Raw genomic sequence first — 42600 nt, forward strand, 5'->3', positions numbered from 1 at the left:
CTTTAAATGTTGAAGGTAAGAAGGAACTACTCGGCTTGCATTTGTCGGAAAGCGAAGGGGCGAACCATTGGCTTAGTGTACTGACAGACCTACAAAATCGTGGTGTTCAGGATATTCTGATTGCCTGCCTTGCGAAGCAGCGCTTCTCAGGACTAAAAGGTTTCCCCGAAGCCATAGCAGCGATTTACCCTCAAACAGAAATACAACTGTGTATCGTTCATCAAATCCGTAATTCTTTACGCTATGTTGCCAGTAAAGATCAGAAGGCATTTATGGCTGATTTAAAGCCAATTTACCGTGCTGATACCAAAGGGGCGGCAGAAGTAGCACTGGATGAGCTAGAAGAAAAATGGGGCGAAAAATATGGTGTGGTCATTCAGTCATGGCGTACCAAATGGCATCTACTATCCGCCTATTTCAAATACCCTAAAGCGATTAGGAAGCCGATTTACACCACCAATGCCGTTGAAGCCGTACATCGTCAATTCCGCAAACTAACCAAAACCAAAGGAGCTTTCCCCAATGAGGATAGTCTGATGAAATTACTGTATATTGGTATTCAACAGGCATCAGAAAAATGGACAATGCCTATTCAGGAATGGGGACAAACGATTACTCAATTATCCATTTACTTTGAAGGTCGATTAGATGATATAATTAAAATCTAGTCAAATTTACTGACACAGAATTTTGAACGCCCTCTATCTCCGTAATAAAAGCACTGGTTTAGCTGAATAATCAGCTCCCTATTACCATACTTTTTTAAACAAAAAAATATTATAAGTTTCAAAGTTTAATTTGCTTCATTCATCCGCCGACATCTTGATTCAAAATGTATTGTTTTGACCAAATTTCATGGCAATGAAAATTAATCTACTGGCACGCTTGAATTTTGCCTGCCCTGCCCCGATTTCTTAGCTAATTACGAACTTCTCTAACCATGGCAGTTCAGCAATAACGCAGTTAGCACTGACGCCAAAGGACTGTACATGTTTAAAAACCCATTTAAACGGAGTAAATCAATGGCAACTGAGCAGAACGAACAAACTCAAGACCTTGAGCAAGAGCAGACGGAACAACAAACAGCGCAAGATACTGAGCAAGCAGAAGTTTCCGTTGAGTCTTTACAAGAACAACTGAGCAAACTTGAAGAAAACCTAAAATTGGAAAAAGCACGTACTGCCAATGCAGTTTACGAAGCGGAAAAAACCAAAGAGCGTTTAGAACGTGAAGCAGATACAGCTAAAAAGTTTGCTTTAGAAAAGTTTGCTAAAGAATTATTGGATTCTGTAGACAACCTTGAGCGTGCTATTGCCGCCAATGGTGATGAAAAAACTGCCTTGTCTGAAGGTGTGGAACTGACCTTGAAATCATTACTGACCACTTTAGAAAAGTTTGGTGTGGTGGTGATTGATACAGCCAATGGTTTCAATGCAGACCTGCATCAAGCCGTAGGGATTGATCCAAATGCAAAAGCCAATGAAATTGGCAACGTATTACAAAAAGGCTACACCTTACATGGTCGCTTACTCCGCCCTGCAATGGTGATGGTTGGCGCTTAAGCCTTATAAAATCGAGAGTTGATAAAAAATTTTCATCTAAACAACTTGAAAAATTTTGATTGGCTCTCATATCGAATAACAAGTGAAAACATTGCAAAAGAATTTTTGAGGAAACATCCAAATGGCTAAAATCATTGGTATTGACTTAGGTACAACTAACTCATGTGTAGCGGTACTTGAAGGCGACAAAGTTAAAGTAATTGAAAACGCAGAAGGCGCACGTACAACTCCATCTATTATTGCTTATAAAGATGGCGAAATTCTTGTAGGTCAATCTGCAAAGCGTCAGGCTGTAACTAACCCGAAAAACACATTATTCGCAATTAAGCGTTTGATTGGTCGTCGTTATGAAGACCAAGCGGTACAAAAAGACATTGGTCTTGTACCTTACAAAATCATCAAAGCAGACAATGGCGATGCTTGGGTTGAAGTGAATGACAAGAAACTTGCGCCACAGCAAATTTCTGCTGAAACTTTGAAAAAGATGAAAAAGACTGCCGAAGATTACTTAGGTGAAACCGTGACTGAAGCAGTAATTACTGTACCTGCGTACTTTAACGATGCACAGCGTCAAGCAACGAAAGATGCGGGTAAAATTGCTGGTTTAGAAGTTAAACGTATCATTAACGAACCAACTGCTGCTGCGCTTGCATTTGGTATGGACAAGAAAGAAGGCGACCGTAAAGTTGCTGTATATGACTTGGGTGGTGGTACTTTTGACGTATCGATCATTGAAATTGCAGACCTTGATGGCGACCAACAAATTGAAGTGTTATCAACCAACGGTGATACCTTCCTTGGTGGTGAAGACTTTGACAATGCCTTGATCGAATACTTGGTTGAAGAGTTCAAAAAAGAGCAAAACTTCAACTTGAAACAAGATCCATTGGCATTACAACGTCTGAAAGAAGCGGCTGAGAAAGCAAAAATCGAGCTTTCATCTTCAAATGCGACTGAAATCAACTTGCCATATATCACTGCAGACGCAACAGGTCCGAAGCACTTGGTGATGAACGTGACTCGCGCCAAACTTGAAGGTTTGGTTGCTGATTTAGTCGCTCGTACCATTGAGCCATGTAAAGTTGCGCTACAAGATGCAGGACTTTCAACTTCTGACATCTCTGACGTGATTTTGGTGGGTGGTCAATCACGTATGCCACTTGTACAACAAAAAGTACAAGAATTCTTTGGCAAAGAGCCACGTAAAGACGTAAACCCAGACGAAGCTGTTGCAATTGGTGCAGCAATTCAGGGTGCCGTATTGTCTGGTGACAAAACTGACGTATTGCTTCTAGACGTAACTCCGTTAACGCTTGGTATTGAAACTATGGGTGGCGTGTTGACGCCAATCATTGAGAAAAACACCACGATTCCTGCGAAGAAATCTCAAGTGTTCTCAACAGCGGCAGACAACCAGCCTGCAGTAGACATTTCAGTTTACCAAGGTGAGCGTAAAATGGCTCAACAAAACAAATTGTTGGGTAACTTCCAATTAGGTGACATTCCACCAGCGCCACGCGGTGTGCCACAAATTGAAGTTTCGTTCGACATTAACGCTGACGGTATCTTGAAAGTGTCTGCAAAAGACAAGAGCACAGGCAAAGAACAATCGATTCAAATTAAAGCAAACTCTGGTTTGAGCGATGCTGAAATTGAAGCGATGATTAAAGATGCTGAAGCAAATGCTGAAGAAGACCGTAAGTTTGAAGAACTTGCAAAAGCACGTAACGAAGCGGATGCTTTAGTTTCTTCTGCTCAAAAAGCAGTAAAAGACCTTGGTGAACAAGTGACTGCCGATGAAAAAACTGCGATTGAAACTGCAGTCACTGAGCTTGAAGCGACAACCAAAGAAAATGATGTAGATGCAATCAAAGCAAAAACTGAAGCATTGCAAAACATCATCATGCCAATTACGCAACGTGCGTATGAAGCTGCACAAGGTCAAGGCGGTGCACAAGGTTTCGACCCAAATGCATTTGGCGGTGACGCAGGTCAACAAAAAGCCGATGATGGCGTTGTGGATGCTGAATTCACCGAAGTGAAAGATGACAAAAAATAATTTGTCGCTTTAACACAAACCAAAAACCGCGCTGCAAACCATTGCAGTGCGGTTTTTTTATGCCCAATGAATATGCATCTTTTTTTAAAACTTAGATTCTCAAATCAATACGCTAAAGCCTGAGTAAACCTCTAAATAGATTGAGTTACTGCCCTGCTTTCGGCTACAGTAAGTCAAAAAAGGAAGTTGCTTGGCGATGCGTTTGTTTCTTTTGGGTGCAATCATAGTATTTGCTATTTTGCTGATTTATCAAAATATTCAACACCCACACACACGGCACAATACCGCACTTGATCGATTGCAACATCCTTTAGACACACGCTTACGCTACCGTATTGCAGAGCTAGACCCTCGTTTTGGGTTGGGTCAAGCCGATCTGCTTCGCATCAGTCAGGAAGCTACCGATATTTGGAAACACGGCACGGGACAAGATTATTTTGTCTATGACCCAAAGGCCAAACTCGCAATTCATTTAATTTATGACCAACGACAAGATGAGTCCAATCAACGTCGTCAGCAGCTTAGTGAAATTGAACAGCGTCAACAGCATTGGAATGAACAAAGCCAGCAAGTTCAGATGCTTAAACAGCAAATTGATGACAAAAACTCGCAACTTGCTGCTAAAAAAATGCAGTTTGAGCAGCAACTCGCACAATACAATCAACAAGTTCAACAGATTAATCAAAGTGGTGGATTACATCCGTCACAACATGAGGTTTTTGCAGCTAAGAAGCAAGACATCCAGCAACATATGTGGAATTTAGAGCATGAAATTGCGCAATTTAATCAGCAAATTGATCAGCTCAATCAACAAGTAGATGCACTCAATCAACTGAATCAGGACATTGATGTATCTATACAACAATATAACATCCGCTTTCAGCCTCGTTTATTTGACAAAGGCAGTTTCGATGGACGTGCCATCCGAATTTATGAGTTTCAATCTGAAGATGATTTACGCTTAACCTTGGCACATGAGTTTGGACATGCACTTGGCTTGCAACATCACAATGACCCACATGCCCTAATGTACCCCATGTTAAAAGATCAACAGTTGAAAAATTTCCAACTCCGCCCGGCTGATATTGATTTGCTACATGCACGGCATTAAATAATCAAGCCGAATTAAAACAACCACACAGCCTGCCCCGCAGCATCGTTACATAGGCATTACACGCGAAGAGGCAGCAAATTTACTCATTTCATGTTATTGTGGACGCTCTGTATAACCCTGAACGATCTGTGGAGATTCATGTGAGTTACTACCATATCCTGATTGAAGTAAATGACCACATCAGCACGATTGAACAAAGCCGTGATATCGAAATTTTTGATATTGTTGAGCTTCAACCTTGTCTCCACTCGATTTTATTGCCGTATTTTAATGAGCAAGTGATTGAACTTGAAGATGAAAATATTGAATACAAAGATATTTTGCATCTTGAGGTTAGACAGACCTTATTACCAATTGAACACCTGATTGAAGAAGAACAGCGTTTGCTGCCAAGTGATACCGACATCACCATTTCAGCTTATGAAATTTTTAATAACAAAGAATTAAGCCAAGATGTCACGACTGTGATTTTTGATTTGCTTGAAGCAGTGAAAATTGAACCTTAATCCCCTGTTTTAAGACAAAAATTAAAAAGGTCTGCACATTTGCAGACCTTTTTTATGCAATCGCAACAACTTATTGCATCATTTGTTTGGCCGCTTCATTACGAAACGCTCTTAAAATTTGCTGCCCTGCCCGACCTGTTGCAGCCAAGCCGAGTCGAGTCTGTTCCTGACGAATCGCTTGACGGGTTTTGTCGCCAATTAAACCATCCACTTCACCAATGTCATAACCACGACTTAACAAAAAGCGTTGAATTTCACGGCGTTCTGCGCGGGATGTACCTGCATCATCGGTTGGCCAAGCGGTGCGGAATGCAGACTGCCCCATTAAACGATCTGATAAATGCGCAATCGCTAAGGCATAACTTTCTGCTGCGTTATAGCTATAAATGGCATCGAAGTTTCTAAACACTAAGAATACAGGGCCATTCGCACCTGCAGGTGCCATCAAGCCTGCCTGACTACTGCCCGATAAATTGCCCTGAATTAATGCCGAACCATCTGCACGAGTCAACCCACGATTAACCCAACTGCTGAGGGATTTTTTATTGCGTCGCCCTTCACCACTCAAAGACATGCCTGCAGGCACTTTGACTTCAAAGCCCCACGGCTGCCCTGTTTGCCAGCCGCGACGTTTTAAAAAGTTAGCGGTGGAAGCCAAAGCATCTGGAATACTAGATACTAAGTCACGGCGACCATCACCATCAAAATCGACCGCCAACTCATCATAGGTCGATGGCATAAACTGAGTATGCCCAAACGCCCCTGCCCATGAGCCTTTTAATTGTGATTCAGTGACATCACCACGTTGCAATAAACGCATGGTGGTAAAAAACTCACCTCGGAAATAGCTTTGACGGCGTCCTTCACAGCTCAAGGTACCTAGCGCTTGCAATAATGGATAGGATCCTGAAATCGCACCAAAGTTACTTTCTACACCCCAAACCGCCACTACGGTTTCTGCAGGTACGCCATAGGCTGCTGCAACACGATTGAGCACATCACGGTGCTGTGCCAATTTCTGCTGTCCTGCCTGCACGCGCTCATCATCCACCAAGCCTGAAAGGTAGTCCCAAATTGGCGTGGAAAATTCAGGTTGGTAATTTAAACGCTCGATGACTGAATAATCTGGGCTGAGATTTTGAGTATAGCGATCATAACTGCTGCCACTCACCCCTTTGGCAATGGCTTGGCTGCGTAAATTGGCCAAACAACTTTGAAAATGGTTTTGTGGTTGAAAATTTGCAGATGTACTGACTGTTGGCGTTACGGTGACAGATTTTCCATTGATAATCAGTTCTGCCTGAACCTGAGTAGCTGCCATTGCAGCTGTCGCAAAAATCACAGCGAAACGATGCATAATACCCTTTGATGTGTCTTGAATTTAAATCTTGGCTTTACCATAACACCTTCAGCCATATAGATCAGATGAAAATCTGTAACTTTAAATTCATTTTTTAGTTTTAAATTCATTTCTGATTTTTAAACTTAAAATACTTATCCACAAGCACAACATTTCTCGATTTTAAATTCAAAAGCACAGCCAATGATAAGACTTTTAAATTTAAAAGTTTAAATTCAAACTAAACCAATCCAAGTTACCCACAAAACACGGTATTGATTGCATATTTTCGGCGCATAGCTTTAAATTTAAAAAGTAAGTTTTAAATTTAAAGCCCGCTGGTTTTTAAATTCAAAAACCACATAGCCATCTTTAAATTCATATCTGATATTTAAATTCAAAGTTGAAAGATAGTGATAAATTTAAAACACGGTATTTGAATTTAAAGTTTTGAATTCATAATTATTGTCTGTTTCCCATCAGACTTATGCGAATTTTTATTTTGAGTATTGCTTTGTTATGGGGATGATTGCTGATTCAACCTGATCTATCTTAATCAACCTAAAATTGCAGCGTCAATCCAAGACAGATCAATGGTACAGTATCCTAAAAATAGACAGAATAAAAAACGTGAGCGCATAAAAAAGCGCTCATCACGATGAGCGCTTTGGCATCATTTTTATATTTACAAGCTCATATCAGCACTGAGCGCCAATGGATTTGGCAAAATTTTTGCCAATTGGCGGCATAAATCTGTCAATTCAGCAGCATCATTCGGCATTAAAGTAATATGCCCAATTTTACGGCCTTCACGCTCAGTTTTATTGTACAAGTGCAAATGTGCGCCATTCAATGCCAACACATCTTCAGTTTTGGGATGCTGACCAATAATATTGACCATCACCGTTGGACGTACCACTTCAGTTGAGCCTAACGGTAAACCTGCTACAGCACGAATATGGTTCTCAAACTGCGAACACACCGCGCCTTCAATTGACCAGTGACCTGAGTTATGCACACGAGGTGCCATCTCGTTGGCATACAAGCCCTTGTCAGTGACAAATAGCTCTAACGTCAACACACCTACATAATTCAAGTGATTGAGCAGGCGAGTGATATAGTCTTGTGCCTCAGGCTGCAAGTCAGCGCTGTTTGGTGCAGGGACAATCGAATGCGACAAAATACCGTTGTGATGATGGTTTTCTGCCAATGGCCAAGTTTTTACTTCACCATTTTGACCACGCACCGCAATAATAGATACTTCACGTGAAAAAGTAACAAAACTTTCTGCAATCAAGCTGCCTGCAGGGCCAAGTTTCGCCCATGCTTGTTCAATCTGATCGGCACTGCGCAGTACAAACTGACCTTTGCCATCATAGCCACCTGTTGCGGTTTTGAGCACAATTGGCAGACCGAGTTCAGCTACAGCAGCCTGTAAACTTTCTAGCGAGTTGACCGCTTTATACGGCGCAACAGGAATCGCCAATTCATCAAATAAGCCTTTTTCTAGCAAGCGGTTTTGAGCAATTGCCAAAGCCTGACGTGGTGGATGCAAGTCTTTGTGCTTAATCAATACATCAACATCTGCCAACGGAGTATTTTCAAACTCAAGGCTGAATACATCAGCACTCTGTATAAAATCTTGTAGGCTATTTTCGCTTTTGCTGGCAAAAACCTGACCCAAGGTTGCCGCTGGGCAATCTGGACTGGCTTCAAAAAAGGTACATTGAATATTTAAGGGTAAAGCCGCTTGTGCCATCATGCGACCCAATTGACCGCCACCAAAAATACCGATGGTCTTATCCATAGTAATTGTCCCGCTTAAGCCTGACCTGGAATATTGTTGCTTGAAACTTTCTCAGTTTGCGCGGCACGGAAATTGACAACATTTTGTGCAATCTCTGGACGGGTTAAACCTAAAATTTGGGCTGCCATAATTGCCGCATTGGTTGCTCCCGCAGGACCAATCGCCAATGTACCTACGGCAATACCCGCAGGCATTTGCACAATTGAAAGTAATGAATCGACACCATTTAAAATTGAAGATTTCACTGGCACACCTAAAACAGGTAAATCAGTTTTAGCTGCACACATACCTGGTAAGTGTGCGGCACCACCAGCGCCTGCAATAATCACCTGAATGCCACGATCACGCGCTTGTTCAGCATATTCAAATAAGCGATCTGGGGTACGGTGTGCAGAAACGACTTCCGCTTCAAATGGGACACCAAGCTGCTTCAGCATATTGGCAGTGTGTTCGAGAGTTGCCCAATCCGATTGAGAACCCATGATAATTCCAACGAGAGGAGCGTCTTGTGCAGCGGCCGCGTTCATTACAAATATTCCAGAAACGAAACTAAGGAAAGAGAAATTCAGGCGAGAAAGCCAAGCTTGAATAAGAACTCCACATTATAGACTGATTTTTCGACTTGTTAAAATTGAACACGGCGACTCAACCGACTTTTTTGATTATTTTTATCGGGTTATTTTAAAGAATTGAAAACAGTTAAACAAAATAGGTGAACCTAAAGCTATTCAAGCGAGCTAAAACTCGTCTTTAAGGCGCACGAAATACAAAATACACGCAACCACATAAACATAAGGCTGCCCATAAATAATCTAGTTTAAAAGGTTGCTTAAACAGAAAAATCATAAACGGTACAAACACCAATAAAGTCACAACTTCTTGGGTAATTTTCATTTGACCTACCGCCCAGCCATGCTGCGCCAGCAAACGGGTAGCAGGAATCATCAAACTGTATTCAAATAGGGCGATCACCCAACTGAATAAAATTGCCTGCCACAGCGGCGCATCATGCGGTAAAAACTTGAGATGACCATACCACGCCAAGGTCATAAAACAGTTTGCAATCACCAAAAGTAAAAGTGCTGAAGACATTGTGTCGTACTATCTTAAAAATTCAGCTTTATTTTACGAGCTATTTGCCATGAAAAATGCAAAAGCAGAAATTTTTTACATCCTTTGGCGCAAATTCAGCACTGAAAAATCTCTGAAATGAGATACAAGAATCACTATCTTTTCGCCAAAACCCTTGCTATCGTTGCTTCAAATCAAATTAATCACGACAACAGCACAAAAATACGTGATGTGTCTATAAAAGCAGTGGAGTAAGGCGGAATGCATCTGCATATTTTGGGTATTTGTGGCACATTTATGGGCTCTTTGGCACTTTTGGCCCGCGATTTAGGACATACCGTCACAGGTTCAGACCAAAACGTCTATCCACCAATGTCGACTCAACTGGAAAATGCAGGCATTACTTTAATGCAAGGTTATGACCGCAGTCATTTACAGCCGCATCCAGATTTGGTGATTGTGGGCAATGCCATGAAACGTGGAATAGACGCGGTTGAATATATGCTGAATGCAGGTTTGCCGTATATTTCTGGTCCACAATTTTTAGCCGATCATGTCTTGCAAGGCAAGCACGTACTTGGCGTTGCAGGTACGCATGGCAAAACCACCACCACCACCATGTTGGCGTGGGTCTTGGATCAGGCAGGCTTGGAACCAGGCTTTTTAATTGGTGGCGTTCCTTTAGGCTTTAGTGAAAGTGCACGTTTGGGTGCAGGTAAATATTTCTGTGTCGAAGCCGATGAATACGACTCTGCATTTTTTGATAAACGCTCTAAGTTCGTACATTACCACCCTAAAACTGCCATTTTAAATAACCTTGAATTTGACCATGCCGATATTTTTGATGATTTGGCCGCAATTCAAAAACAATTCCATCATTTGGTGCGTACCATCCCAAGTGAAGGGCGCATCATTGCCCCAATTACAGAAACCCATATTGATGAAGTGTTAGAAATGGGTTGCTGGACACCTGTGCTACGTACTTCTCTGAATGCAGATTCACAAGCGGAACTGTATGCAGAACAACTTGCAGCAGATGGTTCGCACTTTAAAGTCCTGAAAAATGGTGTGCTACAAGGTGAAGTGCGCTGGAATATGACAGGGCAGCATAGTGTCGCCAATGCCTTAGCAACCATTGCTGCCGCAGAACATGTTGGAGTTGCAATCGAAACTGCATGTACTGCACTGTCCAATTTTGGTGGGGTGAAACGCCGTATGGAGTTATTAGGCACCATACGTGGCATTGAAATCTATGATGACTTTGCCCACCATCCAACCGCAATTGAAACTACACTGGACGGTGCACGCAAGCGTTTGGGTGAACGTAAGCTTTGGGCGATTATTGAACCACGTTCCAACACCATGCGCATGGGCAGTCATAAAGAGGCCTTGGCAGATTCAGCACGTTTGGCCGATGCTGTAATTTGGTATCAACCCGAAGGTTTAGATTGGGATTTACAGCCTGTGGTTGCGGCTGCTCGCAATCATGCAGTGGTGGCCAATACATTGGATGAAATCATTCAAAACATCGTGAGCCAAGCAGGTGAGGGTGATGCTGTGGTCATTATGTCAAATGGTGGTTTTGGTGGTTTACATCAAAAACTCATTCAGGCTTTGCAACACACGGCTTAAAGTCGCTTCAACCACGTAAAATTTCTTTCAAAATCCCCTGTTTTTAGCAAAAATTAGGGGATTTCCAAATTATAAATTTATATATTATTATTTTTAAAAAAATATACTGCTCAGGAACTTATCATCTTGATCTGTTACTTTAGAAAGATAACTTCCTGCGAGCATCGCAATTGCAACAGCTTGCCTGCTGGATGTCTTTCATCACCATTACTAACAAATATGGTCACCATCTCAAAAACAATGAATGCCACGGTCTACCACGGCGCCCATGATATTGATTTTGAAGAACACCTATGTCCAGAAATTTTACAATCAATAGATGTCTTGATTGCTAACCAAAACTACAATTTGCAGTACTGACTGAGGCATTTGGCAAGGTAAAACCCAGAATTTCAAGACACTGCAATTGCCAAGTGAGGTAATTTGATGGCTATATTTTAGGTCCCGAAGGCATCGGGATGGTTAAAGAAGTTGGTTCGGCAATCAAAAATTTCAAAAAAAGGTGACATAGGGCATCATTTCTTGTGTCAGCCGTTGTAGTACATGTGAAAACTGTCAAAAACACCTTATGCACACTCCAAAATGAAGGCGGATAGATCATGGGATATAAGATTGATGATACCCAGGCAGAAGAAGATGCGGTTTAACGTATTTTAGAAATTACAGGTGGTCGTGGAGTAGACTGCGCCATGGAACTATCAGTGCCGAAGCAACTTGGAATATTTGACAAAATGTCGTCAAAGCAGACGGACATATTGCCAATGTGGCGCACAAAGGGCAGGTCGTAAATTTTGAGTTAAACAAACTCTGGATTAAAATCCTGACCATCAACCACGGGTTAAGTGAATGCCAATATACGACAGTCATGCTGCTAAAAAATTGCTGTTCAGCTAAATTGCCTTGAGAAAATTAAGCAACACACCATTTTAATTTTCAGAATTTGAAAAAGCCTATGATATATTTAAACATACTTCAGATGTAAAAGCCCTGAAAGTGATAATTAATGACAAATAATCTTGACTTTATTGCATGATAAAAAAGCCAATCTGCATGCTGTAGATTGGCTTTTTAATATTTAAACCGTTTTCAATAGATAGAGGCAAATGACCCTAATGCCCTACAAACTAAATTCAGAAAAAGTTTGAATAACCTCTATTTTTATAACCCCGTTGAGATTTTTCAGGCAAGATGGTTTGTTCTAAATCCAAAAGTAAAGCTAAAAATTGCTGTACCGTCTTTTCATCCAAACGATGTGGTAGAAAAACATCAAAGCCGAGCTTTTTAAATAAACTCGAAATTTGACTATGTCTATGAACATATTTCATAGACCATTCTGAAAAATGGACATGCTCAAGTATTTGGTCAGGGAAACGAAAGACATCACGGTGGCGCGGGTCCTGTTGAATACGCTCAAATAATTGCTCGAGCTGCTGTTGTTCACCTTCTAAACACTGAAAAAAATGACCTTCAGCATAATAAAGTACCCCATTAATATGTTGTGCAGCATTAAATTGACGAGCTGTTGCCAAAATATCACTGATTTCTTGGAGTAAATCATTTTGATGCTCTGCTCGGGTACTGGCATAACACAACCTGATTAACATATCACACTCTTGTTAATGTAAAAGTAGTCATGAAATTAAGATAATAGACTCAAATAATCACTCATTATTTTATAGTTTTGATTATTTTTTAATCAATTGTAATTTATGACTGACAATTCAACCGTACGTTTACCACTATGGTGTATGTGTAGCATCTTTTAACATACATTGCATTGAAAGTACGGTTTTGGTTTAGATTTGGAGAAAGTCATGCTTAAAGACGTGCTTACCACATCATTTTTATTAATTGTTTATTTTTGCATGCTGATTGGCTTTCACCGTTTAGGTCTGAATGAAGAAACAAATATACTCATTTCATCTTTTGTATTAGGGCTAAGTTTAAAGCAGTGGGTGAGCTCATTTTTTTTCCACTGGTTTTGTATTGCGCTTATCAGTGGTTTATGTATTGCACTGAATGATTCGGTGATGCTCAAATTCTTCTTATTCAGCATGCTGATTGGAATGCATGCAATACCTTACCTGTTGATCTACTTTAAAAAAGTGTTTGTAGAAAAACAGGTAAGCTCAACTATAGCGATTAAAAAATAATATTTTTTAAGCCACAACATCGGCATATTGTGTATCCGTTTCAAATGCCGTCTCAATATAAGAGCACACGGGTACAATTTTTAGCTGCTTTTCACGTGCAAAGGCGACCAAAATATCTAATAGTTGACGGGCAACCCCTTGACCACGTAATGTCAAATCAACCCAAGTGTGATCTGCTAAAATAGTGTGATCATCTTGATATTGATAAGTAATTTCAGCGATATGCCGACCATCTCGCTCAATAAAAAACTCGCCACCACGTGGGCTTTCTTGATGTTGAATTTGCATAAGTCCACCTATCAAACTAAATCTATTTTTTCAATTTGCCACAATCTTGACGAAGTATTGTGCTGAATTTGTACAATACAAATTAAAGTGATTTACCGTGCAAAATAAATTGCACAACATTTAAAATTATGTAATTCTTTACGCAGATTTAGGCAACGTCCTGATCCCAAATTATGTTGAACAAGGGGAGTAGCCTCCTCCAAGCGTTAAAATATAATTTTAACGTGTCAGCGTTTCGTCATTACACTTTGAAAAAAGTCGGACGCTGAGCATAGTGACCTACTTGTTGATACAAGTCCGCTCTATGTAGGCAAGACCTTGATCATGTTGTTACAGATGTTTGAAATCATCTGACAACAGGTCAAGGTTTTTTTGTGGCCAGTTGTTGGATGTGGAGATTGTATGGAATCCATCGGCAATTTATGGCTATATCTGGTCTTTTTTGCAATTGTTGCAGTCATGCTCGCCATTGACTTCTTAGGCTTTAAACAAAAAGCAGGCGAATCGGTCAAAGTCAAAACCGCTGCGTATTGGAGTATCGCCTGGGTCAGTGTGGCAGCTTTATTTGGTGGCGGTTTATGGCTGTATCTTAAACACAGCGTTGGGCTAGAAGTCGCCAACACCAAAGTCATGGAATACTTTGCGGGTTATTTGCTGGAAAAATCACTGGCGATTGATAATGTATTCGTTTGGTTGATGATCTTCGCCGCATTCGCCATCCCACCGGGCTTACAGCGTAAAATTTTACTCTACGGCGTACTGGGCGCAATTATTCTCAGAACCATTTTTATTTTTATTGGAGCTTGGTTTGTACAAGAATTCTCCTGGATTTTGTATATTTTTGGCGCATTTTTGGTCTACACAGGCTTTAAATTCTTAAAAGGTCCAGAGCAAGAAGCCAGCAATATTGAAGATATGGCGTTGTTGAAATGGCTACGCAAACACATGCGTATTACCCCAACACTGGAAAAAGATCAGTTTTTTGTGCGCCAAAATGGTGTACTTTGGGCAACGCCATTATTTTTAGTTTTAATTTTGGTCGAAGCATCTGACGTTATTTTTGCCGTGGATTCTATCCCTGCAATTTTTGCCGTGACTACCGATCCGTTTATTGTACTCACTGCAAATCTTATGGCTATTTTGGGCTTACGTGCCATGTTTTTCTTGCTCTCAGGCGCAGCCACTAAAATGCATTATTTACCGTATGGACTGGGTTTAATTTTACTATTTATTGGCTTTAAAATGCTGATGTTAGATGTATTCCACATGCCTATCTGGATTTCACTCGGCTTTATTGTACTTGTGCTGACAATCACTGCGTGGTTATCAATTCGACATAGTCGAAAACACCATGAAACCACATTATAAAATTTAATAATCCCCACCATCGTTGCAAGCCTTCTTTCGAGAAGGCTTTTTGTATTCATTTCACCAAGTTTTAATTTACCGTACGATAAATTTTATCGTACTGCTGCAAGCTACATTTAAGGTACAATCTCTTGAAAAATGAAAAATGTAGGTTGTTTTATGCCATCTCCTGTACAACGCACCGCAATTCGTGGTCGCTTTCTTGATTTCAAAAACTGTACCAGCCAAGCCGATCAAATTTCAGAACAAGTCCGTTATGTAGACGATGGCTTGTTAATTTGCGAACAAGGCAAAATTCAGTGGTTTGGTTCATGGCAAGAAGGGCAGGCAAAGCTAAACGCCAACACAGAGTTCCATCATTATCCTGACCATCTCATTGTGCCTGGCTTCATCGACACCCATATTCATTTTCCACAGACTGAAATGATTGGCGCGTATGGTGAACAATTACTGGAATGGCTGAATACTTATACTTTTCCGACTGAACTGCAATTTGCAGATAAAGCCTATGCAGATCAGATTGCACAATTTTTTGTGCAGGAATTACTGAAAAATGGCACCACCACAGCTTTGGTGTTTTGTACGGTACATCCTGAATCGGTAGATGCGTTGTTTGAAGCGGCAGCACAACATCAAATGCGTTTAATTGCAGGTAAAGTGCTGATGGATCGGCATGCACCTGAAGCATTGTGTGACAGTGCAGACTCAGGCTATACAGACTCTAAAGCGTTGATTGAAAAATGGCATGGAAAAGGACGTAATCTCTACGCGATTACGCCACGTTTTGCACCGACTTCTAGCCCTGAGCAACTGGCGCGGGCAGGGCAACTCAAAGCCGAATATCCCGATGTTTATGTACATACCCATTTAAGTGAAAATCACAATGAAATTGCGTGGGTGAAACAATTATTTCCAGAGCAAAATGGATATTTAGATGTTTATCATCACTATGGTTTAACAGGTTCACGTTCGGTTTTTGCGCATTGTGTGCATTTAGAAGAACATGAATGGCAATGTCTGCATCATACCGATTCTGCAATTGCCTTTTGTCCAAGCTCCAATTTATTTTTGGGCAGCGGTTTATTTCCGCTGCATAAAACTTGGGAGCGACAGGTGAAGGTCGGTTTAGGTACAGATATTGGCGCAGGCACCACGTTTAATGTACTGCATATCCTCAATGAAGCCTATAAAGTACAACAACTGCAAGGGGCAAAACTCTCTGCTTTTGAAGCGTTGTATCACGCCACATTAGGTGCTGCCAAAGCTTTGGACTTAGACGATAAGCTGGGGAATTTTAAGGTAGGCAAAGAAGCCGATTTTGTGGTGCTGGATTTAAATGCCACCGCTTTACAACGCTTACGACAACAACGTTCCAAACATCTTGAAGATGCATTATTTGCCCTCATTACTTTAGCAGATGACCGTAATATTCATGCGACCTATATTTATGGACAACGTGCCTACTACCAACCCAATCAAAACTCAGCAGCAGGTGGCTAAACCTGCGCAATCCTCGTATATAAAACCCATCGGATGGGCAATGCTGATACTCGGTTGTGCTTTGTTGTTACGCTCAGATTCTCACTCAGCACAAAAATGATGCTATTTTAACCATGCAAGCACGTGCAACATCGCGCAAGATATATTAAAATTAGCGCATATTTTGGGGTGTTGCAGGTCAACACCTTTTTTATTTTTGCTTTTTAGGTATCTACCCATGACAGTTGAAATGCAGGTTTTGATTTCTGCAGAAGAAATCCAAACAAAAGTTCAGGAACTTGGTCAAAAAATTAATGCTCACTATGCCAATAGCGACAAAGAGTTGGTTTTAATTGGCTTATTACGTGGTTCTGTATTGTTCATGGCAGATTTATGCCGCACCATTCAAAAGCCGCATGAACTGGATTTTATGACTGTATCCAGCTACGGCGGAGGTACTGTGTCATCGCGTGATGTGAAAATTTTAAAAGATTTGGATGGTGAAATTCGCGGTAAAGATGTCTTGGTGGTTGAAGATATTATCGACTCGGGCAACACCCTAAATAAAGTGATGGAAATTTTGCAAACCCGTGAGCCAAATTCAATTGAGCTATGTACCTTAATTAGCAAGCCATCACGCCGTGAAATTGAACTTGAAGTTAAATTCATGGGCTTTGAAATTGAAGATAAGTTTATTGTCGGTTATGGCTTAGATTACGACCAGAAATATCGTCATATTCCGTTTATTGGCGAAATTGGCTTATAAAACAAACACGCCTCGCTTAAAAAAAGTGATCGTTTCAGATCACTTTTTTTATGGCTAAAATTTGCATTTCATCTATCTAACAGGACAAAAACACAACATGCTGTAGCATTATTCGACTATTTTCCTTGGGATTTTTCAGCAAAAATAAGTCTGAAACATGATGTAAAACATAAACAAAGATAACAAGGAGCTGCTCATGTGGTCATTAATTGTCGCAATTGTGGTGGGTTTTATTGCAGGTTTAATCGCCCGTGCGATTCATCCTGGAGATGACAAAGCAGGGTTTATTGTCACCACCTTACTTGGGATTGCAGGGTCTTTATTGGCAACCTATGCAGGGCGTATGATGGGATTGTACGGTGATGGTTCTGCCGCAGGCTTTATTGCCTCCATCATTGGTGCGCTGATTATTCTATTTATTTATAATACGTTCATGAAAAAATCGCGTGCTTAAATCCTGTATTAACGACTGTAATTTTTCAGTCAAACATCTTCTCTCTCAATAAAAAAACCGCCTAAAAATTGAGGCGGTTTTTTTATATCTATTTCGCAATCACAAATTTCAGGTTTGCTCCGATACACACTACACAATTTTAGTTGCCAATATCAGATAAAAAATTAGCCGTTCTTAAAGACCAAATTCTTTAAAAATCTGTTCAATTTGTGCCGCAGGATATGCTCCCATAACTTTAAAGCCATTCGAGAAAATAATCGCAGGCGTACCGTTTACACCTAAACGATGCGCTAAAACAATGTTGCGCTCCACAGGGTTGGCACAACTGCTTTGACTTGTAGGCAATTGTGCTTTTGTGATCAGGTTTTCCCAAGCAAGAGCAGGGTTTTTCTCACAATACACCTGTTTAGATGGCGCAACAGATTGCGCTTTTAACGGCAAAATAAAGGTATAGATTGTAATGTTGTCCAGCTTTTTAAGTTCAGCCTCAAGCTGTTTACAATATGGGCAATTTGGGTCAGAAAAGATCGCAATCTGACGTTTTCCCGTACCTCGCACACTTTTGATTGCATCTTGTAATGGTAACTTTTTCCAATCGACACTGTTTTGTTGGATCAATAAATCTTTGGTTAAGTTATGCTGATCCTTTAAACGAATCATTGAACCTGCCAAAATATGTTGTGCATCTTCATTCAAATACACCACTTGACCATCCATAGAGGCACTGTAAATACCTTTCATTTCTGTGGCTTGAATATTGTCTAATTTCAGTTGCGGATGCTGTTGTTTGACATTTTTACTAACCGTTGCAACATCGGCCATGCTCACGGCGCTGCATAATCCCATTAAGGCAGCTAAACTCAATTGTTTAATCATGTGTTTCATCTAAATAAAGTAAATTTAGCCTGATTCTAAGCTGAAAGCTGCACAGAATTCAGTATTTTTAAGCCAGAATTACGCAATTGCTACAACTCGTTTTTGCTATGCAACGCTTTAGGTTTCACGTGGAACATTCAAGCCTGATGGCGGATTAATTTCTACTGAAATATGCACAATTTCTTCATGAATGGCGAGGGCGGTGCGGACTTGATCTGCGTCTAAATCGTGTGCGGTTTCCAATGCCAAAATACAGGAAAATTTACCCTGTCCGACTTTCCAAACATGCAAGTCTGTAATCATCACACTGACTGGTAACTCTGCAATCACTTCACGAATTTCATCCACCACAGGATGATCCATTTCTGCATCCAGCAATGTTTTCCCTGTTTCCTGCATCAAACCTATCGCCCAACGCGCCACTAAAATTGAACCAACAATAGCTAACAGTGCATCTAGAAAATCCCAGCCCCAATATTTACCCGCAATTAAAGCAATAATCGCAAAAATTGAAGTCACCGCATCTGCCACCACATGCATAAAGGCGGCTTTTTGATTCAGGTCATGGCTGTCATGCGTATGCTCATGATGGTGATGGTGATGGTGATGGTGATGGTGATCATCTTCATGTAATAACCATGCACAAATCAAATTGACCAATAACCCTAAAATTGCAATTGGGATGGCTTGGTTATACTGAATATCGACAGGAAAAAATAAACGCTCGATAGAGTGAATTGCCATAAATGCAGCCACCACCAACAATAAAATGGCGCTGCTATAGCCAGCTAAAATTTCAATTTTCCATGTACCAAAACTAAACCGTGTATCTGCTGCATAATGACGTGCTGCCCGATAGGCAAAATAAGCCAAGCCTAGCGCCAGCATGTGTGAGCTCATGTGCCAGCCATCCGCTAGCAAAGCCATGGAATGAAAAATCCAACCACCCAAGATTTCCAAGAACATCATGACAGCCGTCAGCAAAGCCGCATATAATATTTTTTTCTGCGCCAGCGGATTGCCTTGATCGAATTGATGTGGATGGATACGATGAGAGTGTTGCTGACGCATAATGGGAAATCATTGTTAAATATACTCCCATAGAGTATATAAAAATTGAGGTGATGTGTTGGGTCATTTACATACAGATAAGAAAATTTTAAATCGCGTCAAACGCCTACAAGGACAAATTGGGGCAGTAGAACAAGCACTTCACAATCCTGATCATGGCTGTATTGAAGTTTTACAACAAGTCGCAGCCATTAAAGGTGCGGTCAATGGTTTGATGAATGAGTTAATCGAATCGCATTTACGCCATCATGTGATTGGTGATCAATGCGCGATTGATGAACATGAACTGGAAGAGTTTATGAAATTGCTGAAACGCTATGCTTAAACACAAATAGGCTTGACCAGATTCAAGGCTTGTCTTTACACTGAGTGATATTTCTCACTATATGAGACTAAACTCAACAGTTTAGCCATCAATCGAGTTTTTTATGACTCAATCTCAATCTTGGCATCCTTTCGTGATGATCAGCCTCGCCCTGATTATTGGCACCATGGGCACGGCACTTGCAAGCCCGCTGTATCCAATTTATCAGGAATTGTGGCAGCTTTTACCCAGCCATATCACCTTTATTTTTGTGGCGTATATGCTCGGTTGTTTGGCTACCTTGCTCTTTTTAGGGCGTACCAGCAACAGTATCGGCTTCTTAAAAACCTTAGAATTGGGTTTAGTGATCATCACCCTCGGACTGATTCTGTCTATGTTTGCCACCAATGCACTTTGGCTTGCTTTGGGGCGTTTTGTGATTGGAATTGCTTCAGGTCTTATGACTACATCGGCGTTAATTGGCTTAATGTGGAGTATCCCCGAATCACATAAAGCACATGCGCCACAGCTCAGTTCAGTCATTACCGCAGTCGGGTTTGGCTTAGGTCCTTTGCTCGGTGGTGGTGTGGCACAATTTTCAGCAGCGCCTTTGTTTAGTCCATATATTCCTGTCATTTTGGGTGCAGTACTGTGTTTTATTGGATTGTTACGTTTAGCACCGCCTGAATTTACGCCACAAGCCTTCTCGATTGCCCCAAAATTAGAACGCCCAGAACCACGCTTTCATGCAGAATTTTATATTACAGGTTTAACCGCATTCTGTGCCTTTGCTGCCTTTAGTTTATTTGCTTCGCTCTCTCCCTCTTTTGTGCAAGTGATTATTCCGTGGCACGGGCCTTTGGTCAGTGGTTTGGCCATCACCTGTATTTTGCTGATTTCAGCGCTGGTGCAGTATTTTTCTAAAGCCATTCCTGCACAAAAATGCCTAAATTATGGGCTGTATTTGCTGTTATTGAGTTTATTGGTACTCGGTTTATGCATGTATTTACATTGGAGTTTTCTATTTTTTGTGAGTGATGTGCTGCTAGGCATAGGACACGGGTTGGCATTGATTGGCGCTTTTGGCTTAATTCATGCCATGACCAATCTACAGAATCGCGCTGCAGTGATGTCGACCTATTTATTTGTGGGCTATTTAGGCACAATTCTGCCAATTATTGCAGTCGGTTATCTGGCCGATCATTTTGGTTTAACCACCGCCGTACTTAGCTTTTGTGCAGCCATCTGCTTACTGTGTGGCTACATCATTATTTGGTATCGCCAATTGCAGAACAAACCTGTTTTAGGATGAAGTTTCATCTAAACGACAAACTAAAATCAGGACAAGGTTTGGATCAGTTGAGTTTATTCAAATATTCAAACCTTGTAGATGAATGGGACTATGTCTTCTATTTTGATCTCAAACTCAATAGCCATTATTTTTCATTGATGGTTTGATGCTCTAATTCTTTAGTTAGGAAGTAATTTAAAAAGGTTCGAATCACTGCAATGATCGCCAATTTAATTAGGCTATCTAAATCTGGATCTACCGTGGTGGCTAAAATATCTGCAGCCAACTGAAATTCAAGCGCCGTCGCGAGCCAATCCCCAAAACAATAACGTGCAGTACGCCCCGATTTTAATTGAACCAGCACCCATAAAGTTTTAACTAGACCAATCACCACACAAATCACAGAAATGGCTTCGAGTGACAATTGCAAAAAATGAACCGAAGAAATGAGTATTTCACGTAAAAAAGCCAGTTCAAACATCCAAATACCTCCATCAGAGATTTCATCTCGTGCATTTAGGATTGAATTGAGCGCCAATTTTTGATTATTTTCTCATCATAGCTTTAAATGCTGCGGTTTAAAAAGACTTACGTGATTATTGATGGGTTTTCATAAAGATAAATTGAAACGTTTAAATATGACATAAGTTAGATCGGGCTTGTGCCGAATGAGAAACTAAACATTAACGAATAGGCTGATTTTTAGTAGCAGATCACCCCAAATAGGATAATAAAAAAGCACTAAGCCACTCAAACTTAATGCTATTTTTGTATCAAATCAGGAAGTAATCGCTAAAAATCATTTCCCAATACAAAACGATCCAAAAATCTTGCCCAACAAATCATCTGCAGAAAAATCACCAGTGATCTCACCCAAAGCATTCTGTGCAAGACGTAACGACTCGGCTACTAATTCCCCCGCATGATAGACCACCAACTGCTCACGTGCTTCAGCCAAATACTGCTGCGTGCGCTTCATTGCGTCTAAATGACGGGTACGTGCAATAAAGGTATCTTCTTCAGGCTGAAAGCCTGCATGCGCTGTAATCGCCTCTATGAGCGATTGAACACCTGTTTCTTGTTTGGCCGACACAGTAATATGTCTAAACCCTTTAAAATCTGAAATTGCAGCTTGTACACCAGTTAAATCACATTTATTGCCAATCAACATCAAACGCTTCGGTTCAATATGTTCCGCAAAATAATGCTGTGCCAATTGCAACGGATCTTCGTTTTGGCTCAAGTCATAGACCAATAACAATAAATCTGCCTGTTCAATTTCTTTAATCGCACGGCGAATCCCTTCCTGTTCCACAATATCCCCTGTTTCACGCAAGCCTGCAGTATCAGTCAGGGTAATTGGTAAGCCATTCAGGGTAATTTTTTCATGCAATACGTCACGAGTAGTCCCTGCAATATCGGTCACAATCGCACGTTCAATACCCGCCAAGGCATTGAGTAAGGAAGATTTACCTGCATTCGGTTTGCCCGCAATCACCACCTGCAGACCTTCACGCAACAATTGTCCCTGACGCGCAGATTGTTGCACAGCAGTCACCGAAGCAGCCACTTCATCCAGCAAATTAAGGATTTTCCCATCGGCCAAAAAGTCAATTTCTTCTTCAGGAAAATCAATAGCAGCTTCAACATGCAGACGTAAGTGAATTAACTGTTCCAGCACGGTATTCACTTTGGTGGAAAAAGCCCCTTGCAGGGAACGTAGAGCAGAACGCGCAGCGGCTTGTGAAGTGGCATCAATTAAATCAGCAATGGCTTCGGCCTGTACCAAATCTAGCTTGCCATTTTCAAAGGCGCGCATCGAAAATTCACCCGCTTTGGCAGCCGTTGCACCGAGTTCCAGTAAACGTGCCAACAGCGCATTTTGAATCACTGGGCCACCATGCCCTTGTAGTTCCACCACATCTTCGCCAGTAAATGAATGAGGATTGGGGAAACAAATCACCAAACCTTCATCCATGACTTCATTGGCTGCATCGTAAAACTGGCGAAAACCTGCATAACGCGCTTTGGGTAAGTCTTTTTGGGTCAATGCTGCGGCAATCGCATAGGCTTTTGGTCCCGACAGGCGAATCACCCCCACACCACCACGGCCAGGTGGAGTCGCGATTGCGGCAATGGTGCTGCGGTTATACATAAAATTCACCTAAAACTTTCAAAATATATGCAAAGAAAAATCCGCCTAAGATTACCATCTTAAGCGGATTTATTCAGCAGCTCAGCCATACTTAATTGACTGGAGTTGCCTCTTCTCGTTTAGCGCGGTCTTTTTCAACACTTTTGTTGATCAAGCTTTGCTGCAAAATCGTAATCAAGTTGTTGACAATCCAGTACAGAACTAGACCTGCAGGGAAGAACAATAAGAATACGGTAAATACCACAGGCATAATGCGGAAGATTTTTGCCTGCATTGGATCTGTTGGCTGTGGGTTCAACATTTGTTGAACATACATGGTCACACCCATCAACAATGGCAAGATAAACCAAGGGTCCATTGCCGATAAGTCTTGAATCCAACCTAACCACGGTGCATGGCGTAACTCTACCGATTCCATCAATACCCAGTACAAGGCAAGGAAAATTGGCATTTGTAGTAACAATGGCAAACAACCTGACAGTGGATTCACTTGTTCACGTTTATAAAGTGCCATCATTTCTTGCGAGAAACGCATACGGTCTTCGCCAAATTCTTCTTTCATGCGCTGCATTTCTGGTGCAATCACACGCATTTTCGCCATAGAACGATAGCTCTTAGACGATAACGGCCAAAGAATCAGTTTGACAAGAACGGTTAATAAGATGATTGACCAACCCCAGTTGCCCACTAAACCATGGAAGAATTGCAAACCAATAAACAATAATTTTGCAATTGGCCATAACCAGCCATAATCCACAGTTTGGTTCAAACCTGTCGCCAAATCTTTCAATTCAGACTGAATTTTTGGACCAGAGTAGAAGGTCGCATCAACTTCTGCCACCGTACCTGCAGGGACATTAATGGTTGGCGAGGTAAAACCAATGATGTTCATTTCATCGCTAGATTTACGTGATTCCAACTTCGCTGCATACGGTTGACCATCGGCCTGCGTCAATTTTAACTGCCCCGGAACCCATGCACTCACGAAATAGTGCTGAACCACGGCCACCCAACCACCTGTTGCATCGACATTCAATTTTTCGTCATTAAAATTGTCAAATTTCAACTTGTTGTAGTGTTCTTCAGGTGTTCCCCATGCGCCGCCAAGGAAAGTACCCAAGGTAAAAATACCTTGATCTGACTTGCCTGGATCATCTGAATTATCACGTTTCAACTGACCAAACATCTGACCTTGCCAGTTTTGGCTGCTGCGGTTAATCACTTTGTGATTCACCAGCACAGGATATTCACCTTCAGTAAAACTAAAGGTTTTAATGATTTCTACACCATCGGCAGTTTTATATACCATTGGGACAGTTAAAGTTTTAACTGTTTCACCCGCTTTATTTTTGCTTTCTTTGGCATCGGCTAAGCTATAAGTCGATTTTTCAATTTCATAGCTTGGGCGGCCATTACGGCTACTGTCTGGACCATTCAGCCCGATTAACCCAGATTGCGCGACATAGGTGCGCTTAGCATCGCTTTCCAGCATGACGAAAGGATCGTCACTGTCTTTATTTTTGTCATGATTGAGTAATTCAACACGAACAATATCACCACCTTTCGGATTGATCCAAAGATGATAAAGGTCAGTTTGTACTGAAATAAGCTGCTGACTAACAGGTGCTGTGGCATCGGTTGTTTGCTGTGCAGGAATATTTGCTTGCGGTACATCAGAAGCTGCTGTAGCCGTTTGGGCATTCGGCAAATCTGCAGACACTTCATGTGAAACAACGGCAGTTTTTTGCTGCGGTGCTGTTTCAGCATTTCCATAATCTTTTTGCCACGCCAAAATGAGCAAATATGCGACGACAAACATGGCCCCGAGAATTGCAAACCTGGCCCATTGTTGCATATCTATTACCCCAAGTGGTTAGAGTGATTTTGGTTCAATAAACGATCACGAAAGGGTACAGTAATGTGATGCGTTTGAGAATCTATTTGCTGAAATGAAATAAAACGAATGACTTTTGGCGGCACCGGATCATAGCCCGAACCACCCCACGGATGACAACGACAAATACGTTTTGTAGCCAGCCACACACCACGTACAGCACCATGCGTATGGACTGCTTCCAAAGAATATTGAGAACATGTTGGAATATAGCGACAGCGTGGTCCCAATAAAGGACTAATCGCGATCTGATAGAAACGTATCAACCAATGCAGTAAACGTACCATTGGCCATCTCTACTTTTGTGGGGAGGGAGCTATTTTTGAATGCTTTTTGGCGAGACGTTGTAACTTCTGCCAAGCAAATTGTAATTGCTGATGCAATTCCGCATTAGATACCGTATCTACCCCAACTTTGGGCATTACCACAATATCTAAGTCATTTAATTGCTGTTGGTGTAAGCGAAAACTTTCGCGAGCAAGTCGTTTTACTCGATTTCGTTCGTGTGCACGACGCACTTTCTTTTTTGCAACGACAAGACCCAAACGGCTATTCGGCAGTTCGGAATGTTTTGCAAGAAATAAGAAATGGGGTTGATGCACTTTAAAAAGCGCACCATCAAACACACCTTTATAATCGGCAGCACAGCGTAATCTCAACTCTGTGCTGAAGCCATAAAGTGTTGTCATAACACCCAAGAGTCGGTTCAGCGTGACTGTATTAAACAGTTAAGCTGTGACGACCTTTTGCACGACGGCGAGCCAATACTTGACGACCAGCTTTAGTAGCCATACGAGCACGGAAACCATGAACGCGCTTACGCTTTAATTCAGATGGTTGAAATGTACGTTTCATATCGAAACTCCAAAAATGATCTTTCTATAAAGGTCCGCGATTTTAGTGCTCATTGCTTGAGCTGTCAATGAAAAACACGGTTTCTTGCAAAATAAGCCTAAATTTTTCTTTTTAACAAGTTTTCGCTCAATTGACTGGTTGATCATACAAATTAAAGTATACACAAGATAAGTAATTGTTTATGCTTGACTAATAAGTTATTAACAGTATTATTCACATAATTATCCACAAGCTTATTCTGTTTAATTTTAAAATTTTCGGTTTTGAATTTAAATTTAAACTCAGATTGAATTATCCACAGTTGCAACGTTTCTTATAAATAAATTCAAATTTATAAATTTAAATTTATTACTATTAGGGACGCATTTTTCTGTTGAAAACCCACTTTTTCTTTTATAAAACAAAATTTTGAATTGTGGATATCTGTGTTTCTATAATTTTAATATTATGTGGATAACTTTGTGCTATATTTTATCCACACCTTGCGGATAAACTTATCCACACCACGTTTCAAATTTAAATTCAGGTTTAATGATTCCTTTTTTGAGCAATTTTGCTGATTTTGTCATGACAGATGTGGATAACTTGGTTAGAATGGCGACCCGCTCAGGCGGTCGAGAGAAGTTTTAAATTTAAAAATGGATTAGATAGGGGTTTCACATGCTTTGGACGGACTGCTTAAATCGCTTGCGACAAGAGCTCTCTGGAAATGTCTTTACAATGTGGATTCGCCCATTGGTGGCAGAAGAAGTTGAAGATACATTAAAACTTTATGCGCCTAATCCTTATTGGACGCGTTACATTCAAGAACATCATCTGGAATTGATTACTATTTTGGCAGAGCAGTTGTCTGAGGGACGCGTGCGTAAGGTCGAAATTTTAGTCGATTCGCGTCCAGGTGCAATTTTATCGGCCAGTGAACAACCTGCTACCACTACTGCTGCGCTGGAATCTAGCCCTGCGCCTGTGGCCAAGCCTAAACGTGAAAAAGAAGAAAGTTCTGCAAAAAGCCGTAAACGCCAACTCAATCCGTTATTTACCTTTTCCTTATTTGTGGAAGGTCGTTCTAACCAAATGGCTGCGGAAACCTGTCGCAAGGTATTGACCCAATTGGGGGCTTCACAGCACAACCCATTATTTTTGTATGGCCCAACAGGTTTGGGTAAAACTCACTTGATGCAAGCGGTGGGCAATGCTTTGTTGCAAGCCAAACCGAATGCACGGGTGATGTACATGACTGCAGAAAGTTTTGTGCAGGATTTTGTCAGCTCTTTGCAGCAGGGCAAGGTTGAAGAATTTAAGAAAAACTGCCGCTCTTTAGATTTGTTATTGGTGGATGACATTCACTTATTGGCAGGTAAAGAAGCCAGTTTGGTGGAGTTTTTCTATACCTTTAACGCTTTATTGGATGAATCTAAACAGATTATTTTGACTTCAGACCGTTATCCAAAAGAATTAACCGAATTGGATGCACGTTTGGTGTCACGTTTTTCTTGGGGTTTATCAGTCGGGGTAGAACCGCCAGATATTGAAACCCGAATTGAAATTTTATTAAAGAAAGCTGAAAGCAGCGCCGTAGATTTACCACGTAACTGTGCTTTATTTATTGCCCAGCAAGTGGTGGCTAATGTGCGTGAACTTGAAGGTGCACTCAATAAAGTGGTGGCAATTTCCCGTTTTAAAGGCACCCCAATCGATCTAGATGTGGTACGTGAATCTTTAAAAGATGTCTTGGCAATTCGCGCACGTACCATCAGTACCGAAAATATTCAGCGAGTCGTGAGTGAATATTTCCGTATTCCGCTCAAAGAATTGGTGGGGCCAAAACGTACCCGTATTTATGCGCGTCCACGTCAGTTGGCAATGGGCTTGGCACGTGAGCTGACAGGCGACAGTTTCCCTGAAATTGGTATGGCATTTGGTGGCCGTGATCACAGTACCGTGATGCATGCCTGCGAAAAAGTACAAAGCCTGCGCGAAGAAGATCCGATCTTTAACGAAGACTATAAAAACCTGCAACGATTGTTGCAAAGTTGACCGAATTTGCTCAAATTCTGTTCTTGCCATGCGGCAGCTTTTGCCGCATAGTACACTGCTAAAAAACCTATTTTATACTCCAATCTTCAGTTGTTAGAGGAATGTACCGTGCGTTTAAAAATCGCGAAAGAAAGCTTACTGAATGTTCTGTCACATGTCGTAGGAGCGGTTGAACGTCGCCATACCTTAAATATTTTATCCAATGTCAAAGTTCAGGTGACTGAGCAAGCCTTAACCATTACTGGTTCGGACTTGGAAGTGGAATTGGTTGCCAGTACGAATCTGACTGAAGGGGCATGTTTACAGGCAGGGGAAACTACAGTGCCTGCACGTAAACTGATGGATATTTGTAAATCTTTACCAAGCGCAGCTTTGATTGATTTGCAAATCACTGAAGATCAGCGCTGTATTTTAAAATCGGGCAATAGCCGCTTTGTATTAGGTACTTTGCCTGCGGAAGATTATCCATTATTGGCTACAGAAAATGCTCAAGGTACGCAAGTGACGGTTACTGAGCGTGAGCTGAAGCGTTTGTTTGAAAAAACTGCGTTTGCGATGGCAGTGCAGGATGTACGTTTTTATTTAACGGGTACTTTGTTAGAAATTGATGAAAACCAATTACGTGCTGTGACCACAGATGGTCACCGTTTGGCCTTGTGTGAAACAGCGGCATCTTCGACAGCTACTCAATTAATTCAAGCCATTGTGCCGCGTAAAGCTGTGGCTGAATTGCAGCGTTTGCTGAGCATTGAAGATGAACAACTGGCACTTTTAATTGGGCGTGAATTGCTGAATGTGACCATTCGCACCCCAAGCCGTGACAAAGAACAAGCAGAAATTACCGTGCGTTTTACCACTAAATTAATTGATGGTAAGTTCCCAGATTATCGCCGTGTGATTCCACGTGGTGGTGATAAAAACGTGCTGATCGCGCATGATGTATTTAAACAATCTTTACAGCGTGTGGCGATTTTAAGTAATGAAAAATTGCGTGGCGTATTCCTGAATTTTAGTGCGGACACCTTGCAATTACGTGCCAATAACCCAGAACAAGATGAAGCAATTGAAGATTTAGCGATTCAATATGCCGATTCGCCGTTAGAAATGTCATTTAACGCACAGTATTTATTGGACGTATTAGGGGCATTGGATGGCGATGATGTATCGATGACCATGACCGAAGCCAATCAATCGGTATTGGTACAAGATCCAGCACATCAAGATCAAACCTATGTTGTGATGCCAATGCGTGTTTAAGTGAGCGGTTTATTTCAAGATTAAATCTAGCTGAATCATGCATATTACGCGTTTACATATCGAGCGTGTTCGGAACTTAAAAGCGGTTGCACTTCATGAGTTGCAGCCGTTTAACGTCTTTTATGGGCAAAATGGTTCGGGTAAAACCTCGATTTTAGAAGCGATTCATTTATTGGCGACAGGGCGTTCTTTTCGCACCCATATTCCTAAAAATTACATTCAGAACAGTAGCCAAGATGCGATTGTATTTGCTCAGTCATTGACTGAAAAAATTGGCATGCAAAAAATGGCATCGGGTGAGCAGTTGATTAAGGTCAATGGCGACCCTGTTGCGACCCAAGGGCAATTGGCTAAAATTCTGCCTTTACAACATATTGATCCACTCAGTACCGATATTATTGACCATGGTGCAAAACCACGACGGCAACTGTTGGACTGGTTGATGTTCCACGTGGAACCAGAGTTTTATCACGCTTGGCAATATTATTCACGTGCCTTAAAACAACGTAATAGTTTGCTTAAATCACAGCGACATTTAAGTCTGTCGGACTTGGAACCGTGGAACAAAATGCTCAGTGATTATGGTGAGATTTTGCATCGGCAGCGTTTGGGAACGGTGGAACAATGGCAGCAATTTTTTGCACAAGATTTACAGTATTTATTGCCTGATTTACACATTAGTCTGGAATACAGCGCAGGCTTTCATACCGAAACAGGCTTGTTGAATGATCTGTGCAATTATCATCAAAAAGATGTGGAACGTCGCTATACCGAATATGGGCCACACCGCGCCGATTTACGCCTAAAAACCCCAATGGGTGATGCAGATGTGGTGCTGTCACGTGGGCAGAAAAAGCTATTGATTATGGCATTAAAACTGTCACAGATTGCAATGCTGCATGCGTCTAATAAGGAAACTGTGGTATTATTAGATGATCTGACAGCAGAATTAGATTTAAGCGCACAACAACGTTTAATTGAACGATTAAGCCAATTGGGTAGTCAAGTTTTTATTACCACTTTAGATCATCAATCCGTGCAACAACACTTACAAGCGTTGTCGATTCCTTATCGCTTATTTCAGGTCGATCACGGAACGGTGCAGGCTGTTGAGCAATAATTTTTTTATCTTTGGATAGACCTATTTTTCACTAGGGAGAAACCATGAGTTCAGAAGATCAATCTGTCTCTACTACAGAACAAACCAATGAAAAGGCTTATGATTCCTCTAGTATCAAAGTATTGCGTGGCCTAGATGCTGTTCGTAAACGCCCAGGCATGTATATCGGTGATACAGATGATGGTACAGGTTTGCATCACATGGTGTTCGAGGTAGTCGATAACGCTATTGATGAAGCTTTGGCGGGTCATTGTGATGAAATTTTGGTGACTATCCATGAAGATGAATCTGTCAGCGTATCTGACAATGGTCGTGGTATCCCAACCGATATTCACCCTGAAGAAGGTGTCTCTGCAGCAGAGGTCATTCTGACCATTCTGCACGCAGGTGGTAAGTTTGATGACAACAGTTATAAAGTGTCGGGCGGTTTGCACGGCGTTGGTGTGTCGGTGGTCAATGCTTTATCGAGTAAACTTGAATTAACGATTAAACGCGCGGGTCAAATTCACCAACAGGAATACCGCCATGGTGATCCACAATATCCTTTAAAAGTAGTGGGCGACACTGAGCAATCAGGTACGACTGTGCGTTTTTGGCCAAGTGCTGAAACCTTTAGCCAAACCATTTTTAATGTGGATATTTTGGCACGCCGATTGCGTGAATTGTCTTTCTTAAACGCGGGCGTGCGTATTGTATTGCGTGATGAACGTGTCAATTTAGAACATATTTTTGACTATGAAGGTGGTTTGTCTGAATTTGTGAAATATATCAATGCAGGCAAAACCCATCTGAATGAAATTTTCCATTTCACGACACAGGCTGAAAACGGGATTACCGTAGAAGTTGCTTTGCAGTGGAATGATTCTTATCAGGAAAACGTACGTTGTTTTACCAATAACATTCCACAAAAAGACGGTGGAACGCACTTGGCAGGCTTCCGTGCTGCGCTAACCCGTGGGTTAAACAACTACATGGAAAGCGAAAATATCCTGAAAAAAGAAAAAGTCGTGGTGTCGGGTGATGATGCACGTGAAGGTTTAACCGCGATTGTGTCGGTCAAAGTGCCAGATCCAAAATTCTCATCACAGACCAAAGAAAAATTGGTATCGAGTGAAGTGAAACCTGCTGTTGAGCAGGCCATGAATAAATCTTTCTCTGAATATTTATTGGAAAATCCACAAGCGGCAAAATCCATTGCGGGTAAAATTATTGATGCAGCGCGTGCCCGTGATGCGGCGCGTAAAGCCCGTGAAATGACGCGCCGCAAGAGTGCTTTGGATATTGCAGGTTTGCCTGGTAAATTGGCTGACTGTCAGGAAAAAGACCCTGCATTATCTGAATTATATCTAGTCGAGGGTGACTCTGCAGGTGGTTCGGCTAAACAAGGTCGTAACCGTAAAATGCAGGCAATTTTGCCACTGAAAGGTAAAATCCTGAACGTGGAACGTGCCCGTTTTGACAAGATGATTTCATCGGCAGAAGTAGGTACTTTAATTACCGCTTTGGGCTGTGGTATTGGTCGTGAAGAATATAACCCAGACAAACTGCGTTATCACAAAATCATCATCATGACCGATGCTGACGTAGATGGTTCACACATTCGTACCTTGCTATTGACCTTCTTCTTCCGTCAAATGCCAGAATTGGTTGAGCGTGGTCATATTTATATCGCACAGCCACCATTGTATAAGCTGAAAAAAGGCAAGCAGGAACAATACATCAAAGATAACGATGCTTTAGAAACCTATTTAATTTCTAATGCGATTGATGAATTGGAGCTGCATGTGAGTGCTGATGCACCTGCAATTCGTGGTGAGGCTTTAGCCAAAGTCATTGCTGATTATCAAACTTCACAAAAGAGTTTGAGCCGTTTAACGCTGCGTTATCCTGCAAGTCTGTTGGATGGTTTATTAGAATTAGATGCCTTTAAAATTGATCAAGCAGCAGATCAGGCGTATGTACAACAATGGGGCGAGCAATTACGTCAAAGCATTGAACGATTACAGCCAGGTTTGCGTCCTGAATTAAGCATCGAACAGTTTGAAAAAGAAGATGCGGATGGTCAAAAATCTGCAACGTATTGGCCACGAATCACGGTATATGTGCACAACTTGCCCCATACTTATTTACTAGATACAGGTTTGCTGGGTTCAGCTGAATATGCACGTTTGCTGAAAAATTCAAAAAGCTGGTTTACGCTGCTTGAAGAAGGTGCGTATTTGGAAAAAGGCGAACGTAAAATTACGGTCAACAATTTCCATCAAGTGTGGCAACACATTTTGCAGGACTCGCGTCGCGGCATGATGATTCAGCGCTATAAAGGTTTGGGTGAGATGAATGCGGAACAACTTTGGGAAACCACGATGGACCCAGAAAACCGCAATATGTTGCAAGTCACCATTGATGATGCCATTGAAGCAGACCGCATGTTCTCTTGCTTAATGGGCGATGATGTAGAACCACGTCGTGCCTTTATTGAAGAAAATGCCTTAAATGCAGATATTGACGCTTAATTCGTCCAAATCATCCGCATAACCATAAGCACTCTACGGAGTGCTTTTTTATGTTTGGCTTTTGTTGTTGTCGTGATTCATCCAAATAACTTTTATAAAACTGACTTATTGTTCTGTCATGCTGAGCTACATTAAGCCAAAAATATAGGAGAATCATTAAGATGGATAATCAATTAGAACAAGCACGTGATGCATGGGTGAATGCTTTTTTTACTGGCAATGTGGAGCTGTTAGCACACTATGAAGATGACGATTTTAAAGTCGTTTATACGGCAGAATCACGTGTGGAAAATCGTGAAACACGTTATGCCACAATTCAGCATGCAATTAAAAATGGGGTATGGAAGCCACAAAAACCCAATGTCGATTCTGAAGAATATGCATTTGACCGTGAGCAGGTCAACTGTCGGATTCAGATTGGTTTGGCGGATGAACAGGGCTATATTCAAGAAATTTGGCGCTATATTCAGGGCTGGAAAATACAAGAATTATGTATTAGCAAAGCAAAAATTACTGCCGAGTAGCAGCGATTTTCTGTGAATCACTGAGATTCAATGACTCAAAATAACCATGAAAGAATGGATTGATTTGGCTTTAATTAGAGTTTTGAATTTAAAATAACAGTTAGTTTGAGTTGTGGATAACTAAGTTTTTGCTTTTAAATTTAAATTGTAGATTTTGAATTTAAAACTCAGTGTGATTTTTAAATTCAAAACTTCTTGCTTGGTAGCTATGCTGTCTTACTTTTATTCAGGGTGGGGGGTGTCATACAACTATGCTGTGGTGCAAGATTGATAAGTAAAAATAAACAAACGCAGAGAGTGACTTAAATTTCTTTGCGTGGTTGTTGTGAAGATAAACTAAAGATTAAAACTATTACGAATGTGTCTTATAAGTATGGAACATACACAATGCATATTCTACGAAATATGATGAGATTTAACCCTATTTAGCATAGCGTTAAAATCTCATCGGTATGGCTATTCAAAGCTACTTTCGAGTTCTTCCAATTCCATCATCAATTCAAGCATTTGTTCTTCTGCCTGCGCCAATTTGGTTTTCAGATCATTTTGCTCATTCATGAGTTTGAGCAAATCATCTTTACGGTTGGCATCGTAAAGGGCAGGATCTGCCAGTTCGGTTTCAATTTCAGTCAGACGCGGTTGAATTTTTTCAATTTGCGCTTCGTATTTTTTAATATTTTTACGAATAGGGCGAGTTTGTTCACGGCGTTGTGCTGCCAGTTTGCGTTGAGCTTCTTTATCTACTTTGACTAGGTTAGTCTTGTTCTCAACCACTGGACTTGGATTGGATGGAGCTGTGTTGGATGTACCTTGCTTAAGCATGTCTGCACGAGCTTGGCGTAACCATTGGGCATAATCTTGTAAATCGCCTTCAAATTCTGTGCATTGTCCTGCATGAACCAAGAGTAAGTCATCGCAGACACTGGCAATTAATTGACGTTCGTGTGACACCAATACCACTGCACCTTCATAATCCTGTAATGCCATGGTTAAGGCATGTCGCATATCTAAGTCTAAATGGTTGGTCGGTTCGTCCAGAATCAGTACGTTAGGACGTTGCCAGACAATTAAAGCCAAAGCCAAACGTGCACGTTCACCTCCTGAAAAACTTTCACAAGGCGTGTCCATACGTTCGCCACTAAAACCAAAACTGCCTAAAAAAGCGCGTAAAGTGGCTTCGCTGATTTTTTTATCGGCAATGCGTGCCAGTTGTAGCATCGGGCTGGCGCTATCATCCAAAGCATCCATTTGATGCTGTGCAAAATAGCCAATATTGAGTAATTCTGAGGCTTTGCGAGTACCTGCCAATAACGCCAATTCACCCACTAAGGATTTAATTAAGGTCGATTTACCTGCGCCGTTCATCCCCAATAAACCAATACGACTGGTCGGGGTAATTTGTAGGTTAATTTTGCTGGCAATCACTTTGTCTGCATAACCAATGCTGACTTGTTCCAAGGTCAGTAAGGGTGAGCTCATTTTGGTCGGTTCACGGAAACTAAAGGTAAATGGTGTATCTACATGCGCAGGGGCAAGCAATTGCATGCGTTCCAATTGCTTGATACGGCTTTGTGCCTGCCGTGCTTTGGTGGCTTTGGCTTTAAAACGATCAATATATTTTTGTAAATGTGCACGGGTTTCTAATTGTTTTTCATACGCTTGTTGATGTTGTGCCAAGCGTTCACTGCGTGTGGTTTCAAAGGTTGAATAATTGCCTGTATATAAAGTCAGTTCACTATTTTCAATATGTAAAATATGATCGGTAATGGCATCTAAAAAATCACGGTCATGGGAAATCAGCACCAAAGTTCCCGCATAGGCTTTAAGCCAGTCTTCTAACCATAAAATTGCATCTAAGTCTAAGTGGTTGGTTGGTTCGTCCAGTAATAATAATTCGGAGCGACTCATTAAGGTACGCGCCAAATTTAAACGCATGCGCCATCCACCAGAAAAACTACTGACCGGCAAGCTGTTTTGATGTTCCATAAAACCTAAACCTGCCATCAGTTGTGCGGCTTTGGCGGGTGCGGTATAGCCATGAATTTCATCAAAACGACCATGCAAATGTGCAAGTTGGTCATTATTTAATTGTTCAGGATGTTGCAGTTGTTGTTGAATGTTCCAGTATTCTTCATCACCCGACAGCACAAAATCAATCGCAGGCAAATCCAATGCTTTAACTTCCTGTGCCATGTGCGCCACAGTCCAGCCTTGCGGACGGCTCAACGTACCTTCGTCTGGGGTTAAACTACCTAAAAGCGCAGCAAATAAACTGGATTTTCCTGCACCATTGACACCTGTAAGACCGACTTTCCAGCCTGGATGGATTTGCATAGACGCTTTTTGAAATAAAACACGTCCACCGCGGCGTAAAGAAACTTGGTCAAGTTGAATCATGGTGTTTACTGGTCACAACAAAAGTTGGGCATATTCTAATGGAAGCCCACCAGAAAACAAAAATAAGCCCAGTTTTATTTGTGATTTGCGAAAAATCTCTCTTGTGATGTTTAAAAATTATGATCTAACAACAGGCTTTTTTTATGACTTTGTAAACAAGCACAAAATACGTGCATGTTGGAAATGATCTTTATTTTGATCTAAATCTATAAAATATAAGTGAATTATGAAATAAAAATGATCGCTTAAATAAGGCAGTATAAGGTTTTGGCAGAATTGACAGATGAAATTCGAGTAAATGCTCTATTTTTTTAATTTGAACTTGCTTAATATTTGTTTCGTGTACGGACACTCAAAAATAAAAAAATCTGTAGAAGGATCGAAACAATGAAAAAAATATGGGTCAGCGCAACATTGACAGCATTCGCAGCGATCGGTTTCAGTGCTCAGGCGCAAGCAGCAAAAGTAGATGTATGTGTCTTTGACTTACTGGGTAAGTCAGGTGAATCTTTTCAGATGGCACAAGAGTGGGCGCTAGCAGCAAAAGGCTGGGGTGCAGAAGTCAATTTAATTCCACGTCAGGATGAAGCTGTCGCAGACAATGATTTTAAAGCAGGCAAATGTGATGGGGTATTTATGACCGCCATGCGTGCTCGCCAATACAATAAATTTGCAGGTTCAATTGATGCATTGGGTGGCGCACCAAGTAATGTTATTGCACAGCGTGCCATCAGTTTTGCCCTAGATAAACGTAATGCAGCCAAAATGGTCACCAATTTAGGTGGGAAAAAGTATGAAGTGGCAGGGATTTCACCTTTAGGTTCGGCCTTTATTTTTGTGCGCGACAAGAACATCAGCTCGATTGAAAAAGCAGCAGGGAAAAAGTTTGCGGTATTGGGCTATGACGATGCACAAAAAATTATGGTGCAGCGTGTAGGCGCGCAAGCCGTCATTTCTGATGTATCTAACTTTGTGGCGAAGTTTAACAATGGTCAGGTCGATATGGTCGGTGCGCCTGCCTATGCGTACAAACCTTTAGAAATCTACAAAGGTTTAGGCAATAACGGGGCAATGTTTAATTTCCCTGTATTACAAGTGACCGCAGACTTTGTGATTCGTCCTGAACAATTCCCTGCGGGCTTTGGGCAAAAATCACGAGATTGGTTTGTAAAAAATCTGCCTAAAGCGATGAGTATGATTAATCGTTTGGAAGGTGAGATTCCAGCCAAATATAAAATGAACTTGAGCGCAGAAGATAAAACCAAATATCAAAAAATGCTGCGTGATGGACGTATGGATATGACCAAACGCGGCATTTATGACCCTGCCATGATGAGTGTGTTAAAACGCGCCCGTTGTTCTGTCGAAAAAACCAATTTTGAATGTTCACTTGGTGGTGAATAATGAAGCTGTAAACAACCGAGCAACTACTCGGTTGTTGATGACTTGAAATTTGCTTTAAGTCAGATAGATAACAACAACGTTAGAAAAACAAAAAATAAGGAAGACATGCATGAAACAATGGACGCAGGCTTTATTATTCGGTGCGGGAATATCTCTGGCTGCCAGCGCCGTACAGGCCAAACAAGTGGTTTGTGTATTTGATTTGGTTGGAAAAAATGGTGATGTTTACAACCTAATGCAAGATTATCAATTGGCCGCAAAAAATTGGGGTGCCAATATTGAATTACGTGTTGGTCAAAACGAAGGGGTTATCGCAGAAGACTTTAAAGCAGGTAAGTGTGATGCGATTAGTGTAACAGGTATGCGTGGGCGCCAATTTAACCACTTTACAGGTTCATTGGATGCCATTGGTGCTATTCCTGATTTAAAACTTGCAGTAAAAGTCATGCAAGGGTTGGCCAGTCCTGCATTTGCCAAATATATGCGCAATGGTCAGTATGAAGTGGCTGGTGTCATTCCAGTGGGTGATGCCTTTTTGATGGTGAATGACCGCAGCATTAATAGCGTGGCCAAAGCTGCAGGCAAAAAAATTGCAGTTTTAGATTACGACCAAGCGCAAAAAATCATGGTACAGCAAATTGGTGCGCAAGCAGTTAGTGCCGATGTTACCAATTTTGGCAGTAAATTTAACAATGGTCAGGTCGATATTATTGGCGCACCAGCCGCAGTTTTCCGTCCTTTAGAGTTACATAAAGGTTTAGGCAGCAAAGGCGCAATTGTGAATTATCCAATTTTACAGGTGACGGGTAATATTATTATTCGCCCAGATAAATTCCCTGCAGGTTTTGGGCAAAAATCACGTGAATGGGTTAAAGGCCAATTACCACGTGCCTTTGGTATTTTAGGAAAAATGAAAGCCGATATTCCTGCCAAATATTGGATGCAAGTGCCTGCAGCAGATCAACCAGGTTATCAAAAAATGATGCGTGAATCGCGGATTGATTTGACCAAACGTGGAGTCTATGACAAGCGCATGATGAAATTATTGTGGCAATTCCGCTGTAAAGAAGCGCCAACCAATTTCGAATGTGGTTTGCAGGATGAAAATTATAAATGATTCGATAATCTTGAGATAATTACTCAGAATTCACTTTAATTCTGCATCACAGTCCCAATATTGAGTATGCTATACTTGAATAGTGGTCTTTTTGCGAAAAAGACATCTGAATTGTATCTGAGGAATCCATCATGAATGCCCAAGCACTTGAGCTGACCGATAACGCTGCTAAAAAAGTTCGCCAATTGCGTGATAGCGAAGGGAATCAAGACTTAATGCTACGTGTCTATGTCACAGGTGGGGGCTGTTCAGGGTTTTCTTATGGTTTTAACTTTGCAGAAAGCCAAAATGAAGATGATGCAGAATTTGTGAATGGCGATGTAAAAATGCTGGTCGATTCACTCAGCTATCAATATTTAGTTGGCTCGGTAGTGGACTATATTGAAGGCTTGGAAGGTTCGCGTTTTGTGGTACAAAACCCGAATGCAACCACGACTTGTGGTTGTGGTTCTTCATTCTCAATCTAAGTATGATTTAAATATTTTTGAGTATCAGCATCTGAAAAAGTAGATTGATGCACTCAAAATGATCAAAGCCTTTCCTATATAGAAGAGGAAAGGCTTTTTTGTTGCTACTGATCTGGTTTAAAAGTGCATCCTTAAACCAAAGTCATGGTACCTAAAATGCGATCACCTTTAGCCCCTGTGACCGCAGGTAAATTGCCACTTAATTGCTGACAAAAACGCATTGCCAACCAAGCAAAGGCGGTGGCTTCGACCCATGTTGGGTTTAGCCCTAAATCGGCTGTACTTTGTACAGTCCATTGATGTTTGCGCAAACGCCAGCGCAATTGCTCTAGCAAATAAGAATTATAGGCACCACCGCCACAGACATAGACTTCACCTGTATCCATGCCTGAACGATAAATGGCTTTTTTAATCGCGCGGGTGGTGAGCTTTAATAAAGTCGCTTGAATATTTTCAGGATTATCTTCCAGCTCGTCATATTCCACATCATTGCGCCAATCGGCAACCTGTTCATCTAGCCATTCCAAGTTAAAGTCTTCGCGCCCTGTACTTTTGGGTGGTTCTTTAGAGAAAAAAGCATGGGCTTGTAAACGATCTAACAAGCTGCGAATCGGATGTCCATACGCAGCCCAATTGCCATTTTCATCATAAGGTTGTCCTGTGTAACGCTCACACCAAGCATCCATTAAAATATTGGCAGGCCCTGTATCAAAACCCGATACTGCTTCGGGCTGTCCTGCAGGCAACAAACTGACATTGGCAATGCCGCCTAAATTTAAAATTACCCGATGAATACTCGGATGTTGGAATAAGTTTTGATGGAAAGCGGGCACTAACGGTGCGCCTTGTCCGCCTGCAGCCATGTCACGACGACGAAAATCTGAAATTACAGGAATTTGGGTGATTTCGGTGATGATGTTCGGATCACCAATTTGTAAAGTAAAAGCATGTTCAGGACGATGACGAATGGTCTGGCCATGCGAACCAATCGCTTTAATTTGAGATTTATCCAGTTTATTTTTTTCAATCAGGCTGTTAATACCATGTCCAATCATGGTGGCTAAAGCCACATCTGCTTTGCCCATGCGGTCAATTTCATTGTCACCTGGCAAAGTCAGTGCCATGAGTTCGTCACGTAAATCGGGATCAAACGGCAAAGTCAGGGTCGCGTGGAGTTGCAGTGGATCAAAAGAAGCAGCAACAAGATCGACACCATCCATACTTGTGCCCGTCATTACCCCAATATAGATCGCTGTCATGGTTATTCTATAGCCTGCAATATGCTGAAAAAGTGTTAGTATATCGCACAAATTGAATAACTGATGTGTTTGGATTTCGTGATGTCAAATTTCCTGCCGGCTGAAGAACAACTTGCCCTCATTCAACGAGGCACGCATGAAATTATTTCTGAAGAAGATCTTCTAAAGAAATTAAAAGAGAATCGTCCTTTAAAAATTAAGGCGGGGTTTGACCCGACTGCACCTGATTTACACTTGGGGCATACGGTATTAATCAATAAATTAAAAGTATTCCAAGACTTAGGTCACCAAGTATTTTTCTTGATTGGCGATTACACTGCCATGATTGGTGACCCAACAGGTAAAAGTGCTACACGTCCGCCGTTGTCACGTGAAAAAGTCTTGGAAAATGCCAAAACGTATCAGGAACAAGTTTTTAAAATTCTTGATCCAAATAAAACCAAAGTGGTGTTTAACTCTGAATGGTTTGCAACAAAAACTGCAGCAGACTTAATTCAGTTGGCATCGCAGCAAACCGTAGCGCGTATGTTGGAACGTGATGACTTCACCAAGCGTTATAACAACCAGCAACCGATTGCGATTCACGAATTTTTGTATCCGTTGGTACAAGGTTATGACTCGGTGGCCTTACAAGCCGATGTAGAATTGGGCGGTACAGACCAGACCTTTAACTTGTTGATGGGACGTACCTTGCAAGGTCGTTATGATCAGGAAGCGCAAGTTTGTATTACTGTGCCAATTCTTGAAGGCTTAGATGGCGTCAATAAAATGTCTAAATCTTTAGGCAACTATATTGGCGTATTTGATGCACCGGGTGCGATGTATCAAAAAGTCTTGTCGATGCCTGATAGTCTGATTGAGCGCTATTTTGAGTTACTCAGCTTCAAGTCGATGGATGAAATTGAAATTTTGCTTAAAGAAATGGCAGAAGGGCGTAATCCGCAAGAAATCAAAAAGATTTTGGCACTTGAGTTGGTTGAGCGTTTCCACGGTGCGGAAGCTGCTGCAAACGCCCATAAAGGTGCGGGCAATATTATTACCGAAGGTGAATTACCAGAAGGTACACCTGAGGTGACCATTTCACGTGCTGAGTTTGGCGGTGAATTATTTATTGCTTCTATTGTGCGTGCAGCAGGCCTGACTAAAAATGCAGCGCAAGCCAAAGATGCAGTTGCACGTGGTGCAGTAAAAGTAGACTGGAATGTTGTAGATGCAGGTTTTTCTGTGAAGGAAAATGCAACGCATATTATTCAGGCGGGCAAAAAAGCGATTGCCAAAGTCACTTTTACCGACTAATCGTGTGCTAAGTAATTGAAAATAAAAGCAGGCATTGGCCTGCTTTTATTTTATGTTGGGTATATGAATTATTTAAATAAGTAAATTCAAAAAAAACCTTATAAAAACAACACTTAAATTTTGCCAAGTGGCTTGCATTTTTGCTCAGTTATGTATATGATTCATCCATCTAGACACAGTGTACAAAACAGATCTAGAGGGTACTTATAACTATAGCTCCACAATTTCCAAGTCTCTTCCCCAAGGGACTCTTTTTTTCTTATAACTATAATAACAATATATGGATCGTTTATAGATTCAACTCCGAGGGAGGGATTTTGGGAGAGATCTCTTTCTTTTTTTTGCCTCTAGTTTTGTTGTATTTTATATCTAAAGGTAAAATGTAAGATTACTTCTCTTTGTTTTATAAAAATATTCTTAAAACTTTAAGACCTAATTCAAATTTCAAAGCTACTTATATATGGTAAAACATCTTGTAAGTAGTGCATGTGGATGGCGCGATCTAAACTTGCCTAATAGAAGAGTAGGTTTGTCAACTTGAAGTCGGTAATGCAAATGCTAAGCATCAACTTTGAATTAACGGACAAAACCACCAAGCTGACATGAAATCAATGCTAGATGTACGCCGTATGTAGGAATATTATTTTGGATAATGCAAAAGCATTTTTAACTGAGATGTAAAATTTTTTAGATGTCGTAAGATGAAACGAATCATATACATTGGCAATCGTTGATTGCAGTCTTCAAAACTTGACCGATTTGAACCCATAAAAGTATGGATAAAAAAAGTCCTCTCTGCATTGTAGAGGAGAGTTTTTATTTAAATTTGATGAAAAAATAGCTAAAAAATTAAAAAACCAAGCATTTTTGTAGAAAAAAAATACATACGTGAAAAATATCCTAATTTGGGGCTTGCAAAGATTTTGAAATCCCCTAGAATGCACTCATCCCGACGCGAAACAGCCTACGAACTTAGCTTACAGGGTTGAGTTGTTAGAAGTGTTTTGCGTTAAAATTTCTGCTGACGAGGCAGAAATTAAGATCATTAAGAGATTATGAAGAACAACTTGTGTGGATTTTTACTGATTGATTGATCGAAAATATTTCATTGATTGATTGGTTTAAATTACTCGAAGTTTATTTGAGCGAAATTTAAGTCAGGAAA

38 protein-coding genes are annotated in these 42600 nt (G+C 41.1%); 22 read left to right on the plus strand and 16 right to left on the minus strand.

The window, feature by feature from the left end; translation table 11 throughout:
• From FTV43_RS11740 to FTV43_RS11760, 5 genes are all read left to right on the plus strand, one after another.
• On the plus strand, positions 1 to 668 hold a 668-nt coding region (locus tag FTV43_RS11740; protein WP_179995522.1), incomplete at its 5' end, for an IS256 family transposase.
• Positions 669 to 989: 321 nt separating this feature from the next.
• Positions 990 to 1562, plus strand: a complete 573-nt coding sequence (gene grpE, locus FTV43_RS11745; protein ID WP_256732321.1) for a nucleotide exchange factor GrpE — start codon at positions 990 to 992, stop codon at positions 1560 to 1562.
• A 121-nt stretch (positions 1563 to 1683) separates the two neighbouring features.
• Positions 1684 to 3621: a molecular chaperone DnaK gene (gene dnaK / locus FTV43_RS11750; protein WP_154321227.1), complete on the plus strand. Its 1938-nt coding sequence runs from the start codon at positions 1684 to 1686 to the stop codon at positions 3619 to 3621.
• Between the two features lie 196 nt (positions 3622 to 3817).
• Positions 3818 to 4732: a matrixin family metalloprotease gene (locus FTV43_RS11755; RefSeq protein ID WP_179995523.1), complete on the plus strand. Its 915-nt coding sequence runs from the start codon at positions 3818 to 3820 to the stop codon at positions 4730 to 4732.
• Positions 4733 to 4863: 131 nt separating this feature from the next.
• Positions 4864 to 5241, plus strand: a complete 378-nt coding sequence (locus FTV43_RS11760) for a hypothetical protein (RefSeq protein WP_162164695.1) — start codon at positions 4864 to 4866, stop codon at positions 5239 to 5241.
• A gap of 70 nt (positions 5242 to 5311) precedes the next feature.
• Here FTV43_RS11760 and FTV43_RS11765 read toward each other — a convergent pair whose 3' ends face one another.
• The 4 genes from FTV43_RS11765 to FTV43_RS11780 all read right to left on the minus strand — a co-directional run bounded on the left by FTV43_RS11765 (position 5312) and on the right by FTV43_RS11780 (position 9479).
• On the minus strand, positions 5312 to 6598 hold the full coding sequence (locus tag FTV43_RS11765) for a lytic murein transglycosylase (RefSeq protein ID WP_004969803.1): 1287 nt from the start codon (positions 6596 to 6598) through the stop codon (positions 5312 to 5314).
• Between the two features lie 667 nt (positions 6599 to 7265).
• Complete coding sequence (locus FTV43_RS11770; RefSeq protein WP_179995524.1) at positions 7266 to 8387, minus strand: 5-(carboxyamino)imidazole ribonucleotide synthase; 1122 nt, start codon at positions 8385 to 8387, stop codon at positions 7266 to 7268.
• A gap of 14 nt (positions 8388 to 8401) precedes the next feature.
• On the minus strand, positions 8402 to 8914 hold the full coding sequence (gene purE / locus FTV43_RS11775) for a 5-(carboxyamino)imidazole ribonucleotide mutase (RefSeq protein ID WP_004969800.1): 513 nt from the start codon (positions 8912 to 8914) through the stop codon (positions 8402 to 8404).
• 223 nt (positions 8915 to 9137) lie between these two features.
• Positions 9138 to 9479: a DMT family protein gene (locus tag FTV43_RS11780; protein ID WP_019836196.1), complete on the minus strand. Its 342-nt coding sequence runs from the start codon at positions 9477 to 9479 to the stop codon at positions 9138 to 9140.
• Between the two features lie 240 nt (positions 9480 to 9719).
• Here FTV43_RS11780 and mpl point away from each other — a divergent pair, with 240 nt between their 5' ends.
• Positions 9720 to 11090 carry a UDP-N-acetylmuramate:L-alanyl-gamma-D-glutamyl-meso-diaminopimelate ligase gene (mpl, locus tag FTV43_RS11785; protein WP_179995525.1) on the plus strand — a complete coding sequence of 457 codons (1371 nt, stop codon included), beginning with the start codon at positions 9720 to 9722 and terminating at the stop codon, positions 11088 to 11090.
• A gap of 1130 nt (positions 11091 to 12220) precedes the next feature.
• Here mpl and FTV43_RS11790 read toward each other — a convergent pair.
• Complete coding sequence (locus tag FTV43_RS11790) at positions 12221 to 12694, minus strand: BLUF domain-containing protein (RefSeq protein WP_104852788.1); 474 nt, start codon at positions 12692 to 12694, stop codon at positions 12221 to 12223.
• A gap of 210 nt (positions 12695 to 12904) precedes the next feature.
• Between FTV43_RS11790 and FTV43_RS11795 the strand changes: the two genes are divergently transcribed.
• Positions 12905 to 13243 carry a hypothetical protein gene (locus FTV43_RS11795; RefSeq protein WP_104852787.1) on the plus strand — a complete coding sequence of 113 codons (339 nt, stop codon included), beginning with the start codon at positions 12905 to 12907 and terminating at the stop codon, positions 13241 to 13243.
• A gap of 6 nt (positions 13244 to 13249) precedes the next feature.
• Here the strand turns inward: FTV43_RS11795 and FTV43_RS11800 are convergent, their stop codons facing one another.
• Positions 13250 to 13531, minus strand: coding sequence for a GNAT family N-acetyltransferase (locus tag FTV43_RS11800; RefSeq protein ID WP_178319442.1), 282 nt, complete (start codon positions 13529 to 13531; stop codon positions 13250 to 13252).
• 402 nt (positions 13532 to 13933) lie between these two features.
• Between FTV43_RS11800 and FTV43_RS11805 the strand changes: the two genes are divergently transcribed.
• The 4 genes from FTV43_RS11805 to FTV43_RS11820 all read left to right on the plus strand — a co-directional run bounded on the left by FTV43_RS11805 (position 13934) and on the right by FTV43_RS11820 (position 17598).
• Positions 13934 to 14899, plus strand: a complete 966-nt coding sequence (locus FTV43_RS11805) for a TerC family protein (RefSeq protein ID WP_104852786.1) — start codon at positions 13934 to 13936, stop codon at positions 14897 to 14899.
• A 159-nt stretch (positions 14900 to 15058) separates the two neighbouring features.
• A complete protein-coding gene (gene guaD, locus FTV43_RS11810) occupies positions 15059 to 16399 on the plus strand; it encodes a guanine deaminase (RefSeq protein WP_179989095.1) in 1341 nt (446 codons plus the stop codon).
• Between the two features lie 217 nt (positions 16400 to 16616).
• Positions 16617 to 17144: a hypoxanthine phosphoribosyltransferase gene (hpt, locus tag FTV43_RS11815; protein WP_004969787.1), complete on the plus strand. Its 528-nt coding sequence runs from the start codon at positions 16617 to 16619 to the stop codon at positions 17142 to 17144.
• A gap of 196 nt (positions 17145 to 17340) precedes the next feature.
• Positions 17341 to 17598 carry a GlsB/YeaQ/YmgE family stress response membrane protein gene (locus tag FTV43_RS11820; RefSeq protein WP_004969785.1) on the plus strand — a complete coding sequence of 86 codons (258 nt, stop codon included), beginning with the start codon at positions 17341 to 17343 and terminating at the stop codon, positions 17596 to 17598.
• Positions 17599 to 17772: 174 nt separating this feature from the next.
• On the opposite strand, the gene FTV43_RS11825 is transcribed toward FTV43_RS11820, so the two are convergent.
• Together FTV43_RS11825 and dmeF are read right to left on the minus strand one after the other, a co-directional pair.
• Positions 17773 to 18474 carry a DsbC family protein gene (locus FTV43_RS11825; protein ID WP_104852785.1) on the minus strand — a complete coding sequence of 234 codons (702 nt, stop codon included), beginning with the start codon at positions 18472 to 18474 and terminating at the stop codon, positions 17773 to 17775.
• 117 nt (positions 18475 to 18591) lie between these two features.
• Positions 18592 to 19545 (minus strand): CDF family Co(II)/Ni(II) efflux transporter DmeF, encoded by a 954-nt coding sequence (gene dmeF / locus FTV43_RS11830; protein ID WP_179995526.1) that lies wholly within the window; start codon positions 19543 to 19545, stop codon positions 18592 to 18594.
• A gap of 58 nt (positions 19546 to 19603) precedes the next feature.
• Between dmeF and FTV43_RS11835 the strand changes: the two genes are divergently transcribed.
• Entirely contained in the window at positions 19604 to 19870 is a 267-nt protein-coding gene (locus tag FTV43_RS11835; RefSeq protein WP_004969779.1) for a metal/formaldehyde-sensitive transcriptional repressor, read from the plus strand.
• A 103-nt stretch (positions 19871 to 19973) separates the two neighbouring features.
• On the plus strand, positions 19974 to 21161 hold the full coding sequence (locus FTV43_RS11840) for an MFS transporter (protein WP_171287397.1): 1188 nt from the start codon (positions 19974 to 19976) through the stop codon (positions 21159 to 21161).
• Between the two features lie 124 nt (positions 21162 to 21285).
• Here FTV43_RS11840 and FTV43_RS11845 read toward each other — a convergent pair whose 3' ends face one another.
• From FTV43_RS11845 to rpmH, 6 genes are all read right to left on the minus strand, one after another.
• Positions 21286 to 21621 carry a DUF1622 domain-containing protein gene (locus FTV43_RS11845; RefSeq protein ID WP_004969773.1) on the minus strand — a complete coding sequence of 112 codons (336 nt, stop codon included), beginning with the start codon at positions 21619 to 21621 and terminating at the stop codon, positions 21286 to 21288.
• A gap of 318 nt (positions 21622 to 21939) precedes the next feature.
• Complete coding sequence (mnmE, locus tag FTV43_RS11850) at positions 21940 to 23295, minus strand: tRNA uridine-5-carboxymethylaminomethyl(34) synthesis GTPase MnmE (RefSeq protein WP_179995527.1); 1356 nt, start codon at positions 23293 to 23295, stop codon at positions 21940 to 21942.
• A 91-nt stretch (positions 23296 to 23386) separates the two neighbouring features.
• The gene (gene yidC / locus FTV43_RS11855) at positions 23387 to 25150 is read right to left on the minus strand and encodes a membrane protein insertase YidC (RefSeq protein ID WP_004969769.1); all 1764 of its coding nucleotides are present in this window, start codon (positions 25148 to 25150) and stop codon (positions 23387 to 23389) included.
• A gap of 5 nt (positions 25151 to 25155) precedes the next feature.
• Positions 25156 to 25476, minus strand: coding sequence for a membrane protein insertion efficiency factor YidD (gene yidD, locus FTV43_RS11860; RefSeq protein WP_178319449.1), 321 nt, complete (start codon positions 25474 to 25476; stop codon positions 25156 to 25158).
• 9 nt (positions 25477 to 25485) lie between these two features.
• Positions 25486 to 25878 (minus strand): ribonuclease P protein component, encoded by a 393-nt coding sequence (rnpA, locus tag FTV43_RS11865; RefSeq protein ID WP_004969764.1) that lies wholly within the window; start codon positions 25876 to 25878, stop codon positions 25486 to 25488.
• Positions 25879 to 25909: 31 nt separating this feature from the next.
• On the minus strand, positions 25910 to 26044 hold the full coding sequence (gene rpmH / locus FTV43_RS11870) for a 50S ribosomal protein L34 (RefSeq protein ID WP_000831329.1): 135 nt from the start codon (positions 26042 to 26044) through the stop codon (positions 25910 to 25912).
• A gap of 660 nt (positions 26045 to 26704) precedes the next feature.
• Here rpmH and dnaA point away from each other — a divergent pair.
• The 5 genes from dnaA to FTV43_RS11895 all read left to right on the plus strand — a co-directional run bounded on the left by dnaA (position 26705) and on the right by FTV43_RS11895 (position 33495).
• Positions 26705 to 28081, plus strand: a complete 1377-nt coding sequence (gene dnaA, locus FTV43_RS11875) for a chromosomal replication initiator protein DnaA (protein ID WP_004969761.1) — start codon at positions 26705 to 26707, stop codon at positions 28079 to 28081.
• A 108-nt stretch (positions 28082 to 28189) separates the two neighbouring features.
• Positions 28190 to 29338, plus strand: coding sequence for a DNA polymerase III subunit beta (gene dnaN / locus FTV43_RS11880; RefSeq protein WP_004969759.1), 1149 nt, complete (start codon positions 28190 to 28192; stop codon positions 29336 to 29338).
• A 37-nt stretch (positions 29339 to 29375) separates the two neighbouring features.
• Positions 29376 to 30458 carry a DNA replication/repair protein RecF gene (recF, locus tag FTV43_RS11885; protein WP_004969757.1) on the plus strand — a complete coding sequence of 361 codons (1083 nt, stop codon included), beginning with the start codon at positions 29376 to 29378 and terminating at the stop codon, positions 30456 to 30458.
• 44 nt (positions 30459 to 30502) lie between these two features.
• The gene (gene gyrB, locus FTV43_RS11890; protein ID WP_154320151.1) at positions 30503 to 32971 is read left to right on the plus strand and encodes a DNA topoisomerase (ATP-hydrolyzing) subunit B; all 2469 of its coding nucleotides are present in this window, start codon (positions 30503 to 30505) and stop codon (positions 32969 to 32971) included.
• A gap of 161 nt (positions 32972 to 33132) precedes the next feature.
• A complete protein-coding gene (locus FTV43_RS11895) occupies positions 33133 to 33495 on the plus strand; it encodes a hypothetical protein (protein WP_179995528.1) in 363 nt (120 codons plus the stop codon).
• Positions 33496 to 33951: 456 nt separating this feature from the next.
• On the opposite strand, the gene FTV43_RS11900 is transcribed toward FTV43_RS11895, so the two are convergent.
• Positions 33952 to 35892: an ATP-binding cassette domain-containing protein gene (locus tag FTV43_RS11900; protein ID WP_179995529.1), complete on the minus strand. Its 1941-nt coding sequence runs from the start codon at positions 35890 to 35892 to the stop codon at positions 33952 to 33954.
• Positions 35893 to 36279: 387 nt separating this feature from the next.
• On the opposite strand from FTV43_RS11900, the gene FTV43_RS11905 reads away from it, so the two are divergent.
• The 3 genes from FTV43_RS11905 (at position 36280) to erpA (ending at position 38880) form a co-directional block, all read left to right on the plus strand.
• Positions 36280 to 37296, plus strand: a complete 1017-nt coding sequence (locus tag FTV43_RS11905; RefSeq protein ID WP_179995530.1) for a putative solute-binding protein — start codon at positions 36280 to 36282, stop codon at positions 37294 to 37296.
• Between the two features lie 109 nt (positions 37297 to 37405).
• On the plus strand, positions 37406 to 38413 hold the full coding sequence (locus FTV43_RS11910; protein WP_168526450.1) for a putative solute-binding protein: 1008 nt from the start codon (positions 37406 to 37408) through the stop codon (positions 38411 to 38413).
• Between the two features lie 131 nt (positions 38414 to 38544).
• Positions 38545 to 38880 (plus strand): iron-sulfur cluster insertion protein ErpA, encoded by a 336-nt coding sequence (gene erpA / locus FTV43_RS11915; protein WP_004969742.1) that lies wholly within the window; start codon positions 38545 to 38547, stop codon positions 38878 to 38880.
• Positions 38881 to 39011: 131 nt separating this feature from the next.
• On the opposite strand, the gene FTV43_RS11920 is transcribed toward erpA, so the two are convergent.
• Complete coding sequence (locus FTV43_RS11920) at positions 39012 to 40139, minus strand: anhydro-N-acetylmuramic acid kinase (RefSeq protein ID WP_004969740.1); 1128 nt, start codon at positions 40137 to 40139, stop codon at positions 39012 to 39014.
• A gap of 63 nt (positions 40140 to 40202) precedes the next feature.
• Between FTV43_RS11920 and tyrS the strand changes: the two genes are divergently transcribed.
• Positions 40203 to 41435, plus strand: a complete 1233-nt coding sequence (tyrS, locus tag FTV43_RS11925; RefSeq protein ID WP_179995531.1) for a tyrosine--tRNA ligase — start codon at positions 40203 to 40205, stop codon at positions 41433 to 41435.
• Positions 41436 to 42600 lie beyond the last annotated feature (1165 nt).

This window comes from Acinetobacter sp. YH16053 (assembly GCF_013417035.1).
Taxonomy (GTDB): domain Bacteria; phylum Pseudomonadota; class Gammaproteobacteria; order Pseudomonadales; family Moraxellaceae; genus Acinetobacter; species Acinetobacter towneri.

Excerpts from the sequence above, each read along its gene's own strand:
- grpE (WP_256732321.1), top strand. The coding sequence starts at position 990 with ATGTTTAAAAACCCATTTAAACGGAGTAAATCAATGGCAACTGAGCAG.
- dnaK (WP_154321227.1), top strand. The coding sequence starts at position 1,684 with ATGGCTAAAATCATTGGTATTGACTTAGGTACAACTAACTCATGTGTA.
- FTV43_RS11755 (WP_179995523.1), top strand. The coding sequence starts at position 3,818 with ATGCGTTTGTTTCTTTTGGGTGCAATCATAGTATTTGCTATTTTGCTG.
- FTV43_RS11765 (WP_004969803.1), bottom strand. The coding sequence starts at position 6,598 with ATGCATCGTTTCGCTGTGATTTTTGCGACAGCTGCAATGGCAGCTACT.
- FTV43_RS11770 (WP_179995524.1), bottom strand. The coding sequence starts at position 8,387 with ATGGATAAGACCATCGGTATTTTTGGTGGCGGTCAATTGGGTCGCATG.
- purE (WP_004969800.1), bottom strand. The coding sequence starts at position 8,914 with ATGAACGCGGCCGCTGCACAAGACGCTCCTCTCGTTGGAATTATCATG.
- FTV43_RS11780 (WP_019836196.1), bottom strand. The coding sequence starts at position 9,479 with ATGTCTTCAGCACTTTTACTTTTGGTGATTGCAAACTGTTTTATGACC.
- mpl (WP_179995525.1), top strand. The coding sequence starts at position 9,720 with ATGCATCTGCATATTTTGGGTATTTGTGGCACATTTATGGGCTCTTTG.
- FTV43_RS11790 (WP_104852788.1), bottom strand. The coding sequence starts at position 12,694 with ATGTTAATCAGGTTGTGTTATGCCAGTACCCGAGCAGAGCATCAAAAT.
- FTV43_RS11795 (WP_104852787.1), top strand. The coding sequence starts at position 12,905 with ATGCTTAAAGACGTGCTTACCACATCATTTTTATTAATTGTTTATTTT.
- FTV43_RS11800 (WP_178319442.1), bottom strand. The coding sequence starts at position 13,531 with ATGCAAATTCAACATCAAGAAAGCCCACGTGGTGGCGAGTTTTTTATT.
- FTV43_RS11805 (WP_104852786.1), top strand. The coding sequence starts at position 13,934 with ATGGAATCCATCGGCAATTTATGGCTATATCTGGTCTTTTTTGCAATT.
- guaD (WP_179989095.1), top strand. The coding sequence starts at position 15,059 with ATGCCATCTCCTGTACAACGCACCGCAATTCGTGGTCGCTTTCTTGAT.
- hpt (WP_004969787.1), top strand. The coding sequence starts at position 16,617 with ATGACAGTTGAAATGCAGGTTTTGATTTCTGCAGAAGAAATCCAAACA.
- FTV43_RS11820 (WP_004969785.1), top strand. The coding sequence starts at position 17,341 with ATGTGGTCATTAATTGTCGCAATTGTGGTGGGTTTTATTGCAGGTTTA.
- FTV43_RS11825 (WP_104852785.1), bottom strand. The coding sequence starts at position 18,474 with ATGATTAAACAATTGAGTTTAGCTGCCTTAATGGGATTATGCAGCGCC.
- dmeF (WP_179995526.1), bottom strand. The coding sequence starts at position 19,545 with ATGCGTCAGCAACACTCTCATCGTATCCATCCACATCAATTCGATCAA.
- FTV43_RS11840 (WP_171287397.1), top strand. The coding sequence starts at position 19,974 with ATGACTCAATCTCAATCTTGGCATCCTTTCGTGATGATCAGCCTCGCC.
- FTV43_RS11845 (WP_004969773.1), bottom strand. The coding sequence starts at position 21,621 with ATGTTTGAACTGGCTTTTTTACGTGAAATACTCATTTCTTCGGTTCAT.
- mnmE (WP_179995527.1), bottom strand. The coding sequence starts at position 23,295 with ATGTATAACCGCAGCACCATTGCCGCAATCGCGACTCCACCTGGCCGT.
- yidC (WP_004969769.1), bottom strand. The coding sequence starts at position 25,150 with ATGCAACAATGGGCCAGGTTTGCAATTCTCGGGGCCATGTTTGTCGTC.
- yidD (WP_178319449.1), bottom strand. The coding sequence starts at position 25,476 with ATGGTACGTTTACTGCATTGGTTGATACGTTTCTATCAGATCGCGATT.
- rnpA (WP_004969764.1), bottom strand. The coding sequence starts at position 25,878 with ATGACAACACTTTATGGCTTCAGCACAGAGTTGAGATTACGCTGTGCT.
- rpmH (WP_000831329.1), bottom strand. The coding sequence starts at position 26,044 with ATGAAACGTACATTTCAACCATCTGAATTAAAGCGTAAGCGCGTTCAT.
- dnaA (WP_004969761.1), top strand. The coding sequence starts at position 26,705 with ATGCTTTGGACGGACTGCTTAAATCGCTTGCGACAAGAGCTCTCTGGA.
- recF (WP_004969757.1), top strand. The coding sequence starts at position 29,376 with ATGCATATTACGCGTTTACATATCGAGCGTGTTCGGAACTTAAAAGCG.
- gyrB (WP_154320151.1), top strand. The coding sequence starts at position 30,503 with ATGAGTTCAGAAGATCAATCTGTCTCTACTACAGAACAAACCAATGAA.
- FTV43_RS11895 (WP_179995528.1), top strand. The coding sequence starts at position 33,133 with ATGGATAATCAATTAGAACAAGCACGTGATGCATGGGTGAATGCTTTT.
- FTV43_RS11900 (WP_179995529.1), bottom strand. The coding sequence starts at position 35,892 with ATGATTCAACTTGACCAAGTTTCTTTACGCCGCGGTGGACGTGTTTTA.
- FTV43_RS11905 (WP_179995530.1), top strand. The coding sequence starts at position 36,280 with ATGAAAAAAATATGGGTCAGCGCAACATTGACAGCATTCGCAGCGATC.
- FTV43_RS11910 (WP_168526450.1), top strand. The coding sequence starts at position 37,406 with ATGAAACAATGGACGCAGGCTTTATTATTCGGTGCGGGAATATCTCTG.
- erpA (WP_004969742.1), top strand. The coding sequence starts at position 38,545 with ATGAATGCCCAAGCACTTGAGCTGACCGATAACGCTGCTAAAAAAGTT.
- FTV43_RS11920 (WP_004969740.1), bottom strand. The coding sequence starts at position 40,139 with ATGACAGCGATCTATATTGGGGTAATGACGGGCACAAGTATGGATGGT.
- tyrS (WP_179995531.1), top strand. The coding sequence starts at position 40,203 with ATGTGTTTGGATTTCGTGATGTCAAATTTCCTGCCGGCTGAAGAACAA.